This is a genomic window from Hymenobacter ruber (genome assembly GCF_054783255.1).
In genome coordinates, this window is the sequence record NZ_BAAGQX010000003.1 from 1 (window position 1) to 57,671 (window position 57,671).

Annotated in this window: 48 protein-coding genes, 1 tRNA gene and 1 pseudogene (1 of these 50 running past the window's edge); 16 read left to right on the forward strand and 34 right to left on the reverse strand. The window is 60.4% G+C overall.

Annotated features, from left to right (window positions below; genetic code table 11):
• From ACYVM5_RS07120 to rpmH, 11 genes are all read right to left on the reverse strand, one after another.
• Positions 1 to 190 (reverse strand): hypothetical protein (locus ACYVM5_RS07120; RefSeq protein WP_460617446.1); only part of this gene is annotated, 190 nt, incomplete at its 3' end.
• Positions 191 to 476: 286 nt separating this feature from the next.
• Positions 477 to 1,808: a serine hydrolase gene (locus tag ACYVM5_RS07125; protein WP_460617447.1), complete on the reverse strand. Its 1,332-nt coding sequence runs from the start codon at positions 1,806 to 1,808 to the stop codon at positions 477 to 479.
• Between the two features lie 67 nt (positions 1,809 to 1,875).
• On the reverse strand, positions 1,876 to 3,144 hold the full coding sequence (locus ACYVM5_RS07130) for a hypothetical protein (protein ID WP_460617448.1): 1,269 nt from the start codon (positions 3,142 to 3,144) through the stop codon (positions 1,876 to 1,878).
• 121 nt (positions 3,145 to 3,265) lie between these two features.
• Positions 3,266 to 4,612, reverse strand: a complete 1,347-nt coding sequence (locus ACYVM5_RS07135) for an APC family permease (protein ID WP_460617449.1) — start codon at positions 4,610 to 4,612, stop codon at positions 3,266 to 3,268.
• A gap of 276 nt (positions 4,613 to 4,888) precedes the next feature.
• Complete coding sequence (locus ACYVM5_RS07140) at positions 4,889 to 5,416, reverse strand: DUF2480 family protein (protein WP_460617450.1); 528 nt, start codon at positions 5,414 to 5,416, stop codon at positions 4,889 to 4,891.
• 77 nt (positions 5,417 to 5,493) lie between these two features.
• A complete protein-coding gene (tsaB, locus tag ACYVM5_RS07145) occupies positions 5,494 to 6,189 on the reverse strand; it encodes a tRNA threonylcarbamoyladenosine biosynthesis protein TsaB (RefSeq protein WP_460617451.1) in 696 nt (231 codons plus the stop codon).
• 4 nt (positions 6,190 to 6,193) lie between these two features.
• On the reverse strand, positions 6,194 to 6,526 hold the full coding sequence (locus tag ACYVM5_RS07150; RefSeq protein WP_460617452.1) for a DUF6678 family protein: 333 nt from the start codon (positions 6,524 to 6,526) through the stop codon (positions 6,194 to 6,196).
• A gap of 36 nt (positions 6,527 to 6,562) precedes the next feature.
• A complete protein-coding gene (locus ACYVM5_RS07155; RefSeq protein WP_460617453.1) occupies positions 6,563 to 6,877 on the reverse strand; it encodes a hypothetical protein in 315 nt (104 codons plus the stop codon).
• Positions 6,878 to 6,943: 66 nt separating this feature from the next.
• Complete coding sequence (locus ACYVM5_RS07160) at positions 6,944 to 8,638, reverse strand: S41 family peptidase (protein WP_460617454.1); 1,695 nt, start codon at positions 8,636 to 8,638, stop codon at positions 6,944 to 6,946.
• A 30-nt stretch (positions 8,639 to 8,668) separates the two neighbouring features.
• Positions 8,669 to 9,118: a ribonuclease P protein component gene (gene rnpA / locus ACYVM5_RS07165; protein WP_460617455.1), complete on the reverse strand. Its 450-nt coding sequence runs from the start codon at positions 9,116 to 9,118 to the stop codon at positions 8,669 to 8,671.
• A 158-nt stretch (positions 9,119 to 9,276) separates the two neighbouring features.
• Complete coding sequence (gene rpmH / locus ACYVM5_RS07170; protein WP_208177842.1) at positions 9,277 to 9,435, reverse strand: 50S ribosomal protein L34; 159 nt, start codon at positions 9,433 to 9,435, stop codon at positions 9,277 to 9,279.
• Between the two features lie 143 nt (positions 9,436 to 9,578).
• Between rpmH and ACYVM5_RS07175 the strand changes: the two genes are divergently transcribed.
• A complete protein-coding gene (locus ACYVM5_RS07175) occupies positions 9,579 to 11,312 on the forward strand; it encodes a M61 family metallopeptidase (protein ID WP_460617456.1) in 1,734 nt (577 codons plus the stop codon).
• A gap of 78 nt (positions 11,313 to 11,390) precedes the next feature.
• Here the strand turns inward: ACYVM5_RS07175 and ACYVM5_RS07180 are convergent, their stop codons facing one another.
• The 3 genes from ACYVM5_RS07180 to ACYVM5_RS07190 form a co-directional block, all read right to left on the reverse strand.
• A complete protein-coding gene (locus tag ACYVM5_RS07180; protein WP_198069054.1) occupies positions 11,391 to 11,639 on the reverse strand; it encodes a hypothetical protein in 249 nt (82 codons plus the stop codon).
• Positions 11,640 to 11,778: 139 nt separating this feature from the next.
• Complete coding sequence (locus ACYVM5_RS07185; RefSeq protein ID WP_460617457.1) at positions 11,779 to 12,720, reverse strand: carbohydrate kinase family protein; 942 nt, start codon at positions 12,718 to 12,720, stop codon at positions 11,779 to 11,781.
• 108 nt (positions 12,721 to 12,828) lie between these two features.
• Positions 12,829 to 12,902 (reverse strand) — tRNA-His (locus ACYVM5_RS07190).
• 238 nt (positions 12,903 to 13,140) lie between these two features.
• On the opposite strand from ACYVM5_RS07190, the gene ACYVM5_RS07195 reads away from it, so the two are divergent.
• Positions 13,141 to 14,550, forward strand: a complete 1,410-nt coding sequence (locus ACYVM5_RS07195; RefSeq protein WP_460617458.1) for a DEAD/DEAH box helicase — start codon at positions 13,141 to 13,143, stop codon at positions 14,548 to 14,550.
• Between the two features lie 91 nt (positions 14,551 to 14,641).
• Here ACYVM5_RS07195 and ACYVM5_RS07200 read toward each other — a convergent pair whose 3' ends face one another.
• Positions 14,642 to 15,094, reverse strand: coding sequence for a small multi-drug export protein (locus ACYVM5_RS07200; RefSeq protein WP_198075932.1), 453 nt, complete (start codon positions 15,092 to 15,094; stop codon positions 14,642 to 14,644).
• A 115-nt stretch (positions 15,095 to 15,209) separates the two neighbouring features.
• Positions 15,210 to 15,920, reverse strand: coding sequence for a uracil phosphoribosyltransferase (upp, locus tag ACYVM5_RS07205; protein WP_460617459.1), 711 nt, complete (start codon positions 15,918 to 15,920; stop codon positions 15,210 to 15,212).
• Between the two features lie 268 nt (positions 15,921 to 16,188).
• On the opposite strand from upp, the gene ACYVM5_RS07210 reads away from it, so the two are divergent.
• The 9 genes and pseudogenes from ACYVM5_RS07210 (at position 16,189) to ACYVM5_RS07250 (ending at position 24,539) form a co-directional block, all read left to right on the forward strand.
• Entirely contained in the window at positions 16,189 to 18,228 is a 2,040-nt protein-coding gene (locus tag ACYVM5_RS07210; protein ID WP_460617460.1) for a capsule assembly Wzi family protein, read from the forward strand.
• A gap of 75 nt (positions 18,229 to 18,303) precedes the next feature.
• A complete protein-coding gene (locus tag ACYVM5_RS07215) occupies positions 18,304 to 20,148 on the forward strand; it encodes an ABC transporter ATP-binding protein (protein WP_460617461.1) in 1,845 nt (614 codons plus the stop codon).
• 39 nt (positions 20,149 to 20,187) lie between these two features.
• A complete protein-coding gene (locus ACYVM5_RS07220; protein ID WP_460617462.1) occupies positions 20,188 to 20,697 on the forward strand; it encodes a hypothetical protein in 510 nt (169 codons plus the stop codon).
• A gap of 34 nt (positions 20,698 to 20,731) precedes the next feature.
• On the forward strand, positions 20,732 to 21,322 hold the full coding sequence (lpcA, locus tag ACYVM5_RS07225) for a phosphoheptose isomerase family protein (RefSeq protein WP_460617463.1): 591 nt from the start codon (positions 20,732 to 20,734) through the stop codon (positions 21,320 to 21,322).
• Positions 21,323 to 21,571: 249 nt separating this feature from the next.
• A complete protein-coding gene (locus ACYVM5_RS07230) occupies positions 21,572 to 23,107 on the forward strand; it encodes a YifB family Mg chelatase-like AAA ATPase (protein WP_460617464.1) in 1,536 nt (511 codons plus the stop codon).
• A 70-nt stretch (positions 23,108 to 23,177) separates the two neighbouring features.
• Positions 23,178 to 23,489 carry a nucleotidyltransferase family protein gene (locus tag ACYVM5_RS07235; RefSeq protein ID WP_460617465.1) on the forward strand — a complete coding sequence of 104 codons (312 nt, stop codon included), beginning with the start codon at positions 23,178 to 23,180 and terminating at the stop codon, positions 23,487 to 23,489.
• A gap of 19 nt (positions 23,490 to 23,508) precedes the next feature.
• Positions 23,509 to 23,844, forward strand: coding sequence for a HepT-like ribonuclease domain-containing protein (locus ACYVM5_RS07240; protein WP_460617466.1), 336 nt, complete (start codon positions 23,509 to 23,511; stop codon positions 23,842 to 23,844).
• Positions 23,831 to 24,433: pseudogene (locus ACYVM5_RS07245) on the forward strand (quinone-dependent dihydroorotate dehydrogenase); the annotation flags it as partial. The gene ACYVM5_RS07240 and the pseudogene ACYVM5_RS07245, both read left to right, overlap by 14 nt.
• Entirely contained in the window at positions 24,426 to 24,539 is a 114-nt protein-coding gene (locus tag ACYVM5_RS07250; RefSeq protein ID WP_460617467.1) for a hypothetical protein, read from the forward strand. The pseudogene ACYVM5_RS07245 and the gene ACYVM5_RS07250, both read left to right, overlap by 8 nt.
• Positions 24,540 to 25,295: 756 nt before the next feature.
• Here the strand turns inward: ACYVM5_RS07250 and ACYVM5_RS07255 are convergent.
• The gene (locus ACYVM5_RS07255; protein WP_460617468.1) at positions 25,296 to 26,444 is read right to left on the reverse strand and encodes an acyloxyacyl hydrolase; all 1,149 of its coding nucleotides are present in this window, start codon (positions 26,442 to 26,444) and stop codon (positions 25,296 to 25,298) included.
• Between the two features lie 199 nt (positions 26,445 to 26,643).
• Between ACYVM5_RS07255 and ACYVM5_RS07260 the strand changes: the two genes are divergently transcribed.
• From ACYVM5_RS07260 to ACYVM5_RS07270, 3 genes are all read left to right on the forward strand, one after another.
• On the forward strand, positions 26,644 to 27,297 hold the full coding sequence (locus tag ACYVM5_RS07260; RefSeq protein WP_460617470.1) for a porin family protein: 654 nt from the start codon (positions 26,644 to 26,646) through the stop codon (positions 27,295 to 27,297).
• 204 nt (positions 27,298 to 27,501) lie between these two features.
• Complete coding sequence (locus tag ACYVM5_RS07265) at positions 27,502 to 28,101, forward strand: porin family protein (protein WP_460617471.1); 600 nt, start codon at positions 27,502 to 27,504, stop codon at positions 28,099 to 28,101.
• Positions 28,102 to 28,248: 147 nt separating this feature from the next.
• On the forward strand, positions 28,249 to 28,890 hold the full coding sequence (locus ACYVM5_RS07270; RefSeq protein WP_460617472.1) for a porin family protein: 642 nt from the start codon (positions 28,249 to 28,251) through the stop codon (positions 28,888 to 28,890).
• Between the two features lie 80 nt (positions 28,891 to 28,970).
• On the opposite strand, the gene ACYVM5_RS07275 is transcribed toward ACYVM5_RS07270, so the two are convergent.
• Positions 28,971 to 30,338, reverse strand: a complete 1,368-nt coding sequence (locus ACYVM5_RS07275; RefSeq protein ID WP_460617473.1) for a M20 family dipeptidase — start codon at positions 30,336 to 30,338, stop codon at positions 28,971 to 28,973.
• A 243-nt stretch (positions 30,339 to 30,581) separates the two neighbouring features.
• Here ACYVM5_RS07275 and ACYVM5_RS07280 point away from each other — a divergent pair, with 243 nt between their 5' ends.
• The gene (locus ACYVM5_RS07280; protein WP_460617474.1) at positions 30,582 to 32,093 is read left to right on the forward strand and encodes a serine hydrolase; all 1,512 of its coding nucleotides are present in this window, start codon (positions 30,582 to 30,584) and stop codon (positions 32,091 to 32,093) included.
• A 30-nt stretch (positions 32,094 to 32,123) separates the two neighbouring features.
• On the opposite strand, the gene ACYVM5_RS07285 is transcribed toward ACYVM5_RS07280, so the two are convergent.
• From ACYVM5_RS07285 to ACYVM5_RS07300, 4 genes are all read right to left on the reverse strand, one after another.
• Complete coding sequence (locus tag ACYVM5_RS07285; protein WP_460617475.1) at positions 32,124 to 32,675, reverse strand: hypothetical protein; 552 nt, start codon at positions 32,673 to 32,675, stop codon at positions 32,124 to 32,126.
• Between the two features lie 44 nt (positions 32,676 to 32,719).
• A complete protein-coding gene (locus ACYVM5_RS07290) occupies positions 32,720 to 33,310 on the reverse strand; it encodes a hypothetical protein (protein ID WP_460617476.1) in 591 nt (196 codons plus the stop codon).
• A gap of 66 nt (positions 33,311 to 33,376) precedes the next feature.
• Positions 33,377 to 34,021, reverse strand: coding sequence for a glycerol-3-phosphate acyltransferase (plsY, locus tag ACYVM5_RS07295; RefSeq protein WP_460617477.1), 645 nt, complete (start codon positions 34,019 to 34,021; stop codon positions 33,377 to 33,379).
• 212 nt (positions 34,022 to 34,233) lie between these two features.
• Positions 34,234 to 39,807, reverse strand: coding sequence for a hypothetical protein (locus tag ACYVM5_RS07300; protein WP_460617478.1), 5,574 nt, complete (start codon positions 39,805 to 39,807; stop codon positions 34,234 to 34,236).
• Positions 39,808 to 40,140: 333 nt separating this feature from the next.
• On the opposite strand from ACYVM5_RS07300, the gene ACYVM5_RS07305 reads away from it, so the two are divergent.
• Positions 40,141 to 41,172 (forward strand): oxidoreductase, encoded by a 1,032-nt coding sequence (locus ACYVM5_RS07305; protein WP_460617479.1) that lies wholly within the window; start codon positions 40,141 to 40,143, stop codon positions 41,170 to 41,172.
• A gap of 75 nt (positions 41,173 to 41,247) precedes the next feature.
• Here the strand turns inward: ACYVM5_RS07305 and ACYVM5_RS07310 are convergent, their stop codons facing one another.
• From ACYVM5_RS07310 to ACYVM5_RS07365, 12 genes are all read right to left on the reverse strand, one after another.
• Positions 41,248 to 43,221, reverse strand: coding sequence for an alpha/beta hydrolase family protein (locus tag ACYVM5_RS07310; protein ID WP_460617480.1), 1,974 nt, complete (start codon positions 43,219 to 43,221; stop codon positions 41,248 to 41,250).
• Positions 43,222 to 43,267: 46 nt separating this feature from the next.
• Complete coding sequence (fbp, locus tag ACYVM5_RS07315) at positions 43,268 to 44,278, reverse strand: class 1 fructose-bisphosphatase (RefSeq protein WP_460617481.1); 1,011 nt, start codon at positions 44,276 to 44,278, stop codon at positions 43,268 to 43,270.
• A gap of 104 nt (positions 44,279 to 44,382) precedes the next feature.
• Positions 44,383 to 44,850 (reverse strand): nuclear transport factor 2 family protein, encoded by a 468-nt coding sequence (locus ACYVM5_RS07320; protein ID WP_460617483.1) that lies wholly within the window; start codon positions 44,848 to 44,850, stop codon positions 44,383 to 44,385.
• Between the two features lie 91 nt (positions 44,851 to 44,941).
• Positions 44,942 to 46,306 (reverse strand): MFS transporter, encoded by a 1,365-nt coding sequence (locus ACYVM5_RS07325; protein WP_460617484.1) that lies wholly within the window; start codon positions 46,304 to 46,306, stop codon positions 44,942 to 44,944.
• Between the two features lie 72 nt (positions 46,307 to 46,378).
• A complete protein-coding gene (locus tag ACYVM5_RS07330; protein ID WP_460617485.1) occupies positions 46,379 to 47,032 on the reverse strand; it encodes a beta/alpha barrel domain-containing protein in 654 nt (217 codons plus the stop codon).
• Positions 47,033 to 47,043: 11 nt separating this feature from the next.
• Positions 47,044 to 48,054 (reverse strand): PfkB family carbohydrate kinase, encoded by a 1,011-nt coding sequence (locus ACYVM5_RS07335; RefSeq protein WP_460617487.1) that lies wholly within the window; start codon positions 48,052 to 48,054, stop codon positions 47,044 to 47,046.
• Between the two features lie 140 nt (positions 48,055 to 48,194).
• Positions 48,195 to 49,628 carry a glucuronate isomerase gene (gene uxaC / locus ACYVM5_RS07340; protein ID WP_460617488.1) on the reverse strand — a complete coding sequence of 478 codons (1,434 nt, stop codon included), beginning with the start codon at positions 49,626 to 49,628 and terminating at the stop codon, positions 48,195 to 48,197.
• A 147-nt stretch (positions 49,629 to 49,775) separates the two neighbouring features.
• Positions 49,776 to 51,428 carry a UxaA family hydrolase gene (locus ACYVM5_RS07345; protein ID WP_460617490.1) on the reverse strand — a complete coding sequence of 551 codons (1,653 nt, stop codon included), beginning with the start codon at positions 51,426 to 51,428 and terminating at the stop codon, positions 49,776 to 49,778.
• 139 nt (positions 51,429 to 51,567) lie between these two features.
• The gene (locus ACYVM5_RS07350) at positions 51,568 to 53,100 is read right to left on the reverse strand and encodes a tagaturonate reductase (protein ID WP_460617492.1); all 1,533 of its coding nucleotides are present in this window, start codon (positions 53,098 to 53,100) and stop codon (positions 51,568 to 51,570) included.
• Between the two features lie 55 nt (positions 53,101 to 53,155).
• The gene (gene pelA, locus ACYVM5_RS07355) at positions 53,156 to 54,268 is read right to left on the reverse strand and encodes a pectate lyase (RefSeq protein WP_460617493.1); all 1,113 of its coding nucleotides are present in this window, start codon (positions 54,266 to 54,268) and stop codon (positions 53,156 to 53,158) included.
• Between the two features lie 80 nt (positions 54,269 to 54,348).
• Positions 54,349 to 56,169, reverse strand: a complete 1,821-nt coding sequence (locus ACYVM5_RS07360; protein WP_460617494.1) for a RagB/SusD family nutrient uptake outer membrane protein — start codon at positions 56,167 to 56,169, stop codon at positions 54,349 to 54,351.
• A 30-nt stretch (positions 56,170 to 56,199) separates the two neighbouring features.
• On the reverse strand, positions 56,200 to 57,671 hold the end of the coding sequence (locus ACYVM5_RS07365) for a SusC/RagA family TonB-linked outer membrane protein (RefSeq protein ID WP_460617495.1). Its footprint extends 1,813 nt past the window's final position; only the last 1,472 of its 3,285 coding nucleotides appear in the window; its start codon lies beyond the right edge, outside the window — the gene reads right to left on this strand; the stop codon is at positions 56,200 to 56,202.

The window sequence follows — 57,671 nt, forward strand, 5'->3', positions numbered from 1 at the left end:
GGCTGATATTCAGCCTGTTTTTCTTCTTTTCGTTTCCCCTTCTTGCGATTGGGAGTGCAAAGGTAAGAAGAAGTTTTGGAGTGGCAAGTGAACCGTGAAAATTTTTATTTTTCCTCGCCCCACTTTTCAATCCGCTTCCGCCTCCTATCGAAGCGGGGTGCAAAGGTAAGGTGCTTTTTTCGGCTTTCACAAGCGCTTTCGAAATTTAATTTTCGAGGGCTTCTGCGAGGCGGCACGGGTGGCAATACAAGTAATGCTAGCGTGAAGTTCCTGACCTGTCAATTTTTCTGTAGAGCGGTTGCTGCGGCAGAACCCTATGCCCTGTTGGCGATTGGGAGTGCAAAAGTAGGAGGAATTTCTGGGGTGGCAAGGGGTGGTGAGCAACTTTTGCTGGAAATAACCGTAGCGCAGGCGGTTTTGATGAGGCGCGCCGTTTGGAATCAGACACTTATAGAACAGCGGTTTTTTAGAAAATTTTAGCGAATTGGCTCGGGGGCGAAGAATTCGGTGAGGTTGGGGCGGTATTGGTGGGGGCGTTGGGACTCGTATTGCTGGATTTGGCGGCCTAGTTGGGCGAGGAATGGGAGGCCGATGCTGTCGTATTCATAGGCACCGTCGTTGATGATGCCGTCTTGATTGACGTAGAGGACGGCGCTGAGCAGGAATTCTGAATGGTGGAGGGAGTCGGCGAAGTAGGCGATATCGGCGAGATAGCCGTGGGACATGCCGACGATGTTGTAGATGCGCAAGGTGGATTGGTGGGGGATTTCGGGGTTGCGGCCGTAGTAGAGGTATTTTTTGTAGGCGTCGAAGTAGCGGGCGGGGGCGTAGAGGTGGAAGCCGGATTCGTGGGGGGTAGCGTGGAGGTAGCGGCGCAGGAAGGCGTAATCGGTTGGGGTGAGGCGGAGGCGCTGGGCGGCAGGGACGGATTCGGGGAAGAGGATGCTTTGGAGGAGGGCGGTGATATCAGGAAGCGGGAGGTGATTGGCGGTGGTGAAATCGTAGGGCTCGGGGATGATGCGGCCTCCGGCTTGATGGGCGCGGCCTTTGAGGGCGCGGCCGAGGGGGCTGCGGTAGGCGGTGGGGTTGTATTGGGCGGGCTGCTTATATATAGTGTCGCCTTGAGGGGTGTGGAAGCTGATGGGGTTGGTGTGGCGGTTGGCGACGGTGTCGCAGGGGGCGAAGCGGCGAGTGATGCGGGCGTTGGGGTAGCCGAGTTCCTGGAGACGTTGATTGAGGGGGCGCTGACCGAGGAATTCGTAGAGGCGGTTGTAGGCGACGTTGTCGCTAACTAAGAGCATGCGCTTAATGTAGTTGCCGACGGTGGCGGTGCGGTCGCTGTCGGCCGGGGCGGCGAAGGGGACGGAGGTTTGGCAGCGCCAGGCGGTGCCGGTGGCCATGATGGTGCGGCGGGTGACTGCCGGCTGATGGAGGTCGTTGAGCTTTTCGAGGGAGAGGGCTACTACGGGAAGTTTGACCAAGCTGGCGGGATTGAAGTATTGCTGGGGGTTGAGATGGTAGGTGTGCGGAATAAAGGTGGGACGATTCTGGGCGTCGCGGTTGATTTGGGTATAGATGATTTGGAGCTCGTATTGGGGATTGGTGGCGACGCGCTTTAGTAGGGAGTTGGCATTTAGAAGGGAATCTAGTAGTGGAGAATCGCCGGGCGGGAACTTCCCCCCCCGCCCCACTCTCCCCAAGAGAGGGGGAGCCAGTTGGCTGCTTGCGGCAAGAGTGGTTATTGCTAGTAAAAAGGCAACTCCTATTATATAGTATAAGGTGGAGGGGGATTGGCGGAGCGTTTTCATAGGATAGCGAAATGAAAAGGGCCGTGATGTTGCCACCACGGCCCTGTGGGGCTGTTTTGTTGCGAAGTTAGTCGGCCAGGGGGACCAGACGCTTGGCAAGAAGGAGGTTGGAATCGGTCTGGCGCCAGTTGTAGCCGGTGCCGAAGGGGAGCGGCTTGGGTTTATTCACCGTGTCGTGGTAGGCGGCAGTGAGTTCGGGCTGGTATTGCTTGGCGAAGAGGTTGATGGGGCGGCGGTAGGTGCCGTAGTAATTGAACTGCCAGGCACCTTTCTGGAAGTACTTCATGGCGATGCCGGAGTCGTCTTGCAGGATGTAGCGACTGCGGCGGAGGACGGTGCGGCGCACTTTATTGAAATACGACTTGTGCATGAGGTAGGTGGCCGATTTCACGTAGGTGGTGAGGGGGCCGAGGTGACGCACAAATTCGAGCGGGGCGCTTTTGGAGGTGAGTTTCCAGTCGCTGAGGTCGGCCGAGAAGTAGTAGACGGTTTTGGGCTGGCCGTTGGGGGCGCGGAGCTTCATTTCGACGCCGGGAATGGCTTTTGGGTCGGGGGTTTGGGTGGTGTCTTTGGGTGCGTCGAGGAGTTTGCCAGCGGCATCGAGCTGCACGGGGCGGATGGCGGTGATTTGGTTGCCGGTGCGGGCGGCGAAGAGCATCATGAGCGGCAAAGCTCCGTCGAGTTCAACCGATTTCAGGTCCACGGCCATGTCGTTGGTGCGGAAGAAACTGAAATTGAGCACCGACCAGAGCGAGGTTTTGACGGCGGGCAGCAGCTTGGGATTTTCGAGAGAAGTGCGGGCGGGGATGCTGCCGACGGGCTCAAGCCCCATCAGGACGTAGGTCTGGCTGGTGGGGAACATCGTGACGACGTTCAGGAAATCGGGGCCGCTGAAGGGGTAGAAGATGGTGGGGCTGCTGGCGTGCACCGAATCGAGCTCGGTGTTGGCCCACTGGGTCATGCGGGTGGTGTGGGTGGCGCGGTATTTATCCCAGCTTTTGTCCTGGTCTTTGGCAAAGGCTTGCCAGGCGGGCGTGGCGGCCAGGGTAGTGAGGTCGCTGTGCTGGCTGGGCTGCAGGCCACCGAGGAACAGGGCCACGTCCTGAGCGTAGGCAGTATCGGGGGCGGTGAGGCGGTTGGGACGCGGGGTAGTAGCGGCAGTTTTATCCGGCGTGGCGGCGGGCGACTTGGTGGAGTCGATGGCATCGGCCGTGGTGGCCATGGTTTCTTCCTTGGCGGAAGTCGCGGTTTCGGTTTTGGTGTTCGACTCGGAGCAAGCAGAAAGCAAGAGCAGGGCGGCGGGCAACAGCCGGAACGCAGCGGTGCGGAGGGACATTAGCTATAGGAATGATTGAAAGTGCAAGTTACGGTGGGTCGTTCTGACGGTACGCCTCGCCCCCGCCCCCTCTCCGATGGCGAGGGATAGCCCGACGAGGCCGATAAGTGAATGGGAGATTTTAATGGCTGTTGCGGCTGGAAGCTTGTTCCGCAGCCGGGCGGCCGAGGCGCGTGGTGATGAAGTAGACCAATGCGCCAACAGCCAGCGTGGCCAAGCCATACAGGGATTCCCACGGTTTGTCGCGCAGAATGAAAACCAGCGTCCAGCCACTGAGAACCAGGAAAAGTAGTGGGGTGAAGGGGTAGCCCCAAGCACGGTAGGGGCGCGGAACTTCGGGGTGACGCCAACGGAAAACAAACAGGCCGAGCACCGTGAGGAAAGTGAACAGGTTCAGCACAAAGCCGGCGTAGACCAGCACGCCCTGGAAACTGGGCTTGAGGATGAAGGCCAAGGTGATGGCGGTTTGGAGCAGCAGGGCGCGGACGGGGATGTCGGCGCGGCTTTTAGGGGCGAGGAAGCGCAGAGCGGGCAGGTCCTCCCCCATCGTCTGGACGATGCGGGGGCCGGCGAAAATCATCGAGCTGATGGTGGAAACAAGCAATCCGGCAATGACGCCGCCCATCAGCCGGCCGCCGAGCGGACCGAAAAGCGAGGTGGCCGCCACAAAGCCCACTTCGACCTGCCCCTTCAATCCGTCAATTGACGTGGAGCGTAGGAACACATAATTCAACCCTACATATAATAGAAGTACGACGGCGGTGCCGGCCAGCAGAATGCGCGAGAGGTTGCGCTTGGGGTTTTCGATTTCGCCGGTGACGTACACGGCAGCATTCCAGCCGGAGTAGGCGTAGCTCACATACACGAGGCTGACGGCGAAAGCGGGGCTGAGCAGCGCCTGCCAGCCGGCGGCATCGGGCAGGAAGCTGATGGGCTGCCCCTCCCCGACCACCATGCCCGCGCCGATGAACACGACCAGCACGCCCACTTTGAGGGCCGTAATGATGATTTGCAGGCGGCTGCCGACGCGGGTACTGCTGCCGTGAACCAGCGTGAGGGCCAGCACCACGGCCACCGACAGCCCCTGCGGATGCAGCCCCGGCCATACACTTTTGGCATATTGCCCGAGTGCTAAGGCCGCCAAAGCCGTGGGGGCCGCAAAGCCCACCGTGGCCGATACCCAGCCCGAGAGGAACCCGAGCGCGGGGTGATAAATCTTGCTTAAATAGTGGTATTCGCCCCCCGAGCGGGGCATGGCCGCCGCCAGCTCGGCATAGCTCACGGCCCCGCAGAGGGCAATGAGGCCGCCCACCAGCCACAGCATTAGCAGCGCAAAACCGCTCTGAATGCCCATCACCTGAAACCCGAGGCTGGTGAAAACGCCCGTGCCCACCATGTTGGCAATGACGATGGCCGCGCCGGTGAGAAAGGTGATTTTGTACGGACTAACCGGAGAAGAGGCGGGCATAAAGCAAAGTTGGCGGAATCCCAAAAGTACAGCCGGCTACCCCGTCCAAACAGCTTGCCCACTGCTTCGAACACCCAGCCCGGCCTTTCAAACCCTTTCCCCGCCTCTTCGAACACCGTTCCCGGCTTCACGAACAGTCTCCCCACTCCTTCAAACACCGTTTCCGGCTTTACGAACAGTCTTCCCGTCCTTACAAACACCGTTCCCGGCCTTACGAACACCTTTCCCGAGGTCGGGAAGACTGTTCGTAAGGCCGGGAACGGTGTTCGAAATGCTTTATTCCACCACGCTGGCGGCCTTGGGCTTCTTATACAGCGGCACGGTGCTGCACGGCTCGCCGTACATGATGCTGCTGGTAACGGGCAGCAGCTTTTGCATGATGGCCACGTAGGCGAAGGTGGGCACGGGCTTGTCGCCGCAGCCTTTTACCACCACTTTGGCATCGCGGTATTCTTCGGCATCAATCGCGGCGATGGCTTCTTCGAACAGTGACTGCTCCAGCGCGTCGAGGTTGCCGAAGACGTAGCGGTGGGCGTGGCCCTGCAGCTTGGTGGCGAGCAGCATGTAGGCCCAGGTGGGCACAATGGCATCGGCCGAGCAGATGATAGCCACGTTTTTGCCGTCGTACTGCGTCCAGTCGTGGGTTTTCACGAACTCGCGGAAGTCCTTCTCGCGCAGCATCAGGCCGTGGAAAAGGTTATCCTTGATGTCGTACACCACCCGCTCGCCGGGGTGGATGAATTCTTCCAGGTTGAAAGTGACAAGGCCGGAATTGGCGACGCGGTTGACGAAAAGGGGTTCCATGTGCTGTAGCGCGGACTTTGTAGTCCGCGAATTAAAAATGCGTAGAATCGTTGGACTCGCGGACTACAAAGTCCGCGCTACTTTGCTTTCGGCGTGGTCGTGTACACTTCCTTCAGGTAAAACGGCTCGTAGTACGCCACGTCCTGAAATTCCTGTCGGTGAAACGCTGCCACGCCCAACTGTCCCACGGCAATAGCCGAAGGCTCAATCCCCGCCAGGAAACCAGCATTCGCCTGCTCCCCCAGCAGCGCCTGAAACTTCGCCGCGCCGTGACCGAAGAACAACACGGAATGGTGGGCCAATTGTTCGGCCAGCGTATCCGCATCGAGAATGAGCGGCGTGGGCGCCAGCACCTCCTGCCCCTCATGGGTATAAAGCGCGGCGTACACTTCCTGCCGCCGGGCATCCAGCATGGGGCAGAACAGATATTTCTCCGGCCGGGCAGTGCCGGCGGCTACCTGCGCGGCCAGCGCCCGCAACGTGCTCACGGCCACCAGCGGAATATCCAGCGCGAAGCACAGGCCCTTGGCGGCGGCCCCGCCAATGCGCAGGCCGGTATAAGAACCCGGCCCGTCGCTCACGGCCACGGCGGCAAGGTCAGCAATCTGGTGGCCGGTGTTTTCGAGCAGCTGCTCGATGAGCACGGTGAGGTGGGTGGAGTGCGACTTATCGAGCCGCAACTCAGACTGGCCGACCAAGGAGCCGTCGGCCACGCGGTGCAGGGCCACTGAGCAGACGGGCGAAGAGGTTTCGAGAGAGAGGATTAAATTCATTTAACTAATTGGTAAGTGCATCAAACGGTATTCTTACCATGCCGTCAACTATTCTATATTCCACGCCTTCTTGCTGAAGGAGCGAGGCAATTTGCTCCAAATGATTCCATTGTTTGGGGGCGACTAGTCTACCTATTCTTTCTACCACAGTAGGATTGATTTCAAGCCACTCAACCTCCCTAAATGGCCAAGGGCCATTTAATTCGATATATCCTCTTACGGGTAACCAGATACCCATATTGCCCCAAGCTTCTGGTGAGTCATCATGCTTCAATTTGAGTCTTGGTTGACACTTAAGTCTATTTGATAAGGCAGCAATTTTCTCAATTCGAGTCATAAAAGACAATTGGAGCAGATTTTCTCCTTTTGAGCATTACAAATTATAATCCTGCGCATCCTCAAGCATTCGGCTAATGAATGCGCCGTCGTTTGCAAACAGCTCTATCATAGGACAAAGATTTGTTTCGGCTTTACCGCTCCAAGTCAGATGAACCAACGCTAATTCGAAATCAGATTTCTCATCTCGCACTTCAAAAAGAACGTCATCACAATCAACTCGCCGACCTATTGCCTGCACCTTGAACTTCGACAGAACATTATCACGCGAAAGCTCACGGCGTAATTCTGCCTCAAACGAAGCTTGTTCGCTGCCGACAGCTACCCAAGGCTCTATAAAATCTATCAGCATCTGGAGTTTTAACAAAAAAAGCAGGCACCTTTCAGCGCCTGCTTTTTTACTTAACGCAGCTCAAAATTACTTCGTCCCGGCCGACTTGCGGGCGCTGGCGGCCTGGCCCGTGGGCTTCAGCAGCGCGGCGTAGCGGTTTGGGTCGTTCAGGACGGCGACGGCGGCGATGATGTTGGGGTCGTCGTCGAAGCCGGCTTCGGTGCGGCCCTTCTCGAAGTAGTAGCGCGACACGATTTCCTGCTCCAGCAATTCCTTGATTTCGGGCTTGAAACGTTGCAGGTCGTTGGCCTTGTTCACGGTCACTTTCTTGCGGATGGCTTCGAGTTCCAGCTTCACGTCATCGTAGTGCTTTTCCTCTTTCACCTTCTTACTGAGGTCGGTGAGCGCCTTTTCGGCGTCGGTGCTGTAGCTGATGTTCTTGCCTTGCAGGTAGGCCACGAACTTCTGGTAGTCCACGTCCGAGAGCTTGAACTGGCGGGCGGGCACGATGGTGGGGTGCTCGGCGCGGTAGCGGGTGGCGTAGTCGAAGAGGTAGCTTTTCTGGAGCAGAATGCGGGTAATGTCGGCGATTTCGCGGTCCTGCACCTCAATGTCGGGGGCCACGCCGCCGCCGTCGTACACGGTGCGGCCGGCGGTAGTTTTGAAGGCCGTGCGCAGCGAATCGGGGAATTTGCCCAGCGTACCGTCGTCAGCGCGGTGCGCGTAGTCGATTTCCTGGATGCAGCGGCCGCTCGGGATGTAGTATTTGGCGGTCGTCACCTTCAGCTGCGAGTTGTAGCTGAGGGGGCGGGTGGCCTGCACGAGGCCCTTGCCGAAGGTGCGCTCGCCCACGAGCACAGCGCGGTCGTAGTCCTGCAGCACGCCCGACACGATTTCCGAGGCCGACGCCGAGCGGTTGCTCGTGATGATGGCAATCGGAATCTGGGTATCAAGCGGCACATCGAGCGCCTTGTATGTTTTGTTCCACTCCGTCACTTTGCCCTTGGTGCTCACCACGTCGAGCCCCTTGTCGATGAAGAGGTTGGAGATATTTACGGCTTCGTTCAGCAGGCCGCCGGGGTTGTCGCGGATATCGAACACGATTTTCTTCGCGCCTTGCTCCTTGAGTTTGGTCACGGCGGTGCGCACTTCCTTGCCCGCATCGACGGTGAAGCCGCCGAGTTGGAAGTAGCCCACATCGCCGGAAATCATACCGGTGTAGGGCACATTATCCACCTGAATTTTATCGCGGGTGATGTCGATTTCGATGGGTTTGTCCTGGCCGTAGCGCGTCACCATGAGCTTCACCATCGAGTTGGCCTGGCCCTTGAGGAGCTTACTGATGTCAGAATTCGACTTTTTATCGACCACCACGCCGTTGATGTCAAGGATTTCATCGCCGGGGAGCAGGCCGGCTTTCTGGGCCGGATAGCCTTCGTAGGCGCTTTGCACCACGGTTTTGCCGTTGCGCTTCACCACCGACGCCCCGATGCCGCCGTATTGCCCGGTGGTCATGGTGCGGAAGTCCTCGATGTCGTCCTCCGGAATGTAATTGGTGTAAGGGTCGAGCGAGCGCAGCATGGCGTCGATGCCCGTTTTCACCAGCTTGGCGGGCGTCACCTCGTCAACGTAATAGGTGTTGACTTCCTTGAAGAGCGTGGCGAAAATGTCCAGGTTCTTGGCAATCTCGAAGTACCGCTCATTATCGGAAGCGGCTCGGAAAGAAACCAGACCCAGCGTGCCCACAGCTAGGGTAGCGAGTAGCTTTTTACGGATAGTCATACGAAATACAGGTAGCGGGTCAACACGAATCTACGGGGTCGGCGGCGAAGCAGATGCTGCTTCGATAGTCGTGCCCAGCAAACGATGGAAAGCGGAAATTAATTTTTTTTCCACCAACGTTAGCGGACTTTTTTCCTTCCCCGTGAAGATAATACCCAGCAGAGCGATTTCGTGCCCATTGGGTTGCTCCGTAAGCCGATATTTATTGAGCCGATACGCCTCCCGGATGAGCCGCTTGAGCCGGTTGCGGTCGACGGCCCGCTTGAATGTGCGCTTGCTCACGCTGATGAGCACCTGCGGCGGGGCCGTGGTGGGCGCGGCGCTTTTGATGTAGACGATGCGCAACGGGTAAACGCCAAAAGAGGAACTCTGCTTGCTGAACAGCTCTTCGATGAGCTTCTTGCGGCACAGGTGTTCCTCTTTGGGAAAAGTGTATTTCCGGGCTGCCAGCGGGGCACTGGTAGCGGTTTGTTCGTTCACGTTCCTCACTTATTGGACTGCTGCCTCGGCAGCAAAACACTATTTTGGAAAGGCCAAAAATAGCGAAGCCGCATTGCAGCGACAGAAATTACGCTGTCTCAGCAATGCGGCAATCGGCTAGCTAACAGCCCGAAGCTGTGCGCTAACGGCTAAAAAGACTAGCGCTTGTGCTTGCCTTCGTCGGATACGGTGAGGCGCTTGCGGCCTTTGGCACGACGACGGGCCAGCACGTTGCGGCCGTTGGCGGTTTCCATGCGAAGACGGAAGCCATGCTTGTTAACGCGCTTGCGTTTCGAAGGTTGGAAGGTACGTTTCATATCAAAGAATCTTAAAAAGACGAGTTTCGAGTTGGGCCGGCAAAGGTACGGGCTTTGGCTGGAAAAGACAAGGGCCTCAGCCACTTTTACGCGGGGGACGTTAGCGGGCAGTAGCTTTAGACCCGTTTAACCCCGTTTTGGCGATGATTCACTACCACGTTTCCTACGAAAACCCGCTCACGTTTTACCTGCAAATCCAACTCACGCTGGACGTTGTGGCCGATGCTACCGCTCCGCTGGAGCTTCAGCTCCCCGCCTGGCGGCCCGGCCGCTACGAGCTGCAAAACTTCGCGCAGAAGATTCAGCGCGTGGTGGTTGAGGACGCTGCCACCAGCCAGCCCCTCCCCTACCGCAAGCTCACCAAAGACCGGTGGGAGGTGCCCAATGCCGCTGGCCGCAGCGTGCGGGTGCGCTACAACTTCTACGCCCACCAGATGGATGCCGGCGGCTCCTGGCTCGATGAGACGCAGCTGTACCTAAACCCCGTGCAGGCCCTGATGTATGCCGAAGGACGACAGCTGGAGGAATGCGAATTGACCTTAGCGCTTCCGAAAGAATGGCAGATAGCCTGTGGATTGAAGCAGACCGCGCCGAATGTGCTTTTCGCGAAGGATTTCGACCAACTGGCGGATTCACCGCTCATTGCCAGCCCCACGCTTACGCATCAGGAGTACGACGCGGGCGGGCTGCCCTTCCACGTCTGGGTGCAGGGCGAGGCGCTGGTGAACTGGCCCAAGCTGCTGGCTGATTTCAAGGCGTTTTCGGAGGAGCAGCTAACGATGTTCGGTGGCTTTCCGGTGGCGGACTACCATTTCCTGAACCAGTTTCTACCCTACAAGCACTACCACGGCGTGGAGCATCACAACTCCACGGTGATTACGCTGGGGCCGGCCGAGCTGATTATGAGCGAGGGCCTGTACAAGGAACTGCTGGGTGTAAGCTGCCACGAGCTGTTTCACACCTGGAACATCAAGAGCATTCGGCCGGCCGAAATGCAGCCCTACGACTACAGCCGTGAGAACTACTTCCGCACCTGCTTCATCGCGGAGGGCATCACGACCTATTACGGCGAGTACCTGCTGGCCCGCAGCCATGTGCGCACGCCGGCGCAATATTTTGAGGAGTTGAACATCGTATTGCGCAAGCATTACGACGATGCCGGTGGCGAAAACCTCTCGCTGGCTGATGCCAGCATGGACCTTTGGCTCGATGGCTACAAGCCCGGCGTGCCCGACCGCAAGGTATCGGTGTACCACAAGGGCACGCTGGCGGCCATGCTCCTAGATTTGACCATCCGGCAGCTTTCCGGCCATGCCCGCAGCCTGGATGATGTGATGCGGCGGCTGTACGAGGAGTTCGGTAAAACCGGCATCGGCTACACCGAGGCGGACTATATGCGCATTGTGAACGAGGTGGCCGGGCGCGATATGCACGCCTATTTCGACAAGTTCATCTACGGGACCGCGCCGCTGCAGGAGCCGCTCGACCGGGTGCTGCACACCGTGGGCTGCCAGCTGCTGGTGGGCGAAAATGCTTCCGCCTCAGAAGGCCATTTCGGTTTCCGCACAGTGGTGAAGAATGAGCGCACGGAGGTCACCGCCATCTGGCCCAACTCGCCCGCCGCGGCGGCCCTGACCGTGGACGATGAAATCGTGGCCGTGAATGGTCGTCGCGTGGACATGAACCTGCAAAGCCTGCTCAGCACCGACGAAGCGGCTTACGAAGTGAGCGTGTTCCGCCAGAACCGGCTGCTGACGGTGACGCTGGCCGCCACACCGGGCATCAGCTTCGGGCAACGCTATGCAATTGACCGGCTGGACACGGCCGATGCAGCGCAGCAGCGCGGGTTTCAGCAGTGGCTGGGGTGGGAGTTTTAGCAGATTGATTCCAAAATACAAAAAGCCCCACCGGACTAATCCAGTGGGGCTTTTTACTCTTTGGCAAATGATAATGGCTTAGTGCTTGGAGTCGCCGCCCTTGCCCACGCTGCCCTTATCGACCGACATGGGCTTGTTGCCTTGTGGGTTGCTGCGAGTGTTGTGCACGCCTTTGCCAGCGCTATTGCCGTCGGTGGTGTTGCCGTGGGCCGATACGTTGGTGGTGTTCGGGGATTGCACCTGGGTGCTCTTCCGTTTCGTGTTAGCCGCTGGATTAACGGACGTTTTATCGTTCTGCAGGTCGGTGTCTTTCTTAGCGAGTCCCATGGCGAGTTCAAGGTTAGGTGGACGATAGAAAGGTGTACCCTTCTGCGACAAAAAAGTTGCGCCCCAAGGCAACGCGTCGTAACGCGTTTCCCTGGGGCGCATTCATTAAAATCAACCGACCAGAACCGTGTCGGGCGTACTAAGCGGGCTGAATGGTCAGCACCGAAGCCGGCACCACTTTCACCAGCTCGGCAAACTGCGCTTCGCGGGCTTCCACTTCCTCAGTCGAGAGGTTCAGCAAACGCTCGGTGCCGAACTTCTCAACACAGAACGAGGCCATGGCCGAACCGTGAATCACGGCGCGCTTCATGTTTTCGAAGCTGATGTCGTCGGTAGCGGCCAGGTGGCCGATGAAGCCGCCCGCAAACGTGTCACCGGCACCGGTCGGGTCGAATACTTCTTCCAGCGGCAGCGCCGGGGCATAGAAAATCTTGTTCTTGTGGAAGAGCAGAGCGCCGTGTTCGCCTTTCTTAATGATGAGGAATTTCGGCCCCATGCCCATGATTTTCTTGGCGGCCTTCACCAGCGAGTACTCGCCGGAGAGCTGGCGGGCTTCCTCGTCGTTGATGCTCAGCACGTCCACCATTTCGATGGTGGCAATGAGTTCTTCGAGGGCAATGTCCATCCAGAAGTTCATCGTGTCCATCACAATCAGCTTGGGGCGGTTCACGAGACGCTGGATGACGAGACGCTGCACCTGCGGGGCCAAGTTGCCCAGCATGAGGTATTTGCAGTCCTGGTAGGCATCCGGGATGATGGGGTCGAAATCGGCCAGCACATTAAGCTCGGTCACGAGGGTTTCGCGCGAGTTCAGGTCCTTGGAGTAGATGCCCGACCAGAAGAACGACTTCTCGCCCTGCTTCACTTGCAGGCCTTCCACGTCCACGCCGTGCTCTTCGAGCAGCAGGATGTCGGACTGCGGGAAGTCATCGCCCACCACGGCCACCAGCTTCACGGGCTTCAGCGAGTAGGAGGCCGAGAGGCTGATGTAGGTGGCGGCGCCGCCGATGATTTTATCGGTTTTGCCGAAAGGCGTTTCCAGGGCGTCGAATGCAACGCTGCCGATGACGAGCAAGCTCATGTAAGTAAAATGTGGTGAATAAAAACGTTCAAATTAAAGCCGCATTAAAACGGATTCATTGCAAGCAACAAAAAAGTCCCCGGATAATTCCGGGGACTTTTTCTGATGGGTAAATAATGGGGCTCGAACCCACGACCTTCGGAATCACAATCCGACGCTCTAACCAGCTGAGCTATATCTACCAGGTTTGTTTTGGTGGTGCAAAGATAGAAAAAGAATGTGGAATGAGGCAAAAAAAGTTCTGGGCTGGCGCTATCGTACATCGTAGAACGTCATGCAGAGCGCAGCGAAGCATCTTTATTGCAGTAGTAATCAATGCTAACGTAACGAAGCAGTAAAGATGCTTCGCTGCGCTCTGCATGACCGTTCTTTTTGAACCGTCTTGCCCTTGCCCGCCTGAAAAATCCCGACCTTTGCCGGATGGAACCCAATACCACCCCGTCGTTCAACGATTTCAAGCTCAACAAACAACTTCTTTCTGCCGTGGCCGCGGCGGGCTTCACCGACCCTACGCCGGTGCAGGTGCAGACCATTCCGCTGCTGCTGGCCGGGCACGACGTGTTGGGCATTGCCCAAACCGGTACGGGCAAAACGGCTGCTTTCGGCCTGCCACTTTTGATGAAGGTGAAATACGCCCAGGGCACCAACCCGCGGGCGCTGGTGCTGGCCCCCACCCGCGAGCTGGCCATGCAGATTGAGAAGCACCTGAAAGCGCTGGCCGTGAACACGGACCTGCGCATTTTTGCCATTTACGGCGGCCTGGGGCCAAAAACGCAAATTGAAACCATTGCCGAAGGCCTCGACATACTGGTGGCCACGCCGGGCCGGCTGCTGGAAATTTACCTGAAAGGCGCGGTGCGCCTCACCGACCTGAAAACGCTGGTGATGGACGAGGCCGACAAGATGATGGACATGGGCTTTATGCCCCAGATTCGGCGGATTCTGGAAATCATCCCGCGCAAGCGGCAGAACGCGCTGTTCTCGGCCACCATGCCCGACCGGGTGACGACGCTGAGCGAGGAATTCCTGGAATTCCCGGTGCGCGTGGAGGTGAGCCCGCCGGCCAAAACGGCCTCCACGGTATCGCAGGTGCTGTATGAGGCGCCCAACCTGCTCACCAAAATCAACCTGCTGCACTTTCTGCTCTATCGCGACATCGATACGATGACGCGGGTGCTGCTCTTCTGCCGCACCAAACAGCACGCCGACCAGGTGGCGCACTTTCTGGAGCGCAAGGCCCCGGCCGGCGAGGTGCGCGTGATTCACGGCAACAAGGGCCAGAACGCGCGCATGAACAGCATGGACTCCTTCAAGGCGGGGGAGGTGCGCTACATGGTGGCCACCGACGTGGCCGCGCGCGGCATCGACGTGCCGCAGGTGACGCACGTTATCAATTTTGATGTGCCGATTGTGCACGACGACTACGTGCACCGCATCGGGCGCACGGGCCGGGCGCAGCATACGGGCGCGGCCATCACCTTCGCCAACGAGGCCGAAATGGTGCACGTGGCCGAGATTGAGCAACTCATCAACCAGAAAATCGAGCTGCTGCCGCTGCCCGAAGAAGTGGTGGTGGAAGAAACGCCCTTCGAGGAGCAGCAGAAAATGGGCCGCGAGCTCGACGACCGCCGCAAAAAGCTGGACCCCACCTTCAAGGGCGCTTTCCACGAGAAAAAGGAGTGGATTAAGCCCGGCGTGACGATTGACAAGCGCACCGGCAAGCCCTTTGTGGAAGGCCAGAAAAAGAGCACGAAAGGCTCGAAGGCTTTCGTGGGCAAGAAGGGCGGCTCGAACCCTGGCGTGAAGGCGCTGAAACGACGGGGACGGTAATTCTTAGCAGTAGTTAGTGATAAACGGTTAGGGGTTAGTGTCGTTCAACTAGACAGAACGGTACTAACCCCTAACCGTTTATTACCAACCACTACTTACCGTGGTGCAGCAGGTGCCCGAAGTGGATGCTGACGAAGGTGAGGGCCGCGCCCCAAAACACCGCGCTCAGAAACATGTGAAGCAGGATGCGCTGCCGCGGCACGCCCAGCAGCGTGGCGATGACCGTGCCACCGATGGGCGACAGCAAAATGGGCGTGAGGAAGGCAATGCCGCCCATCCCAAACTTGCGGAACACCTTAATAATGTTGCGCGATTTTTTGGAGAAAATGGGCTCCCGCCGCAGGCGGCGCTGCTTCTGGCGGTGCTGCATCCAGACGCGGCCCACGCCGGAAAAGATGAACACACTGGTCATCATGCCGGCCACGGTGAGGGCCAGCGTGGGCCAGAAGTGCAGGCCCATGGAAGTACCGGCCAGTGGGCCGCCCAAAAACTTGACCGTGCTCAACAGGAACACGGACGCGCATTTAATGGCGGGGTGAAGCACGACGAAACGAAAAGGCAGGCGGGTGAGGGGGAAACGGCAACGCGGGGTGGGCGCCTTGCAAAGATACCCCGTTTGGTGGGGTAGGGTTCCATTATCAACCCTGGGAAATTGGGCGCTACAGCTTACTGCCGTAGCTCAGGTCGCCGGCATCGCCCAGACCGGGGACGATGTAGGCATGCTCGTTTAGCTTTTCATCGATGGCGGCTACCCACAGCGTGGCTTCGGGAATTTCGCGGGCCACGTAGGCCAGGCCCTCGGGCGAGGCGATGACGGCGGCAATGTGCACCTGGCGCGGCATGCCAAAACGCAGCATGGCGCGGTAGGTTTGCACCAGACTCTTGCCCGTGGCCAGCATAGGGTCGGCCAGGATGAGCACCCGCTCATCGAGGCTGGGAGCGGATAAATAGTCGACCTGAACCTGCACCTGAGCGGTGCCTTCGATGCGGTAGGCGGCCACAAAGGCGCTGGGCGACTGGTCGAAATAATTCAGGAAACCTTGATGAAAAGGTAACCCGGCGCGCAGCACAGTGGCCAGGATGGGGAAGTCGTGGAGCAGTTTGCCGGTGGTTTCGGCCAGCGGCGTCTGGATGGCTTTGTCGGTGTAGCTGAGGTGGGCGCTGATGCGGTAGGCGATGATTTCGCCCAGGCGCTGCAGGTTGCGGCGGAAACGGAGGCTGTCTTTTTGCACATCTTTGTCGCGCAGCTCGGCCAGAAAATGGTTGGCAATGCTGGGCTCGGCGCAAACGACGTGGATGTTGGCCCGGGCCTCGGCAGCATCGGGAGTGGCGGTGGCCGAAGCGGCGGAGGAAGGAAGCGACGTGGCCATACAGACAGGATTTTGATGAAGGCGACCGGGCAAACGGCTCGGCCGGCACCCCGAAGTTGGCACAAAAACGGGCGGCAGGCAAGGAAGCGGGCAGGAATTCGTCTTCGTGTCCACGGTTCGACGGCACATTCGTGGAGGAACAGCGGCGGTGCCGTAGTCGTCCTTTTCCACCCGCCAACGGCTGGCTGCGTAGGTTTGTTAAAAAATGGTGACGCCCGGCTTTTATCCCGGAAGCGAGGCGTCGGTTTTATTCGGATTATCTGATTTTATGTCTAAATCTCTGCTACTAACGGCTGTTACGGCACTACTGACCGGCGCGGCAGCGGCCCAAACACCGGCGGCAACTCCTGCCGGTACGCCAGCCCCCGCTGCCCCCACCGAGAAATCGCCTTGGCTGATTTTCGACCAGCCGCTTGATACGGTAGCTACCCCACGGGCCAAGCGCCAGCCCCGGGAAAAAGCCGTGCGCAGTGCCGCCGAAACCCGCTCCCCACGTACTGCTGCGCCACGTCCGGCCCGGGTTTCGCGCAGTGGCTTTGAGGCCACGCAGGGCACGACTTACGTACCGCTCGACCAGGATACTTACCGGCTGATTGACCGCTACGCCATCAAGTTTGGGCCGGATGTGCAAGGCGACCCGCATACCAGTGTACGACCTTACTCCCGGGCTGCTATCGCACGCATGGGAATGCGAATGACTTATGCTGACGATGATTCCATAGGGGCTTATCGCCGTGATTCTACCTTGCGGATTTCATTTTCAAAAGCCGATAGATTCAATGCTGTCTATCTATTACGTGACAACTGGAATAACGCAGCCGTTAAAATCAAGCAAAACCAAGGATTTAGCCCCGTTCGAGACTACTTTAACGATGCTGGTAGCACATCGGACCTTTATTATAATGTCAGCCCCGACTTTACGCTGCGCGTGAACCCGGTGGCGCTGCTGGCCATCGGCAAAGACAACAAGAATATCGATGGCGCGAGCTACGTGAACACCCGCGGCGTGCAGATTGAGGGCACCATCGACCAGCGCCTGGGCTTTTATGCGTTTTTGGCCGATAACCAGGAGGGTGTGCCGCAGTACGTGCGCAACCGCGTGGAGCGCGACACCATTGTGCCGCACGAAGGCTACTTCAAGCCCTACAAAGTGGCGCAGCTGGGCCAGAATAACCAGTATGACTTCTTCTCAGCGCGGGGCTATATCACCTACGCGGCCACCAAGCATATCAACGTGCAGCTGGGGCACGACCGGAATTTCATCGGCAACGGCTACCGCTCGCTGATTTTGTCGGATTACAGCGCGCCGTATTTCTTTCTAAAACTGAACACGCGCATCTGGAAATTCAACTACCAGAACCTGTTTGCCGAACTGGCCGCTCAGAAGCGCAACGCTGACCAGGTGTACCCCAAAAAATACCTGGCGCTGCATCACCTGAGCCTGGATGTGACCGATAATTTCAACATCGGCGTGTTTGAATCGGTGATAGCCGGCTCGGCCAGCAACCGCTTCGAGCTGCAATACCTGAACCCGGTTATCTTCTACCGCGCCATCGAGCAGAACGTGGGTTCGCCCGACAATGCCATGCTGGGCATGGATTTCAAGTGGAATATCCTGCACACCGCGCAACTCTATGGGCAGGTGGTGCTGGACGAGTTTAAGCTGAGCGAAATCCGCGCCGGGAATGGCTGGTGGAGCAACAAGCAGGCGGTGCAGGTGGGCGCCAAGTACATCGACGTAGCCGGCATCCGCAACCTCGATTTGCAGGCCGAAGTCAACTACATCCGGCCCTACACCTACCAGCACGTATCGTATTACACGGCTTACACCAATTACCAGCAGCCCCTCGCCCACCCCATGGGCGCCAACCTGACCGAGGTGCTGGGCGTGCTCAGCTACCAGCCCCTGCCCCGCCTGAACCTGGTGGCGAAAGCCATTTACACCGAGCAAGGGCTGGATTACGGCTACGATGCCGCTGGCAATGTCATCACTAAGGGCCCGTTGAGCAACGATGTCCCCGAAGCCGGAATCACGCCGGGCCGCATTGCTAACTACGGCGGCAACCCGCTCGTGCCTTACAACTCGCACCCGATGGACTATAACAACCGCACCGGCCAGGGCAACAAGAGCCGCCTGCTCCACACCGATTTCACGGCCACCTACCAGCCCCGCCTGAACCTGTTTCTGGACGCCAAGCTCATTGCCCGGCACCAAACCTACTCCCTCACTCCGGCCGCCAACGTGAACGAGGTGTACGCCTCGCTAGCCGTGCGCTGGAATATTGCGCAGCGTTTACATGAATTTTAAGCTGCGTCAGCCGCTGCCGAATTTGAAGTAACTGCTGCGTTTCGGCGTCCCTCTTTCGGCTCGTCGCTAATATCTATGAAGACTTATTTAAGAATCCTCCAGTATGCCCGGCCGCTGCTGGCATTTCTGCCGCAGTACCTGCTGTACACGGTGCTGACCATCTTCTTCAGCATCGGCAACTTCACGCTGATTATCCCGCTGCTGAGCGTGCTGTTCGATAAAACGGACAAGGTACCGATGCGTGCGCCCGACCACCTGCCCGGCTTCAAGCCCACCATTCAGTGGGTCACGGACACGTTCAACTACTTCTTCGCCGATGTGCTCACGGCCCACGGCAAAATGGGGGCGCTGGCCTTCGTGTGCGGCGTGGTGGTGGTATCGGTGCTGCTCAGCAACGTGTTTCGCTATATGAGTTTGCGGCTGCTGGCCAAGGTGCGGGCCCGCGTCATTCGCAACCTGCGGCGCAACTTGTACCACCGCATCATCAGCCTGCAATTGGGCTTTTTCGCCGGCGAGCGGAAAGGGGATTTGATGTCGCGCTTCACGGCCGATGTGCAGGAAGTGGAAACCTCGGTGGTGAACACCTTCACGGCCGTTATCAAGGAGCCGCTCACCATCATTGCCTATTTCCTGGTGCTGTTCCATATGTCGGTGCCGCTCACGCTATTTACGCTGGTGCTGCTGCCGATTTCCGGGGGCATCATTGCCACCATTGCCAAGCGGCTGCGCACCCAGGCCAAGCAGAGCCAGAAAACGCTGGGCACCATGCTCTCGGTAATTGACGAGACGCTGGGCGGCATCCGGGTTATCAAGGCCTTTAATGCGCAGGAGTACATCAAGGGCAAGTTTGAAGACCAGAACGACCAGTACGCCCGCACCTCGCGCAACATCGACAACACCCGGGATTTGGCCTCGCCATTTTCGGAATTTGCCGGGGTTTCGGTAGTGGCTGGGCTGCTGTACTTCGGCGGCACGCTGATTCTGGGCGGGCAGTCGGCGCTCGATGGCGAGACGTTTATTGGCTACGTGATTCTGTTTTCGCAGGTACTCACGCCAGCCAAAGCCTTGTCCAGCTCCTTCGGCAATATCCAGCGCGGACTGGTGGCCGGCGAGCGGGTACTGAGCATTATCGACACCGAGCCCGCCATCCGCGACCGGCCCGATGCCATCGTACTGCCGCCCTTCGAGCGCCAGATTGAGTTCTACAACCTGAGCTTCAGCTATGGCGAAACGCCCGTGCTCTACGACATCAACCTGACCATCAAAAAGGGCCAGACCGTGGCGCTGGTGGGCGGCAGCGGCGGCGGCAAAAGCACCCTGGCCGACCTCCTCCCCCGCTTCTACGACCCCAGCGCCGGCCAGATTCTCATCGACGGCCACGACCTGCGCGCCTGCTCCCTGCATTCGGTACGCGACCAGATGGGCATCGTGACCCAGGAAAGCATCCTGTTCAACGACACGATTTTCAACAACATCCGCTTCAACACCGCCGCCACCGAGGCCGAGGTGATGGAAGCCGCCCGCATCGCCAACGCCCACGAGTTCATCGTGGCCAGCCCCGAGGGCTACCAGACCATCATCGGCGACCGGGGCTCGCGGCTCTCGGGCGGGCAGCGGCAGCGCCTGAGCATCGCGCGCGCCATCCTGCGCAACCCGCCCATCCTCATCCTCGACGAAGCCACCTCGGCCCTCGACACCGAGAGCGAAAAACTCGTACAAGAAGCCTTGCAACGCCTGATGCAGAACCGCACCTCGCTCGTCATTGCCCACCGCCTGAGCACCGTGCAGCACGCCGATGAAATCGTGGTGCTCCAGCACGGCCGCATCGTGGAGCGCGGCACGCACGACGAGTTGTTGCGGCGCGAAGGCGGCGTGTACCAGCGCCTCAGTTCGATGCAGACCAACGCCGCGCTGGTCTGAGAAACCCCTATCTTTCGTCCCAAACCAACTTTTTCCGCCATGCTCGCCCTCAAACGCATTGTCACCGTCGCCGTCATGATTTACCTGCTGCTGGCGCTGCTGTTCATCCTCGTTCCCGCCGTGCGCACCTCGGTGGCGGATATGGGCGCGGGCCTGTCGGTACCAGAAAAGGAACGGCAGTTTTTCTACGTCATGTTCGTAATTGGAGCCGTGATTATGGCCCTGCACCTGCTCACCGAAAACCTCGATAGCGTGATGCTGCGCCGCACCGTAACCCAGCACGAAGGCAAAATCAACGAACTGAAAGCCAAGCTCTACGACCAGCAGCAGCGCACCACCATCACGCCTCCCACCACCGGCCCGCGCACCATCGACGGCCGCAACCTTGATGCGCCCGTGGTGCGCGAACAGCCCACGCAAAGCCAGGTGGCTGGCACTGCCAGCACCACGGAGAACCGGACGGCCGACCACCTGCCCCAGCCCACCTTCCCGCAAAACGACCCCAGCCTGAGCAACACCCCGCCGGCCGACCGGCCGCCGTTGGCCTAACTCGTTCGAACACCTGATACCGAATACCAAAGAAGTGCCTGACGCCACCCTCCCCGACCTCATCCGCGCCGAGCTCATCGAAGCCCGCGCCGTGCTCGACCGCTTCCTGGCCGACCCGGCCCACGTGGCCAGCATCGCCGCCGCCGCCGAGCTCATCGCCGCCAGCCTGCAAAGCGGCGGCAAAGTCCTGACCTGCGGCAACGGCGGCAGCCTCTGCGACGCTCAGCACTTCGCTGAAGAGCTTTCGGGCCGCTATCGCCAGAACCGCCGTGCCCTGGCCGCCATTGCACTCACCGAAGCCTCGCATATGACCTGCGTGGCCAACGATTTCGGCTTCGAGTTTGTCTTCAGCCGCTTCGTGGAGGCCCTGGGCCGGCCTGGCGATGTGCTGCTGGCCATCAGCACCAGCGGCAATTCGCCCAACATCCTCCGTGCCGCCGAAGCCGCCCGCGAGCTAGGCATGACCGTGGTTTCCCTCACCGGCAAAGACGGCGGCCAGCTCGCCGGCCTGAGCGACGTGGAGATTCGCGCGCCGCACTCCGGCTATGCCGATAGGATTCAGGAAATTCACATCAAGGCCATTCACATCATGATTCAGCTGATTGAGAAGCTGGTGATTGGGTAATAGGAGCATTTTTTGAGCAATTATTAAGTCCCAGCGGGGCGACAAGGCTGCCCAAGTCAATTTTGAGCCCCAGCGGGGCGACACTCGGCCAGTGAGTGTTGCCCCGCTGGGGCTCAAGTGTTCAAAACAGAATAATTACTGCCAATACGTCGCCTCTCTGAGTCTTTGCACCGGATAGTTGCGGCGGCTTCCTAGATTTACAGTTCAGTTGCCTTCCATCATCGCTATTTCCTAACTCTACCCAACCCCATGCTTACCAAAACCTTCGGCTCGGCCGTGCAGGGCGTCAATGCCTACACCATCATTATCGAAGTGGTGGTTTCGGCGGGTACGGGTTTCAATGTGGTAGGCTTGCCGGACAACGCCATCAAGGAGAGCCAGCAGCGGATTGAGGCGGCGCTGAAGTTCCGGGGGTACCGCATGCCGCGCACCAAAACCGTGGTGAACATGGCCCCGGCCGACATCCGAAAGGAGGGTGCGGCCTACGACTTGCCTATCGCGCTGGGCATCCTGCACGCCTCGCAGCAACTGATGACGGACCGCCTGCCGGAGTACGTGATTATGGGCGAAATGGCGCTCGATGGCGAGCTGCGGCCCATTAAGGGCGTGCTGCCCATTGCCATTCAGGCGCGCAAGGAGGGCTTCAAGGGCATCATCCTACCCAAGGAGAATGCGGAGGAAGCCGCCATTGTCAACAACCTCGACGTGATTGCCGTGAGCAGTATGCAGGAGGCCATCGACTTCTTTGAGGGCCGGCTGGAAATCACGCCCACGGTGGTGGACACCCGCGACTTGTTTCAGCACACGGTGAACAAGTACACGGCCGACTTTGCCGACGTGCAGGGCCAGGAAAACATCAAGCGGGCGCTGGAAATCGCGGCGGCCGGCGGCCACAATGTGATTATGATTGGTCCGCCCGGCGCGGGTAAAACCATGCTGGCCAAGCGCCTGCCCAGCATCCTACCGCCGCTGAGCATGCAGGAAGCGCTGGAAACCACCAAAATCCACTCGGTGGCCGGCAAGCTGGCGGGCGGCGGGCTACTGAGCACGCGGCCCTTCCGGGCACCCCACCACACCATTTCGGATGTGGCGCTGGTGGGCGGCGGCGGCAACCCGCAGCCCGGCGAAATCTCGCTCTCGCACAACGGCGTGCTGTTTCTGGATGAGTTGCCCGAGTTCAAGCGCACGGTGCTGGAGGTGATGCGCCAGCCGCTGGAGGAACGCCGCGTGACCATCTCGCGGGCGAAAATCAGTATTGAGTTTCCGGCGAATTTCATGCTCATTGCCAGCATGAACCCCTGTCCCTGTGGCTATTATAACCACCCAGAAAAAGAATGCGTGTGCGGTCCCGGCGTGGTGCAGAAATATTTGAATAAGGTTTCCGGCCCGCTGCTTGACCGCATCGACCTGCATGTTGAAGTCACGCCGGTGACGTTTGACCAGATGACGGAAGCGCGCAAATCGGAAACCAGCGCCGACATCCAGACGCGGGTAGACCAAGCCCGCCAGGTGCAGGAAAAGCGGTTTACGGAGTACGTCGACATTCATTCCAACGCCATGATGCCCCCGCAGATGGTGAAGGACATTTGCCAAATCAGCGAAGACGGCCGTCAGCTGCTGAAAACCGCCATGGAGCGCCTTGGCCTAAGCGCCCGGGCCTACGACCGCATCCTGAAAGTGGCCCGCACCATCGCGGACCTGGCCGGCACCGATGCTATTGAAATCAACCACCTGGCCGAAGCCATCCAGTACCGCAGCCTCGATAGGGAGGGTTGGGCTGGGTAATTGCATAACTACTCCTGTCTAATTCATTAATTATTTCCGTTAATAATTCGGCAAGTGCGTAATTTGTGACATGGCGCAATTACCGCATTCGCTTGAGTATATTCAGCAGGTATTAACTGCCTATTTTGCTGATAAACCTGTGCGTCGGGTGCAAGTATTTGGGTCGTATGCCCGCGGTGAGGCCACGGCCGAGTCCGATTTGGATTTATTGGTGGAAATGGCTGCTCCGGCGGGCTGGGCGTATTTCAGCTACGCCGATGATTTGCAGGAAAAACTGGGGATTAAAGTCGATTTGGGCAGCAGCGTATCCGACTATATCTATCGCTACATCGCCAAAGACTTAAAAACGCTGTATGAGCCCAAAGAAAGACAGGCCGCGTGACCCTGACCGGGCCCGCCATATGTTGGAAGCGGCGAAATTAATTATCGAATTCACCCAAGCCCGAACCTTCCAGGAATTGCTAACGGATGCGCTGCTTCGGTCGGCGGTGGAGCGGCAATTCGAAATTCTTGGGGAAGCCAGCTCGCATGTTTCGGCCGATACCCAGGCCCTGTGGCCTTCCATTGAGTGGAAACAGATTAAGAATTTCCGGAATCTGCTGGCCCACGAGTATTTCCGCACCAACTACGCCGAAGTGTGGAACATTGCCCGCAACCTGCTTCCCCCATTGCTCCCCACACTAGAAGCCCTTTTCGCCGACCTGGACCGGCAGTTTGGCCCCGATGTCAGTATATAAAGCTTTCGTCAAACCCCTGCTATTCAACCTTGACGCCGAGCGCGCTCACCACCTCGTTTTCGATAATCTGCGCTGGTCGGCGCGGGTGCCGGGCACTCAAGCGCTGCTGCGGGCGCTGTACGATTTCCAGCATCCCGGGCTCGAGCGCTAGGTTTTCGGACTGAAATTTCCGAACCCGGTGGGGCTGGCGGCGGGGTTTGACAAGAACGCGGCCCTGACCGATGAGCTGGCCACGCTGGGCTTCGGCTTCGTGGAAATCGGGACGGTGACGCCCCGGCCGCAGCCCGGCAACCCGGCGCCGCGCCTGTTCCGGCTGCCGCAGGACGAGGCGCTGGTGAACCGAATGGGCTTCAACAACGACGGCGCGGCCGTGGTGGCGGCCCGGCTGGCCCGGCGGCGCAACCGCCAGCTCATCATCGGCGGCAACATTGGCAAGAACAAGGACACGCCCAACGAGCGCGCTGCCGAGGACTACGTAGCAGGCTTCGAGGCGCTGGCCGAGGTGGTTGATTATTTCGTGGTGAACGTGAGCTCGCCCAATGCGCCCAACCTGCGCCAGCTCCAGGAGAAAAAGCCGTTGATTGAGTTGCAAGCTGGCGGCGGGCGCTTCGCTGATTCAGCTTTACACCGGGTTTATCTATGAAGGGCCGGCGCTGGTGAGCCGGATAAACCGGAGTCTGGTGCTACGAGGCTAACGCGCTGGGTACGCACGCGCTGGTGCCAATACCGGATGAGCGGCACGCCCAGCACAGTGGGCCAGAGGAAGTTGTAGGGAAACGGAATGAAGTGCAGGCTGGTGACCGAAAACGCCGATACCGCCGCGATGTACGAGGCCAGGAAGCCCGAAATGTGGTTGAGCAACCATTGGTTTTTGGTCCAGTGCCCGGCATTGGCGTAGCCACGCAGCTGGCGGAAAGCCGTGCCCGCACCAAGGAAGCCGAACACGCCGACCGGGATATTGCGGGCGAAAACCGCATACCCCACCGTGCCCACGAAAACCACCAGCCCCACACCCGCCACCGCCCAATCGAACGCCGCCACGCGGGCATCCCAGGCCAGCGGTTTCAGGAACAGCGAGCGGTAGCCGAAGCCGGCCATGTATAGGCTAAACACGGCTGTGAGCAGCAGAAACAGGCTATGGATGTGCTGCGCACCCACCAGCGCCGTGGTGCCGGCCACCGCCATGGCCCAGAAAAACACCCGCCCCCAGTGCCGGTGGGCCGCCCCGCCCTTGCGCACGGCCAGCGCCACCGGAGCTACGAAAAAGCCCGTAAAGCCAGCAACAATGTGTATCCAGCGGTTGATTCCGAAGAAGGTTTCCATGGCACAGGCGGCAGGTGATGAATACTGCCGAAAGATGGCCGGCGGAAACCCAATCAAGGAATTTCATTCACCGAAACGCCATTGGCTGCGTCTGAAACCGCGTTTTTTGCGGATAAATCTGGTCGTCGTTAGCGCAAATCGACGGTAGGCTCCGGGCGGTGGCCGGGCAGCCGGGCTCCCACTTTAAACTCGATAACATCGGCCGCACCCCGGTGGATTTTCAAATCGATGGCCCCAAATACGGCATCGGTGAAGTGGTATTTCAGGCCGAGCCGCTCGTAGTAGGCCGTGCTCGATTTGTAGGGCGCGTACACGTAGAAGCCCAGGTGCGACACGAAGGCCAGCCGGCCAAACAACAGCTCGTGGCCGACGAACACGCCCACCTTTTTCACGTCGGGCTGCTTGCCACCGGCGCGGGTAGTGTCTTCCAGCGTGGCCTTCAGGCTGCGGTCGTTGAAGCCTTCCACGCCCAGCAGCAGGTTCGATTTGCGGTTGACGCGGCGGCCTACGGCCAGCGTCAGCGAGTTCACGAGGTACTTGTGCTTGTCGCCTTCGGTGCGCTGCTTGAAGCCTAGGCTGGTGCTCACGTTGATAAAGTTGGTGCCGATTTCGGCCGGTAGCGGCGCGTTTGAGATAAACGTGGGGGCCGGGCGCAGTTCGTGGTAATTCAGGCCCAGCACCACCGAGGGCAGGTTTACGCCGAAGTTGGGCTTGGTGGTGGCCCCGTTGGAGTAATGGTTGAGCCCGGCCCCCACCAGCAGGCCCAGATGCGGTGTGAGGGCGTAGTCGTACTCGAACCGAAACTGCAGCGTGGCGTTCAGGGCCGAGCTGGCGATGGTATTCTTGTGGTTGGTTTCCTGGTTATAAGGATTGGTGAGGTAGGCCAGCCCCGCCCCTAGCCGGAAGCTGAAATCGTGCTTCGGCCCGCGCGAAAACGTTTTGCTGATGTAAGGACTAGCCGCGAAAGCGTAACCCAGCACCGGGTTGTGAAAGTCGTAGTAAGTAAGCGCCAGCCCAATCTTCGGAAACTTATACCAGGCGTGCCAGGGGGCTGCGCCGGTGGTCTGGCGCTGCAAATTCACCTCAAAGCCCGTGGGGTGCGAGGCCACCAAATGCCGGATGGCATAGGTGTGCGCCATGATGATGCTGCCCTGCGCATACGCCCCCACTATAAACGGCGCGGGCGGGGCCACTGGCGCCACGGAATCCGGAGCTTGAGCAGCGGCCCAGGGCGTGGCCAGGCCCCACAGTAGCACCGGCAATATGGTATTCCTCAACTTCAAAATAGCGTCACCCTTCATTTTTATATCCTGGACCGATGCCAAAAATAAGCCTCTGTAATGCTGATTGATAGATTCAGACCAAAAAAATAACGTGCTTTTCCACAACCCTTCTGCCCCGGGACCGATATACACCCTGATTTTGAGCACGGACAACAGATTGTCTTCAGAATTCATCTTATCATTTTTATCCCTCATGAAAAAAACCATCCTATCGCTGGCACTGCTGGCTGGACTATCCAGCGCGGCGCAAGCCCAAACCGGCCTCAAACTCGGCCTCAAAGGCGGCTTCAATGGCGCCACGTTCTCCGGCACCGACTCGAAAGGCTCGGAATACAAGGCCGGCTTCGCGGCCGGTGGCCTGATTAACTACGGCTTCTCGGACCTGATTGCGGTGCAGGGCGAATTGCTCTACTCGCAGAAAGGTGCTTCGATTGACGCTGGAAACAACACGACGTTCAAATCCACACTGGGCTACATCGATGTGCCCGTTCTGCTGAAGGTGACGGCTGGCGATGACGGCAAGGGCCTTTTCTTCGAGCTTGGCCCGCAGGGCAGCTTTGTTATCCACAACCGCGATTTCTATCAGGTAGGCGGCAACCAGAGCACCGACAACACCAGTACCGACGCGCTTAATAAGGCCGTAATCGGCTACGTGGCCGGTATTGGTTACCAGCTCACGAGCGGTCTGGGCCTGGGTATCCGCTACACCGGCGACGTGTCGCAGGTGTATAAAGATGGCGCTAGCATTCCGTTTACCGTGGCTGGCATAAACGGCACAGCGAAAGCTCCTAACGTGCACAACTCGGTATTCCAATTCCAGGTGCATTATATGTTCGGCGGTAACTAACGTTCGAATCATCAACTAAAAAGAGGCCCGACTTTCCCGTGAAGTCGGGCCTCTTTTTTTGTGTCGGTCCGGTAGGTTGGGGCTTTTATATGGGCGCGGCGCGGCTAAATCAGCAACCTATTTCCGATGCGGGCGGTATAAGCCCATGAGTAGTTATTCAGCGTTTTTGACCCTGACTATCAATATCTTCACCTTTTCTTCATTATGAAAAACCTCATTCTTCCCATCGCGTTGCTGGCCAGCACTATTGGTGTGGCGCGGGCGCAGCAGCCCGCCAATAGCATTGGCCTCAAGGTTGGTTACGGCATTACCAGCTTGTCGGGGAGCAGCGCCGGCTATTCGTCCACCACCCACTCGGCCTACCAGGCCGGTCTGATGGGCGACGTATACTTTGGGGAAGTCGTTTCCTTCCACCCCGAAGCGCTGTACACCAAACAGTATTTCGACACCAAAGACGTGGCTGCCTTCAATCGTGACATCGACTACATCAACGTGCCGCTGCTGGCCCGCTACCACGCCGATGGCCTGTTCTTCGAAGCCGGCCCGGAAGTCAACTTTGCCCTGTCGGGCAAAAATGAAGACGGTGCCGACATCAAAAGCCGCGACGTGACGCCGGTGGCCCTCGACTATGTGGTGGGCCTGGGCTACGAGCTGCCCGTGGGCCTCTCGCTGGGCGTGCGCTACGACGGCGGCATCAGCCACACCTTCAAGGACGCGGCCGGCGATGGCTTGGGCACCGGCAACCTGCGCACCAGCACGTTCTGGTTCAATCTGGGTTACGCCTTTGGGGGCACGGGGCGCTAGTAAGTGCTATTGACAACGCAAAAAGCCCGGCTTCCGCAATGGAAGCCGGGCTTTTTGCGTTGCAATAGGCGTAGTAAACACTGGATGGCAGGCAAAATCACGCGCGGCCCAACCGTAGCTTTGCGGAATCACCTATCTACTTCGCTTATGAAAAAGACTCTTTTCACCCTCGCGCTGCTGGCCGGGCTTACGGGTGCGGCGCAGGCGCAGCGCAGCATTCGGGCGCGTAGCCAACCCTCGAGCGGCTTGTCATTGGGCGTAAAAGCCGGCGGCTCCCGCTCCATTCTGAGAACCTACGACGGCACGGCCTACGAAAGTATTTACGGCTATCACGCCGGCGTTTTCGCAAATGTGACGCTTAGCAAGCACTTTGCCTTTCAGCCCGAATTGTTGTATTCGCAGAAGGGCGCAAAAATCCCCAATGATGCGAATACACTGGTTACGCGACGCTTCCACTATGTAGACCTGCCTCTGCTTTTCCACGTCAACGCCCGCGGCTTCTTCCTGGAGGCCGGGCCGCAGGTGGGGGTGCTGGTGGCAGCTCAGGACAAGCTGGGCGATGCCACCATCAAACTCAACCGGGAGCAGTACTTCACTACGGCCGACATTGGCTTTGCGGGCGGCCTGGGCTTCCAGCGTAAATCTGGCCTCGGCGCCGGCTTGCGCTACGTGGGTGGGCTCAGCAGCATTAGCAAGAGCCTTTCGCAAGGTGCCGTGACAATACAGAAAGACGCCCGCAACAGCGTACTTCAACTGTACCTGACCTATTCCTTCAATGCCACAAACTAGCCTCTGCGCGCACTCAGCAAAAAGCCCGGCTTCCGCAATGGAAGCCGGGCTTTTTGCTGGCTAACAACGAACCCTCACGCTTAGTTGGCCGCCGCGTAGTTGCGGTAGAAGTGCGGAATGGTTTCGATGCCTTTCAGGAAGTTGAACACCCCGAAATGCTCGTTGGGCGAGTGGATGGCGTCCGAATCGAGGCCGAAGCCGAGCAACACGGTATCGAGGCCCAGCTCCGATTTGAACATGGCCACGATGGGAATGGAGCCGCCGCCGCGCGTGGGCACCGGGCGCTTGCCGAAAGTGGTTTCCATGGCATCGGCGGCGGCGCGGTAGGCCACCGAGTTGGTGGGCGTCACCACGGGCTCGCCGCCGTGGTGGGGGCGCACTTCCACGGTCACGCCCTGGGGCGCGATGCTGGTGAAATGCTTCTGGAACAGGGCCGTGATTTCGTCCGAGGTCTGGTGAGGCACCAGGCGCATCGAGATTTTGGCGTGGGCCTGCGAGGCGATGACGGTTTTGGCGCCCTCGCCGGTGTAGCCGCCCCAGATGCCGTTCACGTCGAGCGTGGGGCGAATGCTGGTGCGCTCCATGCTGGAGTAGCCTTTTTCGCCGTAGCTATCGGGCAGCCCAATGCTCTTCTGAAATTCTTCTTCGGAGAACGGGGCTTTGGCCATTTCGGCGCGCTCGTCGGCGCTCAGTTCGTCCACGTTGTCGTAGAAGCCGGGGATGGTGATGTGGCCGTTGGCATCGTGCAGGCTGGCAATCATCTCGCACAGGGCGTTGATGGGGTTTTGCACGGCGCCGCCGTAGAGGCCGGAGTGCAGGTCGCGGTTGGGGCCGGTCACGGTTACTTCGTGGTAGCTCAGGCCGCGCAGGCCCACTTCGATGCTGGGCACGTCGTTGGCCAGAATGCCGGTGTCGGAAATAAGAATGACGTCGGCCTTCAGCTTCTCCTTGTTGGCCTTCACGAAGATTTCGAGGTTGTTGGAGCCGATTTCTTCTTCGCCTTCAAACATGAACTTGATGTTGCACGGCACGCCGCCCTGGCCGTCGCGCATCATCATCTCGAAGGCTTTGACGTGCATGTAGACCTGGCCTTTATCGTCGCAGGCGCCGCGGGCGTAGATTTTTTCATCCTTAATCACTGGCTCGAAGGGCGGTGAAGTCCACAGCTCGTAAGGGTCGGCGGGCTGCACGTCGTAGTGGCCGTACACCAGCACGGTTTTGGCATCGGGGCCAGCTACCAGGTACTCGCCGTACACGATGGGATTGCCGGCCGTGGGGCAGATTTCCACGTTCTGTACGCCGGCTTCTTCGAGGCGGGTTTTGAGGTAGTCGGCGGCCTTCAGCACGTCGGCGTGGAACTTGGGGTCGGCCGATACGGACGGGATGCGGAGCCAGTCCATCAGCTCATCGAGGAAGCGGGTTTGGTTATCGGCGAGGTAATTGGCCATGCGGAGCGAAGTTTGGGATGGTTGGGAATGCGGGAGTAAAAGTAGCGGGCTGCAGCGGAATGAGGCCACTAGCTAATGCCGGCTTTCAGCGGGATAAAGAATAAACACTGATAATTCGTCAAGTTTTTTTACGCCATTAGTATGCATTACAAAGTACCTGATATATGTTTGTACTATCTATAACAAACCACTGACCTAGCTGGCAGCAGTTTTTCTTTTCACCCCACCCTGTTTTCTGCAATCATGAACTTGCCTGCCACTTCCACCCGACCCACATACACCCACCGGCTACCCTTGTTTGTGTGGGGGTTGATTTTGCTGGCCTGTACCTGTTTGCAGCGCGCCGAGGCGCAGGCACCAACCGACAGCGTGGACCTTTTTCTGGCCGCGAAAATGCGGCAGCTCCGCATTCCGGGTTTGCAGCTGGCCGTCATCCGGCACGGGCAGGTGGTGAAACTGGGGCAATACGGGCTGGCCAATATTCAGGATTCCATCCCCGTGAGCCGCAAATCGCGCTTCACCATCAATTCCATTACGAAGGCCTTTGTGGGCGTGGCGGTGATGCAGCTGGTGGAAGCCGGCAAGCTGGACGTAGCTGCGCCCATCTCGCGCTACCTGCCCAGCCTGCCCGCCGCGTGGCAGCCCGTGACGGTGCGGCAGCTGCTGACGCACACCTCCGGCCTGCCCGAAATAATGGGGGACGACGATATGGTGACGGAGGCCAACGAAAATGCTGCCTGGGCCAACGTGCAGCTGAAACCAATGGAATTTGCCCCCGGCGAGAAGTTCAGCTACAACCAGACCAACTACTTGCTGGTGGGCAGAATCATCGACCAGTTGAGCGGACAGCCGTTCGCCACGTTTATTCAAGAGCGGCAGCTGAACGTGGTGGGCATGCCCCGCACGGCCCTGGGCGACTCGCACGACGTGCTGCCCAACACCACCCGCGGCTATTCCTATTCCAAGGTGGTGAACGGAGAATGGCAACGGACGCGGGAGCCGCGCAACTTGTTTGAGGTGTATGCGCCATCCATGCGCACGGCGTCGGGCATGACCTCGACGGCCGAGGAAATGGCCCATTGGCTGATTGCCCTGCAACAAGGCAAGCTGCTGAAACCCGCCAGCCTGCCCGTGCTCTGGGCACCGGGCCTGCTCACCAACGGCCAGCCGCAGGGCTTCAACCGCCTGCAAAACGGCTACGCGCTGGGCTGGCCCACCGTGCTGCGCCCCGAGCATCGGGCCGTGGCCCCCACCGGCGGCGGCCGCTCGGCCCTGTTCATCTACCCCGAGGACGACCTAGCCATCGTAGTCCTGACAAACCTGATGGGAGCCAACCCCGATATGTTCATTGACGAAATTGCCGGCTACTACCTGCCCGACATGCGGCCGGCCAACGGCTTTGGTATGCCGCCGGTCATCCGCGCCCTGCACACGGAACTGCGCAAGCGTGGCTTCAATCAGGCCGAAGCGTTGGTGAAACAGGCCCGCAAAAAGAATCCGGCTTACCAGCTGCCCGAACCCGAAGTGAATGCCTGGGGCTACTCCCTACTAAAACTAGCCCAACCCAAAGACGCGCTGGAAATCTTCAAGCTCAACGTGAGCCTGTACCCGCAGAGCGCCAACGCCTACGACAGCCTGGGCGAGCTGTATGCCGAAATGGGCAACCGCGAGCTGGCCCGCAAAAACTACCACCGCTCCCTGGCGCTCAACCCCAAAAACACCGGCGCCGCCGAGTATCTGAAGAAGTCCTTGTAGCGACTTCTTTGGTGCTGGATGCGCAGCGGCTCACTGCCGCGCATCCAGCACCAACTCGCGCACCATCACCTCGCCCAGCGGCCAGGCGTCGGCCCAGTCTTTTTCGGGGCTTTCGAAGGTGAGCAGGTAGAGGGTGTCGGTTTTGGTATTGGCCAGGGCCAGCTGGTACACGATGCGCGGGTCGGCATCGGGCGGGGCGTCGCGGTAGCGCACCGTCCACTTGTGCCAGTTGCCTTCGGCAGAAGCCGCTTTTTCCAGCACCTGCTGGCCCCGGCCAAAGCCCGAGCGCAGCATCAGCAGCTCGGCGTATTCGGCGGCGGGGCGCTTGGTGTGGGCTGTGGCCCGGCGCACCACTTGCAGCGAGAGCCCCGTCTGAAACTCGCCGCTCTCGCCGATTTGCTCCTGGGTGAGGTAGTAGGTGGGCGCGCCCTTCTGGCCTTCGGCGCGGTAGTACCAGCCGGCGGGCAGCAGGGCAGCGGCCTTGCCATCGGGCAGCGCCTGCCAGATGAAGCCGGCGGGCGGGGCCGCCAGCGGCACATTGTAGCGCTGGGCGGCGGCGGGCCGGGCGAGTACCAGCGCCACAAGGACTAGGAAGTGACGTACCATGCCCACGAAGCTAGCGTCGGCTACACGCCCGCATCGAACCGGAGCTGCTTTATCATCCCCTCGCCCAGCTTCCAGGCTTGCGGCCACTGCGGCTCCGGGCTCTCGAAGACGAGCAGGTAGAAGGTGTCGGTGGCAGTGTTGGCAATGGCCCATTGCTGAATGATTTTGGCGCCGGCCGCGCCGTTGGCCACGCGGTAGCGCACCCCAAACAGCCGCAGCGGGCCCTGCGTTTTGGTTTCCTGGCCCAGCACCTGCTGCCCGGCCCCGTGCCCGCTGCGGGCGCTGAAGGCCTGCGCGTAGTCGAGGGCGGCTTGTTTGGTTTTGGCTTTTATCTGCCGCACCACGTTCAGCGACAGACCGGTTTGAAACAGCTTGCCGGGCACAATTTTCTCCCGGGTGAGGAAGTAGGCTTGGGCGTCGCGGCTGGTTTCGGCCCGGTAGTTCCAGGTGAAGGGCAGCACCGCCAGGGCTTTCACTTCGGGCAGCGGCTGCCAGTGAAAGCCTACGGGCGCATCGGCCGGGGCGGTGGCGCGGGCGGGCGCGGGCGTTTGGGCAATGGCTGGGCTACCCAGCAGCAGGCCGCAAATGGCAAGAAAAACGGGACGGACCATAAGGAGGTGAGCGATATTGGAACGCTACTTATACGGGAACCGCCAGCCAGTTAGTACGCGTAGTGTCTACTTCGCCCACGGCAGCGGCACCCGGCTCTCGGTGCCACTCCTGAGCCGGCCGATATTTGCCCGGTGGGTGTAGATGAGCAGCGCCGCCAGCAGGAAGCCCACGTACACCAGAAACGGCTGCGCCGGCCGGAACTGGGGCAGCAATTGCAACAGCGCGAAGGTGACGCCCGCCGTCATGCTGGCCAGGCTCACGTAGCGGAACAGCAGCAGCATCACGATAAACACGAGCATGCACACGCCCACCGTGGCCGGGGCCACGCCCAGCATCATGCCCAGGATGGTGGCCACGCCCTTGCCGCCCCGGAACTGCGCAAACACCGGGTAGATGTGCCCCACCACGGCCAGCGCGCCGCAGGCCAGCCGGTAGTACAGCTCGTGCTCCGGCGCGATGGCGCCCTGCGCCACCAGCCACTGCGGCAGAAAATACGCGGCCACAAAGCCTTTCAGCGCATCGATGAGCAGCACGAAGGAACCGGCCTTAGGGCCGAGGACGCGGAAGGTGTTGGTGGCCCCGGCATTACCGGAGCCGTGCTCGCGGATGTCGGCCAGGTTGAAAAAGCGCCGGCCCACCCACAACGCCGTGGGAATGGAGCCGAGCAGGTAGGCGGCCAGCAGGGCCAGGGCGATGTAGAGGAGATTCATGAGGGCGGGATGGGTGAGCAGGAAAGGCGCAAAATAACAGAACGCGGGATGGAGCCAGCCGCGCAGCGGCGGCCGGTTTGTAGAAGCACTAGGATTGGCTACGCAAAAGCCGCGTAGCGGCGACAGATTTACCGAAGGGCTCCGTCACCGCTACGCGGCTTTATATGATATGGCTGGCCGACTGCTTGCCACAACCGGCCGCCGCTACACGCCTAGCTGTCGCCGAAGGGGTCGTCCTCTTTCTTCTTTTTCTGCTTCTCTTCCTCCTTCTTCTTTTTCTCCTCTTCTTTTTTCGCCTTCTCTTCCTCCTTTTTCAGCTTTTCGGCTTCCTTGGCCTGGCGGTCGGCCTCCTTCTTAGCGTCGGCGGGGGTGGGAGTGGCATCGGCGGCGGGCGGAGTGGTGGCAGCCGGGGCGGTGGCGGCTGGAGTAGAGGCTGCAGCGGGCGTGGTGGCGGCAGGCGTGGTGGCAGCAGGTGCAGCCGCAGCCGGTGCATCGGCAGCTTTCTCTTCGGCTTTCTCCTTTTTCGCGGGGGCCGGGGCGGGCTCGTCCAGCACACCATCGCCGAAGGGGTCGTTGTCCTTGGCTTTCTTCTTCTTTTTGGAAGAAGTTTCCGGCGCGGGCTCGGCGGGGGCGCTGCCGGGGTTAGCATTGGCATCGGCATCGCCGAAAGCATCATCGCCCTTGCCCTTTTTCTTCTTCTTTTTGTCGTCTACGGTGTCAAACTTCTCGGCTGGCGGCGGCGCCGATGGACGAGCGGCCAGCTTGCCGCTCTTGCCCAGGAAATCCTTCTGGAAGTGTGAGCGGAAGGCATCCACGTCGGAATAATCGCCAAGGAAGGCACCGTAGCTTGTAGCCGTTTGGTAGTCGCCTTTGGCCTTGCCGCCTACTTCGGCGTCGAAGGTTTCGTTTTGCGACTTGGCCAGCAGCACGTTGTTGGCGTAGCGCAGGTAGTACCAGCTCTGGGGCTCGGGCTCCAGGTAAATCTCGACGAGGTCGGTGCCGTTTTCGCGGCGGATTTCAATCAGGCCGTCAATCATCGCATTCAGCGGCTGCTTGCCCACGCCCGCAATGCCAATCTGGCCCACCGAGTACCAGGCGCGCTTCTTCTCGTTCCAGCGCAGGTTCACCTTGCTCAGCAGCAGGGTGTGCATGAACTTGGGCGAGAGTTTCATGAGCGGGTCGGCGGTGCCTTTGCGCATGGTGTAGGCCTCCACGCCTTTGTCGCCGATGAACTGGCCGATTTTGTAGAGCTCGTTGGTGGAGCCGTCCTGGGCCTCGGGCGAGTTTTTGGTGATTTTGGCAATCTCCACGCCCATAGCATCAATGGCTTTGGGCGGCATGTTGATGTCGATGCCCAGCAGCGCGTCGATGGTGTAGCGCGCGCTGTCGGGGTTAGCGGTGCCCACGCCGCTGCCCATCATCTTGTAGTCCTTGCTGGAGTTGATGAAGGACATCGGCCCGCGGAAGCTGATGGTGTTGGTGGAGTCGGCGTAGGTGAGGGCCGCGCCCTCGTAGGCGTTTACGTCGGTGGGGTCGTTGCGCGAGATGCTGTACTGGCCCTTGCGGTCGTCGTAGCGCAGCTTGCCATCCACTTTAAAGATGGGCACGTCGGTGGTGTTGGGCAGGGTGGCGGCGTAGAGCGGGTACACCTTGTTGGTCTGGTCCGACATGAACAGGCCGGTCACGAGCGGGGTGCCGTCCTCGGCCTTGATGTCTTTCAGATTCAGGCTAAAGTTCTTGGGGTCGATGGAATCCTTCACCGCAATCCACTCGGCCAGCGCGCGGTTTTTGCCGAACTGCAGTTGCACCTGGCCATCAAACACAAAGCCGCGGCGCTGCGAGTTCAGCTGCACCGCGCCTTGGTAGCCAATGCGCGGGGTGAGCTTGAACTTGGCGTTGGCGTCCACGTTGGCGCTGGCAATGGTGGCCGGGCCGGCGGCCGCGTCGGCGTTGTCGTCGGCCTTTTTGCGGCCCAGCAGGCCCTTGCCGCCCTTGCCGGTGCCGGCCAGCACGGCGTTGGGGTCGGGCTCGAAGTTGGTGAAGCGTAGGGCCACCGAGTCGCGGGCGGTTTTGAAGCTGTAGAGCGCGTTGCCGGTAAAGGCCACTTTCGATAATACTTCGATGCTGCCCTTATAGAGCTTGTGGAACTTGGCCAGCGAATCGAGCTCGATGCCGGCATTTTTGAAGCGCTGCAGGCGGCCGTTGGCGAGAATGTTCACCTTGCCCGAATCGGGAATTACCCAGGCATCGGCGGCGGCGATGTGGGGCACGCCGCCCACTTTCATCTGGTACTTGGCCAGGTCATACACGCCAGAGGACGCCTTGAATTTCAGGCCCTGCTGGTCGGGGTTGGTGGAGTAGAAATACGACTTGGTAGAGTCGGCGCCGGCGGCCACGCGCAGCTGCACCTGCTTTTTCTTGAAGTCCCAGCGCCCGCCGCTAAGCGTGGTTTTGAACTTCGAGTAGGGCAAATCGATGCTGGCCTTGCTGCCTTCTTCCCGCTTGAAATCGGCAAAGCCGCGCTTCAAATCGTAGTCAAACGCCACGTCGTTAGCCGTGAGAGCGGGCTTGTTGGCCTCGGCCGATTTGATGCTAAGGGCGGCTTTTTTGCCCGAGTAGCTGTCAGATTTAAACGTGAATTCCGGCGACTTGATGAAGGACTGCGGCCCATCGAGACGGCCGTTGCCGCCGGCGTTGTGCGGCGTGAGCAGGGCCGTGCCCTTGAAACTGTAGCCGCCGGTCGTAGTAGGCGTTTTGCTCTTAGGGTCGGCCGTGGCCGAGTACAGGCGAATGGCCTCGCCCGAGCGCGGCGTGGTGAGGTACATGGAATCCTGGCGCACGTTCCAGTTCATGAGGTAGCCGGTGGGCAGGTTCATCTTGGGAATATCGACGCCCTCGGCCTTCTTGGCCGCGATGGCCCCGGTCTTGCCCACGGTCACCACCGAGTCACGGTAAAACACGAACTGGTCGGAGGTAAACGTGCCGGTCTGGTACGTAATGGTGCCATTAGCCTGCAGGCCCTTGCCGTCCATCTTCACCTTATTGAACACGCGGCCCCGGCCCTTGTAGAGCGGGAAGCCGTCTTTCGGCACATCGTACACAAAGCCCAGCGAGCCGTCTTCCTGCATCGTGAGCTTGGTTTTGATGTCGGGAATGATGCCGCCGCTGCGGAAGGTGCCATCGAACCCGGCCGACGACTTGCCGATGCCGTTCAGCGAATCGAGCTTGAACGGCGGAATGTCGAACACCATCGTCGAGTCGTAGGCTCCGCCCAGCACGTCCTGCTTGCCGAAGTACACGTTGGCCCCGCTCTTGGAGTCGAAGGATGGGTACTGGCCCTTCTTTTTGCGGCCCGATTTGTTCTTGGGGTCGTTCAGGTAGAGGCGGCCGGTCGAAAACTTGCCCTTGTTGGTGAGGGCGAAATCGGCGTGCTTGCCGGTGGGCTTGCCCTTGGCATTCTTGGCCTCGCTGCGAATGACGATGGAGTCAATCTTGGCCATGTCGACGTAGAAACCGTCGTAGTCAAACTTGAAATCGCGGCCCTTGAAGCGCATGGCCGAAGCCACCACCGCGCCGCCGAAGTTGATGTTCCGGTTCTTGCCGATGCGGATAATGGCGCTGTCCGGCTTCACGTACACCGTGGCCGAGTCGTCGGAGAAGTTGAAGCGGTCCACGCCGCGCACCAGCAGTTCGTTGGTGTTCAGGTTGAGCGTGGCATTCTTGCCCGAGCCCGAGAGCGACTTGATGGCAATGTGGTCGTAGTCCTTTTTGTCGCGGGCCGATGCCACGTAGTGCGAGCCTTTGGGCAGGATGGTCACGTCGCCGGTCTGGGAATTCCAGGCCACGTAGCCGTCGCGGGCCAGGCCGGCCATGTCGGAGCGCATGTTGGGCACCGAGGTTTTCAGGTTATCGGCCAGCTCGCTCACGTTGATGGTTTTCACGTCGCCGTGGGCCTGGCTGTAGCCCACCAGCATCTGCAGCGGGTGCAGCCGGTTGATGCTTTTGAGCTGCTGGTAGCGGTTGTTGGTGAAGAACTCCTTGCTCTCAAAATCGGCCGAGCTCTGGTTTTTCGACGACAGCACCGCAAAGTCGATGGTGGGCTGGCGCAGGTTCCAGGTCAGGGCTTCCGTGCGGATGTCCATCTGGTGGTAGGAGTCGCTGTAGGGCGTATTTTTATACAGGCCTTCCTCGCGCGAAAGCTTCAGCTGCTGCTTGCCTTTCAGGTATTTGAGCTGTGCGCCGGGGTGCGTGAGCGAGTCCTTGGCGCCTTCGTAGATGGTAACGGCGGCCCGACTGGCCGTAATCACCGAGTCGCCGAGCACGTAGGCCCGCGAGGCCGCCTTGAACTTGGGCTTGCCGTCGAGGCTCACCGTGAGGTTGGCCAGCGAGCCATCCAGCGCGGCGCTGAGCACCTTGCCGCCGGCCATCGAAATACCGCCCCGGTACTGAATATTATCACCCAGGTTCTTGATGCGGGCATCGTTGGTAAGCGAGATGAAACGCGGGTAGCCGGTGTCGGGCGCGCCGGGCTTGCGCCGCACGCTCTTGTAGCTGAGGGCGCCTTTCACGGGCGCTTCCAGCACGGCCGGATACGTCAGGGTCACGGGCTGGGCCGTGAACTCTGGCTTGGTCATGTCGAAGTCGAAGCCCGCCAGCTCGGCCGTCACCAGGTTGGTTTTGATGGACCACACAAACTGGCCACCCGTGGCAATGAAGCGGTTGGAATTGGGCACGGCCGTACCGCTCACCTTCTTGATAAACACCGAGTCGCCGCCGGTGGCCATAAACAGGTCGGCATCCTTCACCACAATTACCGCGCCCCGGGCGGGCGGCGGCGCATACGCATCGTACACCGCCGAGGGCGTGAACGACGGAGCCGGCGCATCAAAATCGGAAGAAGCCGGCGTGGTGGCAGTGGCGGCAGGTTTGGCGGCGGCCGTGGCCGGGGTGGCTTTGGTAGCGGGCTTGGCGGCGGCCGTGGCTTTTTTGGCGGGCGCTTTCTTCACGGGTGCGCCCCAGCCGTCGTCATCGCCCCAACCGCCACCCGAGGGCGACGACCACATATCGGCCGTGTCCCAGCCGCTGCTGCTGGCCTTTTTCTTGGGCGCGGGCTTGGCGGCGGTGGGCTTTTTGGCGGCGGGCTTGGGCGCGGCGGGCAACGGCTCCTCCTTGGGAGCGGGCGTGGGCGTACCAAATTCCAGGTTCGACTCGGGTGCCGCGATGGGCGAGTAGGCGAACGAAACGGTGCCGGCCACAGCGCGCAGCGTGTTGTAGCCCGAGCGGTAGAGGTAGCCGCCGTTGAAGAAGCGGTTGGTGCTAACGAGGAATTTCTCGGTTTCCTGCGGGGCTTCCTTGTCCAGGGTCTGGTTCAGTACATCGAGGTACTGGTCCATCTGCTGGTCGTTGAGCTTGGCCAGGTTTTTCCCGTTCACAATGCTGGCAAACAGCATTTCGAAGTGCGGCCGGGGTTTAAATTTCTTGGCCAGCATGGTTTGCGACAGCGCCACGATGCGCGCCTGCTGCGAGCTGGTGAGGCTGTTGGAGGCCCACAGCTCCTTGAGACGGGCGGCCGTCACGCGGGCCACGGCATTGTTGGTGCTGGCCATCATGCCCTGCACGTCGTTGATGTACTGCGCGGGGTCGGTCGAGAGCTTGCCGACCTGGTAGCGCGGCGCAGCAGCGGCCGGGGCCGCGCCGGTGGGCGGAGCCGGTTTGGTTTGTGCCAGCGCGGGCGCAGCAGCAATCACCCCCAGCCACGCGACAAAAACACCAATTACTTGCTTCATAAAGTCTGTTAATTCGAGAACAATGACCCACTGGGCCGGCTTTAGGCTGCGGCGCGTCGGGCGGTGCCGCTCAACGTCGCTCAGGCCCGGCCTGCGGCGACCCGCCCAGCCGCACGCGCAATCCAACGAGTAGTTTTTTCAACGCAAACGCCTGGCCCGAAGGATAGTGCCCGGCGCGGCGCATAAAAACCCGGTACAAGTTAGGCACAATCAAAAAAGCAATTCGCCAACGACCGGGCTTAAAGGGCTTTGCCTTTCGATTATCCCGTTTTTTCTCAGCAGTATCCTTTCCTTTTCCTCGGTCACCAGAGTGGTTGGCTTTACATTTGACGCATGACTTCCTCCTCCCCTATTCGCACCGCTTTGTTGGCCTACGGCATGTCGGGCAAGCTTTTCCAGGCCCCGTTTCTGGCCGCGCACCCCGGTTTTGAGCTCTACGGCGTGGCCGAGCGCACCGAGCAGCGCATGCACCACGACTACCCCACCATCCGCAGCTACCCCAGCGTGGCCGAGTTGCTGGCCGACCCCAGCATCGAGCTGGTGGTGGTGAATACGCCCAGCAACACCCACTTCGACCTGGCCAGCCAGGCCCTGCGCGCTGGCAAGCACGTCTTGCTGGAGAAGCCCGTGGCCACGTCCGTCGCCCAACTACAGGAGCTACTGGCGCTAGCCAAGCAGCAGAACCGATATCTACTGGCTTATCAGAACCGCCGCTGGGACAGCGACTTCCAAGCCGTACGCCGGGTGGTAGATAGCGGCCAACTGGGCCAGCTTTTCGAAGTCCACATTCGCTACGACCGGTACAAGCCGGCGCTGCATTTCAAGAAATTCAAGGAGGAGCCCGGCCCCGGCGCGGGCCTGCTCTACGACCTCGGCCCGCACATCCTCGACCAGGCAATCAGTCTGTTTGGGAAGCCAGTCAGCGTGATTAAAATCTTAGGCAGCTATCGACCCGGCACGCAGGTAGACGACTTTTTCTCGCTGCACCTGCGCTACCCCGCCGGCCTCAACGTGTGGGTGAGTTCGGGCCTGCTCATCGCCGACCCTGTACCGGCCTACGTGCTGCACGGCACTCAGGGCAGCTACCAAAAAGGCCGTACCGACGTGCAGGAAGCTCAACTACTGCAAGGCATTTCGCCCCTGGCCCCTGAGTACGGCCACGAAAAGCCCGGCCAGGAAGGCCGCCTCACTCTGGCCGCGCCCGACGGCACCCTCAGCACCACGCCCGACCCGGCCGCCCCTGGCGACTACATGGGCTTGTTTGAGGCGGTTTTCCAAGCCATCCGGCACGACATGCCCTACCCTATCCGCGCCGAGCAGCTGTTGTGGCAGAATGAACTGCTGGAGCAGCCGGCCGGGCTATAGAAACGCATAATTGCGTTTCGTCGTTGAACGATAATCATGCAGATGATACAGACGACGAGACGCAATTATGCATCTCTACGGGGTTCTCCCCACTACCAGCCGCTCACCCAGCGCCCGCTGCAAGTCCGGCAAATCGTAGTACTGCAGCACGCCGGGCAGCACTTCCGAATACACGTTTTTGCTAGCTGGCTGCATCAGAAGTTCCTGGTAGGAAGGCGGCATTTTATCCAGCGTCAAACGCGTGATGGCGGGCGAGAGCACGGCCGCGTGCAGCGCCGTTACCACGGCGCGTCCGCTGGCGCGCAGCTCCACGGGCACGCCAGCCAGAGCGTCCGCGTTGCGCACGAATACCTGCAGAATGTTTATGTCAGCCACGCGCTGAATGGGTAGCGGGCGGCCTTCGTGCAGGGCCAGCATGGCGTTGCGGTACTCGCGGTTATAGTATTTGGGGTCGATGGCGGCGCTGGGGTCGGCGGTTTCGCCCAGGCCGCGCAGGTCGGCCAATACCACGGCCGTGCCTTGCTGTAAGTATGCCCGCACCTGCGCCGCGCTGCTGTCGAGCACAGCCGCTTTGCCCCCATCGGCCAGCCAGATGAGGACTTTGGCAGGCCGTCCCGGGCCGGCGGGCAGGGCCAGCAGCAGTGGTAGCGGGGGTTCACCCGGCCGGCGCAGCACAAACTTTTGTAGGGTCAGGCCGGCGCGGCGCAACGTATCCAGCGGCCGGATTTCCACCCGCGTGGGCTGGCTGTCATTGGTGATTGGCGGGGCATAGCTGCGTTGTTGCCGCTGCAATGTGGCCACGGTTTCGGTAGCCGTGGGCGGGCGGTGGGCAGCCAGTTGCTGAGCTTCGGCCAGATGCTGAGTGGCTAGCGTGGCCTCATCCCGGAAGGCAGTATTGACCTGGCCCGTGGCGGTGCACTGCAGCTCTTTGGTGGTCGAAACCGGCAGATTTCCCTCCCGCACCGGCGCGGCATCGCCATAAAACCAGCGCCGGAACCACGCCACGGCCACCTCCCGCTTGGGCTGCGAAATGCCGTGGCCGTCATCATACGTGAATAAATCGAGCTGCTCCGGTTTCCCCAAAGCCTGATAGATGCGGCGGGTTTCAGCCGTGGCGGCTTCGATTTGGGTGTAGTCCACAAAATCGTAGCGGCCGGCCAGCACCAGCAGCGGTTTGGGGGCAAACATGATGGGCCAGTCGGCGATGTCGAGGCGGGCACGGCCGGCTCCAGGCAGTTGCACACAGCCGTCGGCGGGGCCGGTTAGCTCCAGGTTTTTTTCGCCGCTGGCCACGTAGCTGCACAGCGCAGCCACCTTCATGCGCGGCTGCAGCGCCATGAAATAGGCCGTTTGGGTGGCCCCGCCGGAGTTGCCCAGGCAACCCAGCCGGGCAGTGTCTACCTCCGGGCGCGTGAGCAGGTAATCGAGGCTGCGGGCGTTGTCCCAGAACTGTTCGCCGGGCGTAGTGTGGCCCAGCAGGGTGGCGTCGGCATTCATGAGCGTATGCTCCGTAGTACCGCCGCGGGTGAGAGACTTGCCGGCCGCATCGGTCAGCTGCATGCGCTCGCCCTGCGAAATCGGGTCAATCACCAACACCACAAACCCATGCTGCGCCAGCAAAATGGCCGTTTTCTGATACGAAACCGTGGCCTTCGATTCCTGCTCGTGCCCGCAAAACAGCAGTACGCCGGGCTTCTTCCCCTTGCCGGCCGGAACGTATAAATTGGCCGTGACGTGGTGCTTCGGCGTGCTTTCGTAGATGATTTTCTCAATCTGAAAACCCGGCCGCTGCAGCTTGCCCGTCACTTGGGCGCGTAACGGGGTGCGCGTCGGCAACGGCCCCAGCACCCGCCGGAAACGCGCCCGCACGCTGTCGCGGTACTGCGCCGCGCCAGCGGGCGACTGCGCTGCATGGTCTAGCTCGGCCGCGCGGGGCGCGTATTGCGCGTGCAGCTGCTGGTATGAGTAGGTGCTGAGGGTGGTCGGGGCTTTCCAGTCGAGCACATTGGGGCTGGGCTGCTGGGCCTGCGCCACACGTCCGAAAAGCACAGCCAGCCCAATCAACAACCCGATTTTTGCCCGCGCCGCCATGTTATCAGGAGGCGGCCACGGCCTGTAGCTCCTTCACCAAATCGGCAGAGCCCACGAAGAGCGGCGCGCGCTGGTGCAGGTCGGCGGTGGGCGGCACGTCGAGGACGACATCGGCCCCGGTCACGGCCATGCCGCCGGCCTGCTCGATGAGGAAGGCCAGTGGGTAGCACTCGTAGAGCAGGCGCAGCTTGCCGCCGGGCTTGTCCACGGTGGGCGGGTAGAGGTAGATGCCACCCGTGAAGAGGTTGCGGTGATAATCGGCCACCAACGAACCCACGTAGCGGGCCGTAAGGCGGCGCTCCTTGCAGGTGGTGAGGTAGGTCCGCACAAACTCGGGGTAGTCGAACCAGTTGCCTTCGTTGCAGCTGAACACCGGCCCGTGCTGCGGAATCTTGATATCGGGGTGCGAGAGGAAGAATTCGCCCAGTGAGTTTTCGTAGGTGAAGCCCGTCACGCCGTGGCCGGTGGTGTACACCAGCATGGTGCTGGAGCCGTAGAGGATGTAGCCAGCCGCCACCTGCGCCCGCCCGCCCTGCAAAAAATCCTCCTTACGGGCCGGGCCGCCGATGCGCGATACCCGGCGGTAAATCCCGAAAATGGTGCCGATGCTCACGTTCACGTCGATGTTCGACGAGCCGTCGAGCGGGTCGATGGCCACCACGTATTTGCCGTTGCGATTACCGGTTTCGACGATTTCCTCGTTTTCTTCCGAAAGAATGGCGCACGCCTCGCCACCGTTGGTCAGGGCGCGAATGAAGCGGATGTTGGCTTCTACATCGAGCTTTTGCTGCGCCTCGCCCTGCACGTTTTGCCCGCCCATGGCTCCGGTGATGCGCGAAAGGCCGGCGCGGTTTACCTCGCGGTTCACGATTTTACCGGCCAGGGCAATATCGCGCAGCAGCTGGCTCAACTCGCCCGTGGCGTACGGAAACTCGGCCTGCTTGCGCATGATGTAGCGCTCCAGCGTAGTGCCCACGGGCGTAGCAAGGGCGTTTTCGGTAAGGGTCTGGGACATGGGGTGGGGCATGTAGCGCGGACTCTGCGAGTCCGCGTTTGAGCGGGTCGAAAGGGATTATACTTGGGCAACGCGCGGATTCGCAGAGTCCACGCTACATTTCACTAGGAGGCTTGTTTCTGGGCTTGCCAGAGCACTACCTGCCAGCCTTTTTTCTTGTCTTTGATTTGCACCACCACGTACTTGATGCGGGCCACGCTGGTGCTGCCATCAGGCTTGGGCGGCGAGGTGATGCGGATGGTACCGTTCACGACGGCCGTTTTGTCGTCGTTGTAGGCGCGCACATTTAAGGCATCAATTTCGATTTTGCCATACTGGCTTTTGCCGTCCTTGATGCTCTGGATGTACTCGGCTTTGGTGTTTTCGTGGCCGTCGCCATGAGTATATACCAGGTCGTCGCCCAGCACTTTTTCGAGCACGGCGTAATCCTTTTTTACTTGGGCCTCAAAGCGCTGACGCTCCAGGGCTTCCACTTCTTTTTCGGCAGTCATTTTCTTGGAATTGGGAGCCTGAGCGAAGACCAGCAAGGGCAATACCAGCAACAGCGCCAGCAGTAAGGGCCGCGTTTTCATATCCTTAAATACAGATTAGAGGGAAGCCCAAACGGCGCAGCATTCACTGCCAATGGCTCATAAAGAAGGCCACGCCGTTTCGGAAGAGTGGTTATTCGTCGTCGAGCTTGATGGGCTCCATGCGCGGTACCAGCGTGAACATCAGCACCCAAGCTAGCAGATAAGCCGCGCCGCAGATGAAGAACATGATGTAGTAAGCCTTGTCAATCTGGCCAATGCCTTCGTAGTACACGAACATGCGTTTCTGCACCAGCGCCGTGAGGGCGATGCCGCCCAAACCGCCCGCCATGCCGCCAATGCCCGTGACCGAGCCCACCGCCCGCTTCGGGAACATGTCCGACACAGTGGTGAAAATATTGGCGCTCCAGGCTTGGTGGGCCGCCGCCGCAATACCAATTACCAGCACCGCCAGCCACATATTCATCCCGCCCAGCCACTGCGCGGCGATGATGGGAAGCACGCAGAAAGCAATAATCAGCATGGCCGTTTTGCGGGCCTGAAACGCGGGCATCCCGCGCTTGATGAAGCCCAGCGGCAGGTAGCCGCCCCCGATGCTGCCGATGCTCGACAGTATGTAAACCGTGGCCGTGGGCAGGGCCAGCTCCGTGCCTTTCAGGCCGTATTGCTTGCCCAAGAAATCGGGCAACCAGAACAGGTAGAACCACCAGATGGGGTCGGTCAGGAATTTGCCCGCCACAAAGGCCCAGGTTTGGCGGTAGCCCAGCAGCGTGGCCCAGGAAGCTTTCGGCTTTTCCTCCGTCACGCCCTCGGCGGGCAGGCCAGCCGGAATATCGGCGTTGATGTAATCGAATTCTGCTTTGCCCAGGCGTTTGCTGTCGGCGGGCGTATCGTATACCATCATCCACAGCACCAACCAGATAAAACCCAGCGCCCCGGTAATCACAAAAGCCCACTGCCAGCCGTAGTTGGCGGCGATAAAGGGTACGGTGAGCGGAGCGACAATGGCCCCCACGTTGGCCCCCGAGTTGAAAATACCCGTCGCCAACGCCCGCTCGCGCTGCGGAAACCACTCGGCAATCGTCTTGATGGCCGAAGGAAAGTTGCCGGCCTCCATTACGCCCAATGCGCCCCGGGCCACGCTGAAACTGAACGTGCCTGTGGTCAGGGCGTGCGCCATGGCGGCGATGCTCCACAGGGTAGTAGCCAGTGCGTAGCCCAGCTTAGTGCCCAGCTTGTCGATGACGCGCCCTACGCCAGCCATGCCGAGAGCGTAAGCTATTTTGAAGGTCAGCTCGATATTAGCATAGTCGGCCACGCCCCAGCCAAACGCCTTTTCCAGGTCGGGCTTGAGGTAGGAAATAACCGCCCGGTCGAGGTAGTTAATCGTGGTGGCGAAGAATACCAAGCTGCAAATGGTCCAGCGGTATTTGCCGATGACGGCATTGGCCGTGGCTAGTGGAGAATCAGGCGGTGCCTGAGCGGAAGTTTGCATCATCGAGTTAGGGAATTTGAAACCAGGGCACTACTCGGAATCAACCCAATGGCGCGCTTTGCGCACCGTCAGGCACTACTTTTTCAGGGTTTCGACCACCTGCATGACCTTACCAATGCTGGCGGCCAAGGCGGCGGTATCGTCGGCATTTTTGAAGAGTTGCGAGCCCATGCCCACGGCATTCACGCCCGCGCCAAACCAGGCGCTGAGGCTGGCCTCGGTGGGCTCCACGCCGCCGGTCACCATGAGCTTGGTGTGGGGCATGGGGCCGCGCAGGGCCCTCACGTAATCAGGGCCGACGAGATTGCCGGGGAAGATTTTCACCACGGCCGCGCCCAGCTCACTGGCGTTGTAAATCTCGGTGGGCGTCATGGCGCCGGGCAGCCACGGAATGTTGTGGGCGCGGCACACTTCGGCTACCTCGGCGGTGGCCAGGGGCTGCACCACGAATTCAGCTCCAGCAGCAATGAACTGCTCAGCCTCAGCGGCTTTGTAGATGGTACCGATGCCCAGAATCATGTCCGGGCACCGCTGGGCCACGAAATCCTGGAGTTCGGTGAAAACCGATAGGGCTTTTTCACCCCGGTTCACAAACTCGAATACGCGGATGCCGCCCGTGTAGCAGGCCTGCAAAATGCGCTGCGTGTAGGCTGCATCGGCGTGGTAGAACACCGGCACCACTGGGTAGCGAAGCAGCGTAGCAAGGGTTTCGGCAGGGGTATGGCGCATGGTTATTGAATTTAGCGCAGCAAACGGCCGCTGGTGTTGCCCTTCATGATTTCTTCAACCTCTGCCACGGTCACGAGGTTGATGTCGCCGTGGATGGTGTGCTTGAGGGCCGAAGCCGCCACGCCGAAGGTGAGGGCCTGCTGCGGATTGTTGTAGGCCAGTGAGCCGTAGATGTAGCCGGCCATGAAGGCATCGCCGCCGCCAATGCGGTCGACAATGGGGTTGATGTCGTAGGTGACGGTTTCGAGGAACTGCTGGCCGTCGTAGAAAATGCCTTTCAGGCCGTTGTGTGAGGCGCTGTGGGTTTTGCGGCGGGTAGTAACTACCTGCTTTATTTGCGGAAAACACGCCATCACCTGCCGGGCTACCGATACAAACTTGTTGTCGGTGCCAGGCTCGGGCACGATGTCGAACAAGTCCTCGGCGTCGTTCTCGGAGCAAACCACGATATCACAGCCCGCGACCAGCTCCGACATTACGCTCTGGGCCGTCTGGCCATATTGCCAGAGGTTGCGGCGGTAGTTCACATCGGCCGAGACGGTGATGCCCAGGCGGCGCGCGGCGGCAATGGCCTGGCGCGTAGCTTCGGCCGTGCTGGCCGAAATGGCGGGCGTGATGCCCGTCCAGTGCAGCCAGCCGGCATCTTTCAGGATTTCATCCCAGTTGAATTTGGCCGGGTCGAGGTGGGCGAAGGCCGAGTTGGCGCGGTCGTACACCACTTTGCTGGGGCGCATCCCCGCCCCCACTTCCAGAAAATACAGGCCGAGACGGTCGCCTTCGTACACGGTGGCGTCCATGTTCACGCCCAGGGCGCGGAACTGCTGGGCGGCGGCGTGGCCGAAATCATTGGCCGGGAAGCAGGTGACGTGGGCGGCGGGCACGCCCAACCCGGCCAGCGAAGCGCCTACATTGGCGTCACCGCCACCGTAGGTGATTTCGAGGTTCTGGGTTTGCGCGAACCGGTAATTCAGCGGCGGCGAGAGCCGCATCATGATTTCGCCGAACGTGACAACTTGCTTCATTCTGGGGGTGGTTTTGAACGATGTAGAGACGCGACACTTCGCGTCTCCTCGTTGCTGATGCTGTTTGTGCTGCGCGATAAGGCGCAGTTTTAGTTTTTCTAACGACGAGACGCGAAGTGTCGCGTCTCTGCACCGTTCGCCTAAGCAGTCACGGCAGCGGCTTCCACCACTTTGCCGAAGCCGAAATACTCCTTGGCATTGCCGTAGCAGATGTTCTGCACGGTGCGGCCCAGCAACTCCATATCGGCCGGCAGCTCGCCGTTTTCCACGTCGTTGCCGAGCAGGTTGCAGAGCACGCGGCGGAAATACTCGTGGCGCGGGTACGACAAGAAGCTGCGCGAATCCGTGAGCATGCCCACGAAGCGCGGCAGCAGGCCCATATTGCTCAGCGCGTTGAGCTGCTTCTCCATGCCGTCTTTCTGGTCGAGAAACCACCAGCCGGAGCCGAACTGCATCTTGCCGGCCACCGAGCCGTCGTTGAAGTTGCCAATCATCGTTGCAATCAGGTCGTTATCGGCCGGATTGAGGTTATAGATGATGGTTTTCGCCAGCTTATCCTGGCCGTCGAGCCGGTCGAGGAAAGTGGACAGAGCGCGGCCCTGCGGGAAGTCACCAATGCTGTCCCAGCCCGTGTCGGGGCCGAGCTCGCGGAGCATCCGCGAGTTGTTGTTGCGCAACGCGCCGATGTGGTACTGCTGCGTCCAGCCCTTCTCCCAGTCCATCTCGGCCAGCAAAACCAGCATAGCAGCCTTAAGCTGGTGGTTTTCGACGTGGGTGAGTTCACTGCCACCCCGGATTTTTAGGAAGATGGCGCTGGCCTCCTCGGCCGTGTATTCGGCGGCGTAGATATGCTCCAGGCCGTGGTCCGACAGACGGCAACCCACGCTGGCGAAGAAATCGTGGCGGCGGCGCAGGGCCGTTTCGAGGTCGGCGAAGGTGTTGATTTCTATTTCGGCAGCCGCAGACAGCTTGTCGAGGTAGGCGTTGTAGCTGCGGGCATCGTCCACGGCCATGGCCTTATCGGCGCGGAAGGTGGGCAACACGTTCACACCGAAGCCGGCGGCGGCAATGGCCTGGTGGTGCTCCAGCGCATCGGCCGGGTCGTCGGTGGTGCAGAGGGTTTCGACCTGCATCTTTTTGAGCAGGTTTTGCACCGAATACTCCGGGGTCTGGAGCTTGGCGTTGCACTCGTCGTAGATGCGACGGGCACTGTCCTTGTTTAGCAATTCGGTGATGCCGAAGTAGCGCTGAAGCTCCAGATGCGTCCAGTGGTAGAGTGGGTTGCGCAGCGTGTAGGGCACGGTTTCGGCCCACTTCTCAAACTTTTCCCAGTCCGAAGCATCGCCGGTGATGTAGCGTTCGGGCACGCCGTTGGCCCGCATGGCGCGCCACTTGTAGTGGTCGCCGTAGAGCCAGATTTGGGTGATGTTCTCGAACTGCTTGTCCTCGGCTATCTGGTCGGGCAGCAGGTGGTTGTGGTAGTCGATGATGGGCATCTGCTTCGCATACTCGTGGTAGAGCGTGCTGGCCGTGGCGGTCTGGAGCAGGAAATCGTCGTTGAGAAAAGGCTTCATAATCAATCAGGAATGCAGCGGCGGGGCGCTGATAAATTCTATGATTTCAGGGGTCGAAGGTAGGCCGGGGCGGGGCGCGTTGCCCTCATGGGCCGTCCTGATTCCGGTATTTATTAGCGAAAACGGTTGCGTAGATTCTTTGGCGGACTACAACGAAACGCCGCGTTTCCACGGAATAAAATCGGTCTGGTCGTGGCGCACGGCGGCCACTTCCTCCCCACTAGCCACGCGGATGACGTAGTCGAGAATGCGCTCGCCGGCCTGTTCGATGGTTTCCTCGCCGTCAATCACAGTACCCGTGTTCACGTCGATGATATCGGGCATGCGGCGGGCCAGGGCCGTGTTGCTGGACACCTTGATAACCGGCGCGATGGGGTTACCAGTCGGCGTGCCGAGGCCAGTGGTGAAGAGAACGATGTTCGCCCCCGACCCTACTTCAGCCGTGGTCGATTCCACATCATTGCCGGGCGTGCAGAGCAGGTTCAAGCCCGGCTTAGTCACCAGTTCAGGGTAGTCGAGCACGGCCACCACGGGCGAGGAACCGCCTTTGCGGGCCGCACCAGCCGATTTCATCGCATCGGTAATCAAACCGTCGCGAATGTTGCCAGGCGAAGGGTTCATGTCGAAACCCGAGCCGACGGCCACGGCCGAGTCGCCATAAGCCTTCATCAGGCTGCTGAAACGCTCGGCGGTTTCCTGGTTCACGCTGCGGTCTACCAGCTCCTGTTCCACGCCGCACAGCTCCGGGAATTCGGCCAGGATGACCGAGCCACCCAGAGCCACCAGCATGTCGGAAACGTGGCCCAGGGCCGGGTTGGCCGAAATGCCGGAGAAGCCGTCGGAGCCGCCGCATTCCAGCCCGATGTTCAGGGCTTTCAATGGTGCGGGCTCGCGGCGGGCCTGGTTGGCAATCATCAGACCCGCGAACGTTTGACGTAGCGCGGTGCTGATGAGGGTTTCCTCAGTGCCGAGCTTCTGCTGGTCGAGGATGTAGAGCGGCTTGCTGAAATTGGGGTCGCGCTTCGCGATTTCATCCTGCAGCATGCTGGCCTGCGCGTTCTGGCAGCCGAGGCTGAGCACGGTGGCACCGGCCACGTTGGGGTGCGTGATGTAGCCGGCCAGCAAGCCGCACAGCGTCTGGGCATCTTGGCGGATGCCGCCGCAGCCGCCCTCATGCGAGAGGAAGCGGATGCCGTCCACATTCGGGAACGGGCGGGCGCTGCGGGCGGTATTTTCGCCGGCTTCGAGGTCGGCGCTCAGAATTTCTTCTACCGATTTACCGGCCTGCATCAGCTCTACCAGCTTGCGGGTTTCGGGCTGGTAGCTTTTGCGGCGGCCGTAGCCGAGGTCGGTAATCAGGGCATCCTGCAACACCTGGATGTTGCGGTTTTCGCAGAACACCAGCGGGATAACCAGCCAGTAGTTGGCGGTGCCCACGCGGCCATCGGCGCGGTGGTAGCCCTGGAAGGTGCGGTCCTGCCAGGCGGTTACGTCGGGCGCGGTCCAAGCGGCGCGCTGGTGGGCGTGCTCGTCGTAGCTGTTGGTGGCGTGCTGAATGTTAGCAGTCGTGAGGCGGCCGCCGGGGCGGATGGCCTCGCGGGCGGTGCCCACGAGCACGCCGTACATGGTCACGGGCTGGCCGGCCGTTAGGCCCAGGGGCGCGAGTTTGTGCTTGGCCGGAATGGCCTCAGCGGTGGTCATAAAGCCGTTTTCCCACGGCACTTCGGTGCCGATGGGCAGGTCGACGAGGGCGACCAGCACGTTATCGGCGGGGTGAATGCGGGCAACCTGGTGTTTCATATCAACGGGTAATTATCGAAAACTCGTGAGGCCAAGCGCGGCCGCAGCATCTCTGCCGCTTCGTTGCAGCGAAGGAGGTAATCTCAGAGCAGAGACACTGGGGCTCACTCACTCAGCATCACGTTTTTCTTCAGCTCAATCAGGAATTAACAACCGCTGCTTTCTTAGTGAAAAACGCGGCCAGCGTGGCCGGTGCGCCTTCTTCCAACAGCTGCGTCAGGTAATGGCTTACCTTATCGGCGAAGCCGGGCAAGCGGGTAAGGTCGTGGCCCCAAAGGGCGGTATTGCTCAATGCAGCAGCGGTCAACTCCGCGGGCGAGGACTTGGCCCACAGTTCGGCAAAGTAGCCGGCGCGGTCGTCCTGAATGGTATAGGGCTGGCCGTTGGCTTCGCCCTGGCCGGTGCTGGCGCCGGTGGCAGTGTTGCGCATGAACAACAGGTAGGCCGCGAAACCCAGCGCCACGTAATGCGGCACGGCGCGGTGCTGCTGGTAGTAGTGCAGCAGCGTGGGCACGTTGCGCATCTGCATCTTGGCGGTGCCCTGCATGGCGATGGCCAGCCAGCGGTGCTCCAGGTAGGGGTTGCGGAAGCGGTCGAGGACCTGCATGCCGAAGCGCTGGCCCACTTTTTCATCCACCGAAACGGGGATGCCGGGCAGCAAATCTGCCAGCATCAGGTTGTGAATGAAGCGCGCCAGGTCTTCGTTTTCCAACGACTCGCGCACCGTGGTGCAACCGGCCAGGTGGGCCAGCGCGTAGCTGAGCGTGTGCGTGCCGTTGAGCAAGCGCAGCTTCAACTCGCGGAACAGCGTGATATCGGGCCGAATGACCACGCCGGCCGCCGTGTGGAACGATAGTACCTCCCGCACCCGCTCGCCGCCTTCGATGGCCCAGAGCGAATAGGCCTCGGCCATGGTCAGCAGGTCGTCTTTGTAGCCGAGTTCGGCCTGCATGGCTTCGTAGGCGGTGGGCTCGGGGCGGCCGGGCACGATGCGGTCGACCAGCGTATTGCAGAAATCGTTGGCCGCTTCGAGCCAGTCGATGAAGGCGCTGCCGAGGTCGTTGCGGTGGGCCAGCTCCAGAACAATGGCCTCGAGCTTACGGCCGTTGTCGGGAATCAATTCGGTGGGCACGATGACCAGGCCGCGGTTCACATCGCCTTTGAAAGCCTCGAAACGCGCATACAGCACGGCCAGCAGCTTGCCCGGGAAAGACGTGGGCGGCGTGAGGTGAATGTCTTCGTTCACCAGCTGAATGCCCACTTCGGTGGTGTTTGAAATCACCACCTGCAGGTCGGGGCTGGCGGCGAATTTCAGTACCTCGGCCCACTGGCTTTTGGCCGAGAGCACGCGGCTGATGCTGGCGCACACCACGTTTTCTTCCACGGGCCGGCCGTCGTCCACGCCGCGCACGCATACCGTGTACAGGTTGTTCTGGCGCTCGAAAGCAGTGGCGTCGCCGCCGTCGGTGCTTTTCACTACCACAATGCGGCCGTTGAACACGCCTTGGCGGTTGGCCTCGTCAATCATGAAATCGGGCAGGCCGCGCAGCAGCACGCCGGTGCCGAACTGCAGCACTTTTTCGGGCAGCGCAAACAGCGCCGGGGTGGGCCAGGACACGGCGGCCGAAGTATGAGGAGTGGCCAGGGCCAGTTGTTGGGTGAGCGTGTCCATGTGAATGGGGCTGAAAATAGAATTGGTGACTGAACGAAGCTAGAATTCGGGGTGGCTAGCGCCCTCCCGTACTCACCCGCTTCTGCCAGGCCGGATAGTCTTTTTTTAATAATTTTTCGGGCCAAACCCCAGCGTACAGGTAGCCGGCGCGGCGCTCGTTTTCAATTTCAGTGAGCTGGTAGTGCACCTGGCTGTCGCGGCCCACGTAGATGGGCCGGTCGGTATCAAGCTCATAGAAGCGGGCCCACAGCACCGCGCCCGGCGTGGGCACAATGACGCGGTCGAGCACTTTCTTGGACGATGGCAGCGTGACCTCTTGCACAGCATAGCCATCGATTTTCACCTTCTCGAACCAGGCCACGGCGCTGTCGATGGCTTTGCGCACAGCCGGCGTGGGGTTTTCGATGCCCATCAGAAACCGCACGATGTCTACCGACTCATCGCCGCTCAGCGAGGCCAGCTCGAAGGCACGGGCTTTGGCCGGCTGCAGGGTTTTCTCGTCGTACTGGGCGCACCAGGCCGTGGGCTGACCTTTGCGCACGTACTGCGTTTTCAAAATGCAGCTGATGCCGCGCTCCTCGGCCTTGGCCGCCTGGGGCACCAGCTTGGCATCGAGGCCGGTGAAGGGAGCTTGCTGGCGGGCCACTTTGCGTAGCACCTCCAGCACCCGCACCATGGCGTTGTCGTTGTAGGTAATCTGGTGGCGGTAGTTGCTGAAATCGGGGTAATACTGCGGGAAACCGCCGTTGGCGTACTGCATTTTCAGCAGGTAGCGAATGCCATTTTCGGCCGCCTGACGGTAAGCCGGGTTATTGGTTTTCTGGTAAGCCGCGGCCAGGTAGCTGATTTCGCGGGTCGTGGCGTTGTTGTCGATGGTGGCATCGTTGCGGTCCTTGTCCTGGATGGTACTGGCCCGTTCGAAGGCACTCAGCGGGTGCGCATAGTCCACTTTGTGGGTGCCTACGGCTTTGGGCCAGCCGCCCACCGACCGCTGAAACACCAGCATTTTTTCGGCAATGGTGTCCTGCACCACGGCCTGCGCCGGCGCTGCCTGGACGGCCCGGAAATGCTCCGAACCGCCCGTGGCTACCGCTTCCTGTTGGGTCGGCGTAGTTCCAAGTCCCACCTTGCCCAGCCCCGCCAGCAGGAGCAGTATTTGCAGCGTCATCATGCGTTAGAATGTGGGACCGCAGCCCCGGTAATCAATTGTGGTTATCGTGTTCGGGAAACCCGTCCGGCGGCCACCGGCTAGTAGCCGAAGTTTTGGCGCAGGCTGGGGGTCGCGTCGATGGCTTTCTGCGGAATGGGCAGCAGCTCTTTGCCTTTGCCGGGCACGTATTCGGCAGCCAGGCCGGTACCGGCCGGTCCGCTCACGCCGAGGGCCGTCATGGCGGTGCTCACGGCCCAGTTCACGCGGGTGGTGCCGGTGGGCGCGGTGGCCGGCGCGGGCCGGTAGAATGAGTTGGCCCACTGCACCTCGCCGCTCACCGTTTTGTAGTACATGCCCGTGGGCGGCAGCAGGTCGCCGTAAATGGTCGGAATGGACAGGCCATTGGCCATTTTGTTAATGTTGTTCCGGGCTTCGATGATTTTGGTGCCCAGCAGGCCCCAGCGCAGCAGGTCGTACTTGCGGATGCCCTCGCCGCCGAATTCCACCAGCCGCTCGTTCTGAAGCGCGGTGCGGAAGGCCGTAGCCGTGCTCAAATTCAGGTTGCGGGCGGCATTAGCGGCATTGCCTCCAAAGCCCCGGCGGCGCACGCTCATCAGGGCGTTGACGGCGGCCGTGGTGGGGCCATTCAGCTCGTTTTCCGTTTCGGCAAACATCAGCACCACATCCGAGAAGCGAATGAGCGGCCAGTTGTAGCCCAGGTAGTTACCCCCACCGGGCACGGGCGGGCTGTGCCAATCGCGGCGAAACTTACCGTCGGTGACCTTGTTCAGCGGCACGCCAATTTTGGAGTCGCTGGGGCCGCCCGTGGCCGTGATGCGCGAGTAGGCCGTGAGGGTGATGTCGCGACGCAGGTCGGTCGAGTCGAACGCGTAGAAGTAAGGCGGCGTGATGGTGATGGCGCCGCTGGACGTGCCGTAGGTAGGCGAGCTCAGCAGGGGGCCGTTGTAGTAGCCCAGCTTGCTGTCCGAAGCTGCGCTCGAGGTGCCGGTGCCGTGGGCCACTTCCAGCATCAGCTCGTGCGTGGCGTCGGCCTGCAGGTGGTTGATGCTGAGAAAAATATCCGAGTAGCTGGGATTGAGGCTGTGCTCGCCAACGTGCTTGGCATCCATCAGCTCCTGGCAGATGTCGTGCGCCAGCTGCAGGTAAGTACGGTAGTCGGCGGCGCGCTCGTTTTCGTGGTCGCCTTTGGGGTAGTAGCCGCCGCGGGCCAGGGCCAGGCGGGCGCGCAGGGCCATCACGCCGCCGCGGGTAAATCGCTCCCGCTCCGGCGTACCGGCCGAGCGCCACAGTACCAGCTTGCTAGCCTGTTTCAGGTCTTCGAGGAGCTTGTCGTAGGTGGCGTTGCGGTCTTCGTTCGGAAATTCCTTGCCCACGATGGAAGGCTCGCGCGGAGCCGGCACGTCGCCCCAGTTCCGAATCAGCTCGTGCATGAACTGGGCCCGCAGGGCCAGCACCTCGCCGTGCAGGTGGTGCAGGGCGGCTGAGTCGGTGCCGCTGGTGTATTGCGGCATCTGCGGGATGTACTTGATGCAGATGTTGGCCCGCTCCACGCCCTTGTAGAGCGCATTCCAACCGTTTTCCACTTCAGCGTCGGTCGAAGTTTCGGCGTAGCGGCCAATGGCCCGACGGCCGGCCTGGCTGGCGCCGGCTTGTCCGATAAGCTCATCGGTATCGTAAGGATAATACAGCGCCACGGTCTTGCCGTAGGTGTCATCGCCCGAGAGCAGGTCGTATACGCCCGTGACGGCGCCGGTGGCCCCGCTGAGCGAGCCAAACGTGGCCTCCGTGGTGTTGTACGCCACGGGGTCGACTTCGAGGTAGTCTTTGCAAGACCATAGGCCGGCCGTGCTGCACACCATCGTCAGGGCAATGGCAGAGCGAAGAATGGAAATTTTCATATGGATAACCGGTGGGCGGATTATGTATGATTAGAGGGAGAGGTTGACGCCGAACAGGAAGCCCCGGCTACGGGGATAGGCGGCGTAGTCGACACCCGGCGTGAGCGGGCTGGTAGCACCCTGGCGGGTGTTGGCCTCGGGGTCGTAGCCCGAGTACTTTGTGAAGACGTACAGGTTGTTGAGTGTCACGTAGAAGCGGAGCTGCGTGAGCTTGGCGCGCGAAATCAGCGCTTTGGGCATGGTGTAGCCCAGGGTGATGTTGTTGACGCGCAGGAACGAGCCATCCTCGATGGCCCAGGAGCTCACGAAGTTTTTGCGCGTGGGCGTCCAGATGCTGGCGTTCTGGTTCAGGTTGCGCGAGGCATCCATATCGGTGATGGCCACTCCGTTGTCATCGATGGTGCGGAAGCGGCCGTTCATCGTCGAGAGCAGGTTGGCGTAAGCGTAGCGGGCCGTCGTAAACTCAATCTTGTTGGCGTTGTACACCTGGTTTCCGTACACGAAATTCAGGAACACGCTGGCATCGAAGTTCTTGTAGGTGAACTGCTGGTTCAGGCCGCCCACCAGCTTGGGGTTGGCATTGCCGATAACCGTGCGGTCGGCTTCGGTGATAACGCCGTCGCCGTTCAGGTCCTGCAGGCGGATGGTACCGGGAGCGAGGTTGTTGCCGGTCGTGCTGGCATCGTCTACCAGGCCGGGCTTGGGCGTCCAGCGACCAGTGCTGGCATTGTAGCCGGTGAAGTCGTCGGCGGTCAGGAAGCCTTTGCCGTTCTTGCCGTTGTCAGTGCCGTAGTCAACCACATAGCCGTACATCTGGCCCACGGGGCTGCCCACCTGGGTGAAAAAGTCCGAAGAAATGTCGCTGCTGGCCCAGCCTGAGCTGGAAATGATGCTCTGGGCCGCCCCCAGGCTCTCAATCCGGCCGCGGTTCATGGCGGCATTGGCGTTGGCCGACCACGTGAAATCCGGGGTCTGAATGATGTTGCCCGAGAGCTGCAATTCAACGCCGCGGTTGGTGGTCGAACCGATGTTGCGGGTTTGGGAAGTGTAGCCCGAAACCGAGGAGATGGGCACGTCCACCAGCAGGTCGTGGGTGGTGTTGTAGTACACGTCAGCCGTCAGCTGCACGCGGTTATTGAACATGGCCAAATCCACGCCCAAGTTGCGCGAAGTAGTGGATTCCCACTTCAGGTTGGGGTTGGGCAGGCGGGTCGAGGCGGCCCCGTTGTAGGAGATGTCGTTGAACGCGTACTGGCTGTTGCCGGTCTGGTAAAGCTGCGAGTACAGGAAATTCTGGATGCGGTTGTTGCCGGCCTCGCCGTAGCTGAGGCGCAGCTTCAGGTCCGAAACCTGGCTGATATCCTTCATGAAGGCTTCGCGCGAGATGCGCCAGGCCACCGAAGCGGCCGGGAAGTAGCCCACCCGGTTGTTTGCCCCAAACTTGGAGGAGCCGTCGGCGCGCAGCGTAGCTGTTACTAGGTACTTTTCGTCAAAATTGTAGT

What these genes read in the sequence shown, in the direction of transcription:
- rpmH (WP_208177842.1), bottom strand. Translation starts at nt 9,435, where the DNA reads ATGAAACGTACCTTCCAACCTTCGAAACGCAAGCGCGTTAACAAGCAT.
- ACYVM5_RS07360 (WP_460617494.1), bottom strand. Translation starts at nt 56,169, where the DNA reads ATGAAAATTTCCATTCTTCGCTCTGCCATTGCCCTGACGATGGTGTGC.
- ACYVM5_RS07180 (WP_198069054.1), bottom strand. Translation starts at nt 11,639, where the DNA reads ATGGGACTCGCTAAGAAAGACACCGACCTGCAGAACGATAAAACGTCC.
- ACYVM5_RS07300 (WP_460617478.1), bottom strand. Translation starts at nt 39,807, where the DNA reads ATGAAGCAAGTAATTGGTGTTTTTGTCGCGTGGCTGGGGGTGATTGCT.
- ACYVM5_RS07335 (WP_460617487.1), bottom strand. Translation starts at nt 48,054, where the DNA reads ATGAAGCAAGTTGTCACGTTCGGCGAAATCATGATGCGGCTCTCGCCG.
- uxaC (WP_460617488.1), bottom strand. Translation starts at nt 49,628, where the DNA reads ATGAAGCCTTTTCTCAACGACGATTTCCTGCTCCAGACCGCCACGGCC.
- ACYVM5_RS07185 (WP_460617457.1), bottom strand. Translation starts at nt 12,720, where the DNA reads ATGAGCTTGCTCGTCATCGGCAGCGTTGCATTCGACGCCCTGGAAACG.
- ACYVM5_RS07265 (WP_460617471.1), top strand. Translation starts at nt 27,502, where the DNA reads ATGAAAAACCTCATTCTTCCCATCGCGTTGCTGGCCAGCACTATTGGT.
- upp (WP_460617459.1), bottom strand. Translation starts at nt 15,920, where the DNA reads ATGGCCACGTCGCTTCCTTCCTCCGCCGCTTCGGCCACCGCCACTCCC.
- ACYVM5_RS07130 (WP_460617448.1), bottom strand. Translation starts at nt 3,144, where the DNA reads ATGTCCCTCCGCACCGCTGCGTTCCGGCTGTTGCCCGCCGCCCTGCTC.
- ACYVM5_RS07215 (WP_460617461.1), top strand. Translation starts at nt 18,304, where the DNA reads ATGAAGACTTATTTAAGAATCCTCCAGTATGCCCGGCCGCTGCTGGCA.
- ACYVM5_RS07155 (WP_460617453.1), bottom strand. Translation starts at nt 6,877, where the DNA reads ATGCTGATAGATTTTATAGAGCCTTGGGTAGCTGTCGGCAGCGAACAA.
- ACYVM5_RS07140 (WP_460617450.1), bottom strand. Translation starts at nt 5,416, where the DNA reads ATGGAACCCCTTTTCGTCAACCGCGTCGCCAATTCCGGCCTTGTCACT.
- ACYVM5_RS07135 (WP_460617449.1), bottom strand. Translation starts at nt 4,612, where the DNA reads ATGCCCGCCTCTTCTCCGGTTAGTCCGTACAAAATCACCTTTCTCACC.
- tsaB (WP_460617451.1), bottom strand. Translation starts at nt 6,189, where the DNA reads ATGAATTTAATCCTCTCTCTCGAAACCTCTTCGCCCGTCTGCTCAGTG.
- ACYVM5_RS07175 (WP_460617456.1), top strand. Translation starts at nt 9,579, where the DNA reads ATGATTCACTACCACGTTTCCTACGAAAACCCGCTCACGTTTTACCTG.
- ACYVM5_RS07280 (WP_460617474.1), top strand. Translation starts at nt 30,582, where the DNA reads ATGAACTTGCCTGCCACTTCCACCCGACCCACATACACCCACCGGCTA.
- ACYVM5_RS07270 (WP_460617472.1), top strand. Translation starts at nt 28,249, where the DNA reads ATGAAAAAGACTCTTTTCACCCTCGCGCTGCTGGCCGGGCTTACGGGT.
- ACYVM5_RS07210 (WP_460617460.1), top strand. Translation starts at nt 16,189, where the DNA reads ATGTCTAAATCTCTGCTACTAACGGCTGTTACGGCACTACTGACCGGC.
- ACYVM5_RS07325 (WP_460617484.1), bottom strand. Translation starts at nt 46,306, where the DNA reads ATGATGCAAACTTCCGCTCAGGCACCGCCTGATTCTCCACTAGCCACG.
- ACYVM5_RS07150 (WP_460617452.1), bottom strand. Translation starts at nt 6,526, where the DNA reads ATGACTCGAATTGAGAAAATTGCTGCCTTATCAAATAGACTTAAGTGT.
- ACYVM5_RS07160 (WP_460617454.1), bottom strand. Translation starts at nt 8,638, where the DNA reads ATGACTATCCGTAAAAAGCTACTCGCTACCCTAGCTGTGGGCACGCTG.
- ACYVM5_RS07240 (WP_460617466.1), top strand. Translation starts at nt 23,509, where the DNA reads ATGTTGGAAGCGGCGAAATTAATTATCGAATTCACCCAAGCCCGAACC.
- ACYVM5_RS07345 (WP_460617490.1), bottom strand. Translation starts at nt 51,428, where the DNA reads ATGAAACACCAGGTTGCCCGCATTCACCCCGCCGATAACGTGCTGGTC.
- ACYVM5_RS07260 (WP_460617470.1), top strand. Translation starts at nt 26,644, where the DNA reads ATGAAAAAAACCATCCTATCGCTGGCACTGCTGGCTGGACTATCCAGC.
- ACYVM5_RS07320 (WP_460617483.1), bottom strand. Translation starts at nt 44,850, where the DNA reads ATGAAAACGCGGCCCTTACTGCTGGCGCTGTTGCTGGTATTGCCCTTG.
- ACYVM5_RS07350 (WP_460617492.1), bottom strand. Translation starts at nt 53,100, where the DNA reads ATGGACACGCTCACCCAACAACTGGCCCTGGCCACTCCTCATACTTCG.
- ACYVM5_RS07195 (WP_460617458.1), top strand. Translation starts at nt 13,141, where the DNA reads ATGGAACCCAATACCACCCCGTCGTTCAACGATTTCAAGCTCAACAAA.
- ACYVM5_RS07275 (WP_460617473.1), bottom strand. Translation starts at nt 30,338, where the DNA reads ATGGCCAATTACCTCGCCGATAACCAAACCCGCTTCCTCGATGAGCTG.
- ACYVM5_RS07305 (WP_460617479.1), top strand. Translation starts at nt 40,141, where the DNA reads ATGACTTCCTCCTCCCCTATTCGCACCGCTTTGTTGGCCTACGGCATG.
- pelA (WP_460617493.1), bottom strand. Translation starts at nt 54,268, where the DNA reads ATGACGCTGCAAATACTGCTCCTGCTGGCGGGGCTGGGCAAGGTGGGA.
- ACYVM5_RS07220 (WP_460617462.1), top strand. Translation starts at nt 20,188, where the DNA reads ATGCTCGCCCTCAAACGCATTGTCACCGTCGCCGTCATGATTTACCTG.
- ACYVM5_RS07330 (WP_460617485.1), bottom strand. Translation starts at nt 47,032, where the DNA reads ATGCGCCATACCCCTGCCGAAACCCTTGCTACGCTGCTTCGCTACCCA.
- ACYVM5_RS07125 (WP_460617447.1), bottom strand. Translation starts at nt 1,808, where the DNA reads ATGAAAACGCTCCGCCAATCCCCCTCCACCTTATACTATATAATAGGA.
- fbp (WP_460617481.1), bottom strand. Translation starts at nt 44,278, where the DNA reads ATGTCCCAGACCCTTACCGAAAACGCCCTTGCTACGCCCGTGGGCACT.
- ACYVM5_RS07230 (WP_460617464.1), top strand. Translation starts at nt 21,572, where the DNA reads ATGCTTACCAAAACCTTCGGCTCGGCCGTGCAGGGCGTCAATGCCTAC.
- ACYVM5_RS07235 (WP_460617465.1), top strand. Translation starts at nt 23,178, where the DNA reads ATGGCGCAATTACCGCATTCGCTTGAGTATATTCAGCAGGTATTAACT.
- ACYVM5_RS07290 (WP_460617476.1), bottom strand. Translation starts at nt 33,310, where the DNA reads ATGGTCCGTCCCGTTTTTCTTGCCATTTGCGGCCTGCTGCTGGGTAGC.
- plsY (WP_460617477.1), bottom strand. Translation starts at nt 34,021, where the DNA reads ATGAATCTCCTCTACATCGCCCTGGCCCTGCTGGCCGCCTACCTGCTC.